Annotated in this window: 52 protein-coding genes and 1 pseudogene (2 of these 53 running past the window's edge); 26 read left to right on the top strand and 27 right to left on the bottom strand. The window is 70.8% G+C overall.

Features of this window, described 5'->3' with window-relative positions; translation table 11 throughout:
* The 3 genes from AC0IY0_RS04440 to AC0IY0_RS04430 form a co-directional block, all read right to left on the bottom strand.
* On the bottom strand, positions 1-230 hold the start of the coding sequence (locus AC0IY0_RS04440) for a lytic transglycosylase domain-containing protein (RefSeq protein ID WP_419829051.1). It extends 736 nt beyond the left edge of the window; the window shows 230 of its 966 coding nt (coding positions 1-230); it begins with the start codon at positions 228-230; its stop codon lies beyond the left edge, outside the window.
* A gap of 183 nt (positions 231-413) precedes the next feature.
* A complete protein-coding gene (locus tag AC0IY0_RS04435) occupies positions 414-1235 on the bottom strand; it encodes a Cof-type HAD-IIB family hydrolase (protein ID WP_147941882.1) in 822 nt (273 codons plus the stop codon).
* Positions 1236-1238: 3 nt separating this feature from the next.
* The gene (locus tag AC0IY0_RS04430) at positions 1239-1796 is read right to left on the bottom strand and encodes a gluconokinase (RefSeq protein ID WP_471763163.1); all 558 of its coding nucleotides are present in this window, start codon (positions 1794-1796) and stop codon (positions 1239-1241) included.
* 195 nt (positions 1797-1991) lie between these two features.
* Between AC0IY0_RS04430 and AC0IY0_RS04425 the strand changes: the two genes are divergently transcribed.
* The 4 genes from AC0IY0_RS04425 (at position 1992) to AC0IY0_RS04410 (ending at position 5450) form a co-directional block, all read left to right on the top strand.
* Positions 1992-2243, top strand: coding sequence for a DUF3072 domain-containing protein (locus AC0IY0_RS04425; RefSeq protein WP_147910920.1), 252 nt, complete (start codon positions 1992-1994; stop codon positions 2241-2243).
* A gap of 316 nt (positions 2244-2559) precedes the next feature.
* Positions 2560-2802, top strand: a complete 243-nt coding sequence (locus AC0IY0_RS04420; RefSeq protein WP_147910919.1) for a Flp family type IVb pilin — start codon at positions 2560-2562, stop codon at positions 2800-2802.
* 179 nt (positions 2803-2981) lie between these two features.
* Complete coding sequence (locus AC0IY0_RS04415) at positions 2982-4151, top strand: polysaccharide biosynthesis/export family protein (protein WP_147957905.1); 1170 nt, start codon at positions 2982-2984, stop codon at positions 4149-4151.
* Positions 4152-4313: 162 nt separating this feature from the next.
* Entirely contained in the window at positions 4314-5450 is a 1137-nt protein-coding gene (locus tag AC0IY0_RS04410; RefSeq protein WP_471763162.1) for a branched-chain amino acid ABC transporter substrate-binding protein, read from the top strand.
* A 10-nt stretch (positions 5451-5460) separates the two neighbouring features.
* On the opposite strand, the gene AC0IY0_RS04405 is transcribed toward AC0IY0_RS04410, so the two are convergent.
* From AC0IY0_RS04405 to AC0IY0_RS04395, 3 genes are all read right to left on the bottom strand, one after another.
* Entirely contained in the window at positions 5461-5865 is a 405-nt protein-coding gene (locus AC0IY0_RS04405) for a type II toxin-antitoxin system HicB family antitoxin (RefSeq protein WP_419829054.1), read from the bottom strand.
* Between the two features lie 71 nt (positions 5866-5936).
* Positions 5937-6146 carry a type II toxin-antitoxin system HicA family toxin gene (locus AC0IY0_RS04400; protein WP_471763161.1) on the bottom strand — a complete coding sequence of 70 codons (210 nt, stop codon included), beginning with the start codon at positions 6144-6146 and terminating at the stop codon, positions 5937-5939.
* 202 nt (positions 6147-6348) lie between these two features.
* Positions 6349-6945, bottom strand: a complete 597-nt coding sequence (locus tag AC0IY0_RS04395) for a tyrosine phosphatase family protein (protein WP_471763160.1) — start codon at positions 6943-6945, stop codon at positions 6349-6351.
* A gap of 170 nt (positions 6946-7115) precedes the next feature.
* Here AC0IY0_RS04395 and AC0IY0_RS04390 point away from each other — a divergent pair, with 170 nt between their 5' ends.
* Together AC0IY0_RS04390 and AC0IY0_RS04385 are read left to right on the top strand one after the other, a co-directional pair.
* Positions 7116-8246, top strand: coding sequence for a TRAP transporter substrate-binding protein (locus AC0IY0_RS04390; RefSeq protein WP_147910152.1), 1131 nt, complete (start codon positions 7116-7118; stop codon positions 8244-8246).
* Between the two features lie 160 nt (positions 8247-8406).
* A complete protein-coding gene (locus AC0IY0_RS04385) occupies positions 8407-9819 on the top strand; it encodes a phosphatase PAP2 family protein (protein ID WP_471763159.1) in 1413 nt (470 codons plus the stop codon).
* A 20-nt stretch (positions 9820-9839) separates the two neighbouring features.
* Here the strand turns inward: AC0IY0_RS04385 and AC0IY0_RS04380 are convergent, their stop codons facing one another.
* Together AC0IY0_RS04380 and AC0IY0_RS04375 are read right to left on the bottom strand one after the other, a co-directional pair.
* Positions 9840-10823, bottom strand: coding sequence for an NAD(P)H-binding protein (locus AC0IY0_RS04380; RefSeq protein ID WP_471763158.1), 984 nt, complete (start codon positions 10821-10823; stop codon positions 9840-9842).
* Positions 10820-11944, bottom strand: coding sequence for an NHL repeat-containing protein (locus AC0IY0_RS04375; RefSeq protein WP_419829058.1), 1125 nt, complete (start codon positions 11942-11944; stop codon positions 10820-10822). Before AC0IY0_RS04375 ends, AC0IY0_RS04380 begins: the two co-directional genes overlap by 4 nt.
* Before the next feature lie 529 nt (positions 11945-12473).
* On the opposite strand from AC0IY0_RS04375, the gene AC0IY0_RS04370 reads away from it, so the two are divergent.
* The 4 genes from AC0IY0_RS04370 (at position 12474) to AC0IY0_RS04355 (ending at position 16612) form a co-directional block, all read left to right on the top strand.
* Complete coding sequence (locus AC0IY0_RS04370) at positions 12474-13862, top strand: deoxyribodipyrimidine photo-lyase (protein WP_419829059.1); 1389 nt, start codon at positions 12474-12476, stop codon at positions 13860-13862.
* A 201-nt stretch (positions 13863-14063) separates the two neighbouring features.
* Positions 14064-15437, top strand: a complete 1374-nt coding sequence (locus tag AC0IY0_RS04365; RefSeq protein WP_147910163.1) for a chloride channel protein — start codon at positions 14064-14066, stop codon at positions 15435-15437.
* A 123-nt stretch (positions 15438-15560) separates the two neighbouring features.
* The gene (locus tag AC0IY0_RS04360; protein ID WP_007566531.1) at positions 15561-15740 is read left to right on the top strand and encodes a DUF1328 domain-containing protein; all 180 of its coding nucleotides are present in this window, start codon (positions 15561-15563) and stop codon (positions 15738-15740) included.
* Between the two features lie 17 nt (positions 15741-15757).
* Positions 15758-16612, top strand: coding sequence for an SDR family oxidoreductase (locus AC0IY0_RS04355; protein ID WP_471763157.1), 855 nt, complete (start codon positions 15758-15760; stop codon positions 16610-16612).
* Positions 16613-16794: 182 nt separating this feature from the next.
* Here the strand turns inward: AC0IY0_RS04355 and AC0IY0_RS04350 are convergent, their stop codons facing one another.
* From AC0IY0_RS04350 to AC0IY0_RS04340, 3 genes are all read right to left on the bottom strand, one after another.
* Positions 16795-17538, bottom strand: a complete 744-nt coding sequence (locus AC0IY0_RS04350) for a Crp/Fnr family transcriptional regulator (protein WP_419829060.1) — start codon at positions 17536-17538, stop codon at positions 16795-16797.
* Between the two features lie 96 nt (positions 17539-17634).
* Entirely contained in the window at positions 17635-17958 is a 324-nt protein-coding gene (locus AC0IY0_RS04345; protein ID WP_461230632.1) for a DUF6894 family protein, read from the bottom strand.
* 180 nt (positions 17959-18138) lie between these two features.
* On the bottom strand, positions 18139-19098 hold the full coding sequence (locus AC0IY0_RS04340; protein ID WP_147910158.1) for a cation diffusion facilitator family transporter: 960 nt from the start codon (positions 19096-19098) through the stop codon (positions 18139-18141).
* Between the two features lie 139 nt (positions 19099-19237).
* Here AC0IY0_RS04340 and AC0IY0_RS04335 point away from each other — a divergent pair, with 139 nt between their 5' ends.
* Positions 19238-19675, top strand: coding sequence for an HIT family protein (locus AC0IY0_RS04335; protein WP_147940926.1), 438 nt, complete (start codon positions 19238-19240; stop codon positions 19673-19675).
* Between the two features lie 117 nt (positions 19676-19792).
* Here the strand turns inward: AC0IY0_RS04335 and AC0IY0_RS04330 are convergent, their stop codons facing one another.
* From AC0IY0_RS04330 to AC0IY0_RS04320, 3 genes are all read right to left on the bottom strand, one after another.
* Complete coding sequence (locus tag AC0IY0_RS04330; protein ID WP_147910160.1) at positions 19793-20152, bottom strand: PilZ domain-containing protein; 360 nt, start codon at positions 20150-20152, stop codon at positions 19793-19795.
* A 71-nt stretch (positions 20153-20223) separates the two neighbouring features.
* On the bottom strand, positions 20224-20454 hold the full coding sequence (locus AC0IY0_RS04325) for a hypothetical protein (protein ID WP_147910161.1): 231 nt from the start codon (positions 20452-20454) through the stop codon (positions 20224-20226).
* A 116-nt stretch (positions 20455-20570) separates the two neighbouring features.
* Positions 20571-22646: an NAD(+) synthase gene (locus tag AC0IY0_RS04320; RefSeq protein WP_471763156.1), complete on the bottom strand. Its 2076-nt coding sequence runs from the start codon at positions 22644-22646 to the stop codon at positions 20571-20573.
* A gap of 249 nt (positions 22647-22895) precedes the next feature.
* On the opposite strand from AC0IY0_RS04320, the gene AC0IY0_RS04315 reads away from it, so the two are divergent.
* From AC0IY0_RS04315 to AC0IY0_RS04300, 4 genes are all read left to right on the top strand, one after another.
* The gene (locus tag AC0IY0_RS04315; protein ID WP_471763155.1) at positions 22896-26387 is read left to right on the top strand and encodes a DNA translocase FtsK; all 3492 of its coding nucleotides are present in this window, start codon (positions 22896-22898) and stop codon (positions 26385-26387) included.
* A 200-nt stretch (positions 26388-26587) separates the two neighbouring features.
* Entirely contained in the window at positions 26588-27502 is a 915-nt protein-coding gene (locus AC0IY0_RS04310) for a LolA family protein (RefSeq protein ID WP_471763154.1), read from the top strand.
* 27 nt (positions 27503-27529) lie between these two features.
* Entirely contained in the window at positions 27530-28339 is an 810-nt protein-coding gene (xth, locus tag AC0IY0_RS04305; protein ID WP_471763153.1) for an exodeoxyribonuclease III, read from the top strand.
* A 347-nt stretch (positions 28340-28686) separates the two neighbouring features.
* On the top strand, positions 28687-29565 hold the full coding sequence (locus tag AC0IY0_RS04300) for an SDR family oxidoreductase (protein WP_419829067.1): 879 nt from the start codon (positions 28687-28689) through the stop codon (positions 29563-29565).
* 10 nt (positions 29566-29575) lie between these two features.
* Here AC0IY0_RS04300 and AC0IY0_RS04295 read toward each other — a convergent pair whose 3' ends face one another.
* The 4 genes from AC0IY0_RS04295 to AC0IY0_RS04280 form a co-directional block, all read right to left on the bottom strand.
* Complete coding sequence (locus tag AC0IY0_RS04295) at positions 29576-30067, bottom strand: cache domain-containing protein (protein ID WP_419829068.1); 492 nt, start codon at positions 30065-30067, stop codon at positions 29576-29578.
* A 72-nt stretch (positions 30068-30139) separates the two neighbouring features.
* Positions 30140-30442 carry a hypothetical protein gene (locus tag AC0IY0_RS04290; protein WP_419829069.1) on the bottom strand — a complete coding sequence of 101 codons (303 nt, stop codon included), beginning with the start codon at positions 30440-30442 and terminating at the stop codon, positions 30140-30142.
* Positions 30443-31295: 853 nt separating this feature from the next.
* On the bottom strand, positions 31296-31874 hold the full coding sequence (gene ssb, locus AC0IY0_RS04285) for a single-stranded DNA-binding protein (RefSeq protein ID WP_471763152.1): 579 nt from the start codon (positions 31872-31874) through the stop codon (positions 31296-31298).
* 168 nt (positions 31875-32042) lie between these two features.
* Positions 32043-33059, bottom strand: a complete 1017-nt coding sequence (locus AC0IY0_RS04280) for an NADP-dependent oxidoreductase (RefSeq protein ID WP_471763151.1) — start codon at positions 33057-33059, stop codon at positions 32043-32045.
* 108 nt (positions 33060-33167) lie between these two features.
* Here AC0IY0_RS04280 and AC0IY0_RS04275 point away from each other — a divergent pair, with 108 nt between their 5' ends.
* Positions 33168-33563: a DUF4174 domain-containing protein gene (locus AC0IY0_RS04275; RefSeq protein ID WP_471763150.1), complete on the top strand. Its 396-nt coding sequence runs from the start codon at positions 33168-33170 to the stop codon at positions 33561-33563.
* Between the two features lie 149 nt (positions 33564-33712).
* Complete coding sequence (locus AC0IY0_RS04270; RefSeq protein ID WP_007569379.1) at positions 33713-33889, top strand: hypothetical protein; 177 nt, start codon at positions 33713-33715, stop codon at positions 33887-33889.
* A gap of 14 nt (positions 33890-33903) precedes the next feature.
* Here AC0IY0_RS04270 and AC0IY0_RS04265 read toward each other — a convergent pair whose 3' ends face one another.
* The 3 genes from AC0IY0_RS04265 to AC0IY0_RS04255 form a co-directional block, all read right to left on the bottom strand.
* A complete protein-coding gene (locus AC0IY0_RS04265) occupies positions 33904-34275 on the bottom strand; it encodes a hypothetical protein (protein WP_471763149.1) in 372 nt (123 codons plus the stop codon).
* A gap of 129 nt (positions 34276-34404) precedes the next feature.
* Positions 34405-34794, bottom strand: a complete 390-nt coding sequence (locus AC0IY0_RS04260; protein WP_187278933.1) for a hypothetical protein — start codon at positions 34792-34794, stop codon at positions 34405-34407.
* 52 nt (positions 34795-34846) lie between these two features.
* Positions 34847-35794, bottom strand: coding sequence for a protein-methionine-sulfoxide reductase heme-binding subunit MsrQ (locus AC0IY0_RS04255; protein ID WP_471763148.1), 948 nt, complete (start codon positions 35792-35794; stop codon positions 34847-34849).
* Between the two features lie 197 nt (positions 35795-35991).
* Between AC0IY0_RS04255 and AC0IY0_RS04250 the strand changes: the two genes are divergently transcribed.
* The 9 genes and pseudogenes from AC0IY0_RS04250 (at position 35992) to AC0IY0_RS04210 (ending at position 49647) form a co-directional block, all read left to right on the top strand.
* On the top strand, positions 35992-37002 hold the full coding sequence (locus AC0IY0_RS04250) for an aldo/keto reductase (RefSeq protein WP_471763147.1): 1011 nt from the start codon (positions 35992-35994) through the stop codon (positions 37000-37002).
* Between the two features lie 372 nt (positions 37003-37374).
* Positions 37375-38193 carry a ribosome maturation factor RimP gene (rimP, locus tag AC0IY0_RS04245; RefSeq protein WP_147910731.1) on the top strand — a complete coding sequence of 273 codons (819 nt, stop codon included), beginning with the start codon at positions 37375-37377 and terminating at the stop codon, positions 38191-38193.
* A 75-nt stretch (positions 38194-38268) separates the two neighbouring features.
* A complete protein-coding gene (nusA, locus tag AC0IY0_RS04240) occupies positions 38269-39906 on the top strand; it encodes a transcription termination factor NusA (protein WP_461230640.1) in 1638 nt (545 codons plus the stop codon).
* 24 nt (positions 39907-39930) lie between these two features.
* A complete protein-coding gene (locus AC0IY0_RS04235) occupies positions 39931-40665 on the top strand; it encodes an RNA-binding protein (RefSeq protein WP_147941302.1) in 735 nt (244 codons plus the stop codon).
* A gap of 79 nt (positions 40666-40744) precedes the next feature.
* A pseudogene (infB, locus tag AC0IY0_RS04230) lies at positions 40745-43290 on the top strand (translation initiation factor IF-2).
* 148 nt (positions 43291-43438) lie between these two features.
* Positions 43439-43882, top strand: coding sequence for a 30S ribosome-binding factor RbfA (gene rbfA, locus AC0IY0_RS04225; protein WP_147910546.1), 444 nt, complete (start codon positions 43439-43441; stop codon positions 43880-43882).
* Between the two features lie 54 nt (positions 43883-43936).
* A complete protein-coding gene (truB, locus tag AC0IY0_RS04220) occupies positions 43937-44968 on the top strand; it encodes a tRNA pseudouridine(55) synthase TruB (RefSeq protein WP_147910547.1) in 1032 nt (343 codons plus the stop codon).
* Between the two features lie 559 nt (positions 44969-45527).
* Complete coding sequence (locus AC0IY0_RS04215; protein WP_471763146.1) at positions 45528-46922, top strand: dihydrolipoyl dehydrogenase; 1395 nt, start codon at positions 45528-45530, stop codon at positions 46920-46922.
* Positions 46923-47031: 109 nt separating this feature from the next.
* Positions 47032-49647, top strand: a complete 2616-nt coding sequence (locus AC0IY0_RS04210) for a histidine kinase dimerization/phosphoacceptor domain -containing protein (protein ID WP_471763145.1) — start codon at positions 47032-47034, stop codon at positions 49645-49647.
* Positions 49648-49675: 28 nt separating this feature from the next.
* Here the strand turns inward: AC0IY0_RS04210 and gmk are convergent, their stop codons facing one another.
* The 6 genes from gmk to AC0IY0_RS04180 form a co-directional block, all read right to left on the bottom strand.
* Complete coding sequence (gene gmk, locus AC0IY0_RS04205; RefSeq protein WP_419829081.1) at positions 49676-50341, bottom strand: guanylate kinase; 666 nt, start codon at positions 50339-50341, stop codon at positions 49676-49678.
* A gap of 49 nt (positions 50342-50390) precedes the next feature.
* On the bottom strand, positions 50391-51254 hold the full coding sequence (locus AC0IY0_RS04200; RefSeq protein WP_471763225.1) for a YicC/YloC family endoribonuclease: 864 nt from the start codon (positions 51252-51254) through the stop codon (positions 50391-50393).
* A 426-nt stretch (positions 51255-51680) separates the two neighbouring features.
* Complete coding sequence (locus AC0IY0_RS04195; RefSeq protein WP_471763144.1) at positions 51681-52580, bottom strand: alpha/beta hydrolase; 900 nt, start codon at positions 52578-52580, stop codon at positions 51681-51683.
* A gap of 390 nt (positions 52581-52970) precedes the next feature.
* Positions 52971-54371: an endolytic transglycosylase MltG gene (mltG, locus tag AC0IY0_RS04190; RefSeq protein WP_147906304.1), complete on the bottom strand. Its 1401-nt coding sequence runs from the start codon at positions 54369-54371 to the stop codon at positions 52971-52973.
* 258 nt (positions 54372-54629) lie between these two features.
* The gene (mutM, locus tag AC0IY0_RS04185) at positions 54630-55520 is read right to left on the bottom strand and encodes a bifunctional DNA-formamidopyrimidine glycosylase/DNA-(apurinic or apyrimidinic site) lyase (RefSeq protein WP_147939055.1); all 891 of its coding nucleotides are present in this window, start codon (positions 55518-55520) and stop codon (positions 54630-54632) included.
* A 120-nt stretch (positions 55521-55640) separates the two neighbouring features.
* Positions 55641-55762, bottom strand: partial view of a Smr/MutS family protein gene (locus tag AC0IY0_RS04180; protein ID WP_471763143.1) — the end only. The gene runs 526 nt beyond the window's last position; the window shows 122 of its 648 coding nt (coding positions 527-648); its start codon lies off the right edge, out of view; it ends in the stop codon at positions 55641-55643.

The raw sequence follows: 55762 nt of genomic DNA, 5'->3' as shown, positions 1-55762 counted from the left end.
AGGCTGCGCGCCGTCGCGTGCTTGATCTGCATCAGCCCGAGGGCGCTGCCGCCCTTGGCCTTCGGGTTGTAATTGCTCTCGCGCTTCACCACCGCGTGGACGAAGCTCGCCGGGACGCCGTTCGCCTTGGCCTGCTGCTCGATCAGCGCATCGATGTTGTCGCGCGCGCCCTGCCCGAAGGCGGCCACGGGCACGACCGCGAGAGCGGCAGCCAGGAAGAGGCGATGCATTCCGAGACCTGGTCCTGCTTGTTCTGTGGTCAAGCTAGGTCGCGGGGAAATGAGGCCGTAAAGGGGCCCGGATCCGGCAGCCTGTGGGCGCGTGGAGTGTCGGGCACCCCTGTGCCTTGTCGGTCACAGGGCGGCGCCGTCGGTTAACCATCCCGGTTATCCACAGCGTGCGGGCCTGGACAGTCAGGGCAAAATGAAGCGCGCGACCCCGTGGGCGAACCCGTCCGCGCCGTTGCCGTCCGTCACGGCGCTTGCGGCCGCCTTCACACCCGGGTCGGCATTGCCCATCGCTACCGAGAATCCGCTGCGGGCGAACATCGGCTGGTCGTTCCCGGCATCCCCGAAGGTGGCGATCCGCTCGGGCGGGATGCGCAGATGCGCGCTCATCCAGGCCACGAACTGCCCCTTGTCGAGCCCGGGCGGCGTCACGTCGAGATAGTAGGCCTGGGAGCGGTGCACCGTGGCGCGCCCGGCCAGCGCGGTCCCGATCCGGGTCTCGCAATCGGCCAGGTGCGCGTGGTCCCGGCTGACCCCGACGATCTTCGAGGCTGCCCCCATCAGGCTGCCGAGATCGGCCACCACGCGCGGCTCGGCGCCGATCGTCCGGCGCTCGAGATCCGTGTAGGGGCCCTCCGGGTCGCGCAGGCACCAGGCCCCCTCGGCGAAGACCCAGACGTCGAGACCCTCGGCCTGAAGGCGTTCCAGCGCCGCCCGCGCGGCGGCTTCCGGGATCAGCCGCTCCGCGAGGGTCGAGAGATCGGGCCGGACCACGCTGGCGCCGTTGAACGCCCCCATCGGCAGGTCGAGGCCGAGGGCGTCGACGAGGCCCCGCAGGCCCAAAGGCGGCCGGGCCGACGCGATGCTGAATCCGATCCCGGCCGCGCGCAGGCGCTTCACCGCCGCGATCGTCGAGGGGGCGAGCTGCTTGTCGTCGGTCACCAGCGTGCCGTCGACATCGGAGATCACCAGGGCGATGCCGCTCGCCTTGGGTGCGTCGGACGCCATCGCTCAGGTCCTTCCGGCGGGGAGGAGGGCCTCCGCGGCGAGCTGCGCCACGACGCGGTCGGCGACGGTCACCGGCGCCGCGTCGATCCCCACGATGACCGGGTGCTCGTCGGGGCCGGGGATTTCCAGGGTGGCGAACTGGCTGTCCAGCAGCCGGGGCGACATGAAGTGGCCATGGCGCTCGGCGAGGCGCTTGGACACGAGGGCCCTGTCGCCGTCCAGGTAGACGATCCGGACGCGCCGGCTCCCGCGGGTGAGCACGTCCCGGTACGCCCGGCGCAGGGCCGAGCAGACCACCACGCCGGATTCGCCGGCCTCCAGCCGATGCTGGATCCAGACCGCGATCCGGGCGAGCCACGGCGCGCGGTCCTCGTCGTCCAGCGCGTGGCCCGCATGCATCTTGGCCACGTGCTCGGGGGTGTGGAAGCTGTCGCCGTCCACGAAGATCCAGCCGAGCCGCTCGGCGATCAGCGCGCCGACGGTGCTCTTGCCCGAGCCCGAGACACCCATGACCACCAGGACCTGCGCCGCCCGCGCGGCCGCTCCGGCTTCGTTCTGCATCCGCCCATCCGAGCTCATCCGGACCATACCGCTCCGGGGCGCAACGCTGCGCCGTGGGCTTCATCAATAGGCTCGGCGGGCGGGAAGGAAAGGTTTCTGGGGAACAGGGGGCAATGCGCCGACATCCCGTGGAACCCCGGATGGGGCGGCACGTTCTCCCCGGCGACGACAGAACATTTCAGGAACGAGGGTCCCATGGCCAAGGCAGCCGACAAGCACGACGCGACCCAGGAAAACCCGAAGACCGATCCGAAGGACGTCTCGAACCAGATCAAGGATCCGGATCAGTGGACCACCGGCGGTGAGCCGATGACCGGGGCGCAGGCTTCGTACCTCAAGACCTTGTCGGAGGAGGCCAAGGAGCCGGAGGCCTTCGACTCGGACATCGACAAGGCCGAGGCGTCCAAGCGGATCGACGACCTGCGCCACAAGGCCGGCCACGCCTGAGCGACCCGGGCACACCGCGTCCTGGACCAAGCCGGGCCGCGTCATCGGACATGTCGAAAGGTCGGTGCCGTCACGGGCGCCGGCCTTTCGGCGTTCGGACCCACGTCTCGAAGGCGATGTTTCGAAGACACTATTAAGCCGGCGGCAATGGGAGCCCGGTTAGACGTTCCCATCGCGCCGGGCGACGAGAGCGCTCAACGTCGGCGCGGATACCGGTGGATGCGTGCGCAAGCGCGTCGAACCAGGGGCCTGGAGGCGGGCCCGATCGCGATACGATCGGGTGCGGTTCCGGGCGCAGCGGAAGTCGGAGTCACGGATGGCGGAGCCGAGCTGCGAGGGATCGAGGGCGGCTTCCGGACGATCCCGCCTCCGTGGGGCCGACCTCGCCCGGCAGGCGTTGTCGCGCTTTGCCGCGAACGCGCGCGGGTCCACCGCCATGGAGTACGCCCTGATCGGCGCGCTGATCTTCATCGTCGCGGCCGGCAGCATCCGGTATTACGGCTCCCGGATGACCCCGATCTACGAGCGCATCAGCACGACGGTGAGCCAGGCCAATTGAGGGGCGCCGTTCCGGCCCCGGCCGTAAAGTTTTCGTCCGTCTGCCCCGAAAAAGCTGTGCTTAGTGAGGATGAAACCGCCCGCTCGGCCGTCGCGGGCGCAGTGTGGCCCACCCGCTACGGACACCCCGGCCGCTATGGGCTAGGCACGGGCTCGGCAAAACCGATGGGCAACATCTGGATGCGCAAACTTTCCCTCGCTCTGCTCGCCGCGACGGCGATGTCGGGCTGCTCGTATCTGCCTTCGGCGGGTCCGACGGCGAGCGCGATCCAGGCCGGCGCGGAAGTCGCCACCGCCGACGGCGGCGTGCTCGCCCGCTACGAAATCATCGACGTCACCCCATCCGTGGTCGAGGCCCTGCGCGGCCGGCCCCTCGACAGCCTGCTCGCCTCCTTCGGCGACCACCGCCCCTCCACCGAGCCGGTGATCGGCATCGGCGACATGGTCTCGGTCTCGGTCTGGGAGGCCGGTTCCGGCGGCCTGTTCTCCGGCCCGCTGGTGGCCGACCGCTTCTCCGCCGGCTCCAAGTCCGCCCTCATCCCCGAGCAGCCGGTCGGCCGCGACGGCGCGATCTCGGTGCCCTATGCCGGGCGCATCAAGGTCGCCGGCCGCCGGCCCCAGGACGTCCAGGGCCTGATCGAGAACGAGCTCGCCGGCAAGGCGATCCAGCCGCAGGTGCTGGTCTCGGTCACCCGGCCGATCAGCCAGGCGGTGACCGTCACCGGCGAGGGCGCCGCCGGCGCGCGCCTGCCGCTGTCGGGCCACGGCGACCGCATCCTCGACGTCATCGCGTCGGCGGGCGGCAACCGCTCGCCGGTCTCGGAGACCTTCGTGCGCCTGTCGCGCGGGCCGGTCACCGCCACGGTGCCGCTGACCACGGTGGTGTCGAACCCCAAGGAGAACATCTACCTGCGGCCCAACGACGTGCTGACCCTGGTGCGCGATCCACAGACCTTCCTGGCGGTGGGCGCGCTCGGCCAGGCGACCGAGCTGCCGTTCCAGGCCGACGGGATCACCCTGGCCCAGGCGCTCGCCAAGGCGCGCGGCCTCTCGGACTTCGCCGCCGACCCGGCCGGCACCTTCATCTTCCGGTTCGAGCCCGCCAGCGTGGTGCGCCGCCTCAACCCGGCCACCAAGCTCACCGGCACCCCGCTGGTGCCGGTGGTGTACCGGATCAACATGCGCGACCCCAACAGCCTGTTCACAACCCAGGCGTTCCGCATGCGCAACCGCGACCTGATCTACGTCTCGAACGCCCCGTTCACCGAGGTCTCGAAGGTGCTGTCGGTCTTCACCTCCGTTACCGGCCCGGTCTCCTCGGTGGCGACCGCCTACTATTACGCGAAGTAAGCGCGGGACGACTTTCGCGCGTCGGCGGAAAACAATCGCGTTCCGCTGCGTCCTCGCGTATGGGCTTCCCGTGCGGTTTGGTGCGGCGCGGGAGCGCCCGGACGAAGCCGCGACCCACCCGCGCCGGTGGCTGCCTCGCGCAAGGATGCCTAGAAGAGCCCGATGAAGATCGGACGCGTCGTCTCCGCCCGCGGGCTGTTCCGGCCCACGCTGTTCCCCTTGAGCCTGTGTCTCGCGCTCCTGTCGGCCGGGCCGGCGGCGGCCGATGTCGTGGTCGGCGTCGCGGTTCCGCGCTCGGGCCCCTACGTGGCGGTGGGCGAGCAGGTGCTGCGCGGCGTCGAGGCCGCGGCCCGGGATGCCAACGCCATGGGCGGGCTCGATGGGCAGCCCGTCACCCTCGACGCGCAGGACGATGCCTGCGACTCGAACACCGCCACCGCGGTCGCCAACCACTTCGTCCGCTCCAACGTGCGCCTCGTGGTCGGCCATGTCTGCTCGAACGCCTCGATCGCGGCCTCCGACATCTACGCCCAGAACGGCATCGTGATGATCAGCGCGGCCTCGGTCTCGGCCCGGCTCACGGACCGGGGCCTGCCGAACGTCTTCCGGGTCTGCGGGCGCGACGACGATCAGGCCCGGCTCTCCGCCGCGGTGCTCGCCGAGCGGTTCCGCGACCGTAAGATCGCGCTGATCCAGGACCAGACCCCGGCCTCCCGGACGCTGGCGGCCGCCACCAAGGACAACCTCAACCGGATCGGCATCAACGAGGCCCTGTCCCTGTCGTTCGCGCCGAGCGACGCCGACGACGCCGCCCTGGTGGACCGGCTCAAGGGCGCGGGGATCGAGGTGGTGTATTACGGCGGCGACGCCGCCGAGATGGGCCGCCTCGTGAAGGTCGCCGCCGATCGCGGCTACCGCCCGCAATGGTTCGGCACCTCGGCGATCGCGACGCCGGACTTCGCCAAGGTCGCGGGCTCGGCCAGCAACGGCGTGCTGATGACCTTCTACCTCGACCCGAGCCGCCAGCCCGCCGCCGCCGCCGTCGTGAAGGCGTTCAAGGCCGAGGGCGTCGATCCCACCGGCTCGACCGTCTACGGCTACGCGGCCCTGCAGGCGCTGGTCGCGGCCGGCAACTTCGCCCATTCGGTCGAGCCGAGGCCGATCGCCCAGGCGCTCCACACGGAGCGGTTCGACGTCGTGCTCGGCACGGTCGGGTTCGATTCCAAGGGCGACGTCACCGCCCAGGGCTATGTCCTCTACGTCTGGAAGGACGGCAGCTTCACGCCCGCCGGGAAGTGAGTTCTCGCTCTCAAGCCCCGGCCGATAGCCGCGCCTTCGCGGCTTGAGCCAGAAAGGCGGATCGGCTCTCGCCGGTCGCCTCGGCGGCCCGGTCGATCCGTCGGAGGAGGCCTTCCTCCATTGAGATGTTGACGCGCACGGCCCGGCCTGGAAGCTCGACCTGCATGAGCGCGACCATCGCGTCGGCGCTGTCCTCGCAAAAGCCCGGGTCGCCGCGCAATTCCTCCAGTGCCCGCAGGCGCGGGATCTCTTCACCGTCCTCCGCCATTCCGGCGACGTGGAAGGCCAACATCTCGGCGGCCTTCCGATAGAGCGTGTCGAGATCGCCCGCGACCGTCGTCGCTCCCGGGAAGTCCGGGAAGGAGGCGCCGAACCGGCCGTCCTCCTGGTGCACCAGCATGACAACGTGAGCCATTTCCGCCATCTCGGTCGCTATCACCATCGAGGGATCAGGCCGCAGGTCCCGAGAGGTCGCGGCCTGATCTGTCACCAAGTCCATCCAGCCTGCCGATAGATACTACGTAGGGTTCCAGTCGGTATTTCCGGCTCGCCGGTATCGACTGTGACTTTTCCGGGCTTTCTCGGATGCTTGAACTGGACGTGATCGCCGGGTCCCTTCCGGGCGACGAACCAACCGTCCCTCTGAAGCGCCGCGATCACCCCGCGTGTTGTGCGGTCACGCACCTTCTTCGGCATGCCTGGAACACTCTCTGCCCCTCCCGCCGCGCTTGCTGCTACAGGAGGGGACTCTCATAGTTCCGACAGGCACAAGATTACACAACGCACCGCGCAGCGCAACAGACGTGTGTATGTGTGCGCAACGAGTTTGAGCCGTTCTGGCTGAACGTGACGATAGCGATTGGCATCAGCCTGCGATCAATCCGAGGTGGGGAGCCTCCTACCCCCGCTCGGCAGCATCGACCTCCGCACCGCGTCCCAGCCCACGCAGCAGCTCGGCCAGGTGCGGCCGCACCCGCAACTGCAGCGCGTGGAGCCGGCGGACCGCCTCGCTGAGCCGGCCCTCGCGGCCGAGCCTCTCATCCGCGAAGCCGATCATCCGGGCGTTGGGCCAGGCCGGCTCGCGCAGGGCGTGCAGGCGGGCGACCAGGGCCTCGGCGGAAACGTCGGGTTCGGCCTGGGCGAACAGCATCAGCAGCGCCGCGGTGGAGCGCGACAGGCCGTAATGGCAATGGACCAAGAGGTGGCCGGCACCGTCGAGGTCGCGCCCGAAGCCGAGGATCGCCGCGATATGTTCGGGCTCGGGCGGCACGAGGCCGTCGCCGGGGCCGAGGCAATCGTGGAAGTGCAGGGTCGTGCGGGCATGGGCGCCGTAGGCGGCGAACGCCTCCGGCTCGGGCGTGCCGGGATCGAGCAGCGACAGGACGTGGCTGACCCCGCTCGCGCCGTGCCCGGCCAGCTCCTCCAGGCCGCACACGGTGTGCAGGGTGACGTCGGGGAGGGGCATATCGGGGAGGGGCATATCGGGGAGTGGCATGTCGGGATCGGCTCGCATGGTCGGGCGCCTATCACGGGGGCGGTGCGGTTTCGAGGCGCCATGGCGCCACGGCGGCAGCTCCGCATGCCGCGGGTGCTTTCGAGAACGGCCGCGGACGTGCTACCTGCGCGCCGACCTTCCGCCGGCCGGATTGGACACACTGAGACGAGATGCCGTTGGACGAGCCCCATGATGCGCCCTCCCGTACCGCCGGAACCCGCCGCGCGGTCCTGACCGCCGGCCTCGGCGCGGCGATCGCCGCGCCGCTGGCGGCGCCGGCCCTGGCCCAGGGCGCTCCCGAGCTGCGCTGGCGCCTGTCCTCGGCCTACGCCAAGAGCCTCGACATCCTGTTCGGCGCCCCCGAGGCGCTCAGCCGGATCGTCGCCGAGGCCACCGACGGGCGGTTCCAGATCCAGGTGCTCGGCCCCGGCGAGCCGGTCCCGGCCGAGACCCTGCTCGATGCCGTGTCGGCCGGCACGGTCGAGATGGGCCACGGCCCGGCGACCCTCGGCCAGGCCAAGGACCCGACCTTCGCGCTCGCCACCGCGATTCCGTTCGGCCTCAACGCACGGGGCGCCGCCGCCTGGTGGCTGGCGGGGGGCGCGGCGGAGCTGTTCGCCGAGGTCTTCGCGAAGTCCGGCCTGGTCTGCCTGCCCGGCGGCAATACCGGCGCGCAGATGGGCGGCTGGTTCCGGCGCGAGATCAAGAGCGTGGCCGACCTCCAGGGCCTCAAGTTCCGCATCGGCGGCATGGGTGGGCAGGTGCTGACGAAGTTCGGCGTCCAGCCGCAGGCGATCCCCGGCCCCGAGATCTACCAGGCCCTCGAGACCAAGAAGCTCGACGCCGCCGAGTGGATCGGCCCCTACGACGACGAACGGCTCGGACTGCAGAAGGTCGCCCCGGTCTACCATTATCCTGGCTTCTGGGAGGGCGGTGCGATGCTGCACTTCTGGTTCAATGCCGAGAAGTGGAAGGCCCTGCCGAAAGCCTATCAGGCGATCCTGCGCTCCGCCGCCGCCGAGGTCGGGGCCGAGGTCCAGGCCAAGTACGATGCGCGCAACCCGCAGGCCCTGCGCCGGCTGGTCGCCGGCGGCGCGCAGCTGCGGCCGTTCCCGCAGGACGTGATGGAGGGCGCGCTCAAGAACGCCAACGACGTCTATGCCGAGATCGCCGCCAAGAACGCCGATTTCCGCCGGGTCTACGAGGCGATGCGGACCTTCCGGAACGAAGAATATCTCTGGTTCCAGGTCGCCGAATACACCTACGATAACTTCATGATTCGGGCCCGGGCCCGAGGATAGCGAAATCTCGGTTTCAAAAGGTCGTCGACCTTTTGCGGGCGAAGGGCGCAGCCCTTCCTTCTTCGGGGCTCCGCCCCAAACCCTGCCAAAGGGCTGAGCCCTTTGGAAACCCGGCCTTTGCTGTTGCTATCCGGGCGCGCCGACCAGGGGAGGAGACGGCATGATGGGGACCTTGAGACTCGGCCTGGCGCTGCTCGGGGCAGCGCTGCCGCTCCCGGCGCTGGCGCAATCGCCCGCCAACCTCACCGCCCTGCGCGGGCTGGCCCCGGTGGCCCGGCTTCAGGGGAGCCCGGCCGGCAAGGCGGCGCTCGACGCCAACCTGCGGGTGACCGGGGACATCCAGACCGGTGCCCTCAAGCAGCCGACCCTGCTGCCGTTCCCCGAGCAGCAGCAACTGGCGCTGCGGGACTGCTTCATCACCGACGGCAACGCCTCGGGCCTCGCCGACGGCCTCGGCACGGCGCTCGCCACCGCCTATCAGGGCCGGGCGCGCTACAGCGACTCCAAGACCTTCACCAGCGTCGCGCAGCCGGTGGCCGACCTGATCGGCTACACCAACAACGTCACCAAGTCGGATTCGAATTCCGGTAAGTATTTCTTCGCCAACGGCACGATCCACGGCACGCACGCGGTCTCGGCCGAGGCCGCCGCGCTGCTCACGGACGGCACCGTCACCGACGTGTTCGGCAAGGCCTACGGCCGGCCGGCGGGCAGCCCGGGGGCCGACCGGTTCGGCAATTCGCGCCCGTTCCAGACCCTGCCGCATCTCCAGGCCTATCGCGGCGCGGATTATTTCGGCGCGGCGTCCCACTCGTTCGACTGGCTGCGCGGTCCCAAGCAGGATCTCGTCGACAGCCCGTCCTATCCCAGCGGGCACACGACCTACGGTTACACCGAGTCGCTGATCCTCGCCCTGCTGGTGCCGGAGCGCTACCAGCAGATGGTCGCCCGCGCGGCCGAATACGGCAACGACCGGATCATCGTCGGGGCGCATTACGCCATGGACGTGATCGGCGGGCGCGCGACCTCGCTGCACGCGGTGGCGCATCTGCTCGCCAACGATCCGGCCTATGTCGGCCAGATCCGCAGGAACCCGGCGGTGATCGACGCGAACGCGGCCGACGCGGACAAGCGCGTCGGCGTGACCGATTACCGGGCGCTCCTGACGGAGGCGCGCGCCGCGATGACCGAAGCCCTCGCGGCCGGCTGCGGCGGTACGGTGGCGGCCTGCGCGGCGCAGGATACCGGCCGGTTCAAGGACTCGGCCGCCAACGCGGCCTTCTACGAGGCGACGCAGACCTACGGGTTGCCGGTCGTGCACGACGCCACCGCCAACGCCCGGGAGGATGTCGGCACGATCGCCCCGGAGGCCGGCCACCTGCTGACCGCGGCCTTCCCGACGCTCACGCTCGCGGAGGCGAACGCGATCCTGACCGAGACGCAGGGCCCCGGCGGCGGCTTCCTCGACGACGGCTCGGAGTTCGGGGTCTATTCGCGGATCAACCTCTACGCGGCTTCCGGCAAGGCGGCGGCCCTGGCGGCGAGCCGGGCGGGGGCGAGCGCGACGCGCTGACGGGGTGCGACTGAGGGGCGTCAGAACACGGCGTGGTCGCCGCGCTCGGCCACGGCCTCGCCCCGGACCAGACGCCCATAATAGGCGAACAGGGTTTCCGACCCCGTCGACGGCGTGGCCTGCGCATCGTAGCGGCCCGTGGCCGGATCCAGGACGAGCATCGACTCCGTGGCGTAGTAGCGCCCGATGCGGGCGAGCTCGGCCTTGGCGGCGAGCGCCGGGACCCAGCGCCCGAGCGTCGCCAGGACGGCGATGATCGCGTCCAGCAGGGCCACCGGCACGTGCCGGAAGCGCGGCTCGCGCCCGAGCAGCGCGAACAGGTGCTCGCCCTGCGCCCTGGGGGTGATCGCCGAGCCCGGCCCCCCGATCGGGAGCACGCGGTTGCGCCGGCCTTCGTCGTCGATGCAGTCGGCGAGGTACTGGCCGAGATCGTCGTCGCTGATCGGCTTGCAGGCGGTCAGCAGGCCGTCGCCGAAGACCAGGAACGGCTTGCCGCGCCTCACGCGGTCGATCTGCCCCGAGAGCGATTTGAAGAAGGCGGTCGGCCGCACGATCGTGTATGCGAGGCCCGACCCGATCAGCGCCTGCTCGAACGCCAGCTTGGCATGCTGGAACGCGAGGACCGGCTTCTGGACGCAGATGGCTGAGAGCAGGACGACCTGCGTGATGCCGGCCGCCTTTGCGGCCTCCAGCGCGTTCAGCTGCGCGCGGTAGTCGATCGCCCAGGCATCGTCGGGCAATCCGGTGCGCGAGGCGAGGCACGAGACCAGGACGTCGAACGTCTCGCCCCGGATGCCGTCGCGGGCGAGCGCGGCCGGGTCGGTCACGGCCGCGACCCGGGCGGTGGCGCCCGCGGGCAACGGGGCGGGCCGCCTGACCAGGCAGACGACGACCGCGTGCCCGCGCGACACCAACGCCCGAACCGTCGCGCGGCCGATCGTGCCGGTGCCGCCGAGGACGAGGACGCGCCGCGGGACCGGGCCGTTCGGCCGATCCGCCGTCACGGCACCCGCTTGCGCAGCACGAAATTCCCCACCGCCAGGAATTTCTGCGCCCGCTTGCCGGTGTCGACCTCGGTGGTGAACACGTTGCCCTTGGAATCGACCGCGAGGTTGTGGACCCAGTGGAACTGGCCCGCCATGCGGCCGTTCCGGCCGAAGGCGCCCACCGTCGCGCCGGTGGCACGGTCGAGGGTGCGGACCTCGTTGTTGGCGCCGTCGGCGTTGAGTAAAAAGGTCTCGTCGGCGTCCGGCCACAGGGCCAGCTCCCAGACTGAGCCGTTGGCCCGGGTGTTCTTCTCGACGACGAACTCCTTCACGAAGCTGCCGTCCTTCCGGAACACCTGGATGCGGTTGTTGGTGCGGTCGCAGACGTAGACCAGCCCGTCCCGGGCGATGCGCACGCAATGGACCGGGTTGGCGAATTGCTGGCGCGGGGCGGCGGCCGGGTCGTAGGGGCCGAGCTTGTCGTCGGTGGGCGGCTTGCCGTAGGCGCCCCACATCCGCTTGAACGCCCCGGTCTCCCGGTCGAACACGATGATGCGGTGGTTGTAGTAGCCGTCCGCCACGTAGACCTCGTTGGCCGCCATGTCGAAATCGACGTTGGCGGGCTTGCCCAGGCGGCTGGTGTCCTGGCTGTCGGTCTGCGGCCCGGACTTGCCGATCTGCAGGACGAACTTGCCGTCGGCCGTGAACTTGAGGAGCTGGCCGTCCTGGTCGCCGTTGCCGGCGATCCAGACGAAGCCCTGGCCGTCGATCTGGATGCCGTGCTCGTTGGTCGGCCAGTCGTAGCCCTCGCCGGGGCCGCCCCAGCTGCGCAGCAGGGTTCCGTCCTGGGAAAATTCCAGCACCGGCGGGGCCGGCTTGCAGCACTTGCTGCGCGGCGGATCGAGGCTTGCGGCCTTCTCGTCGTCGGTGAGGGTGCGGGGTCGCTGGACCACCCAGACATGGTCCTGCGCGTCGACCGCGACGCCCGCGGCCTGGCCCAGGATCCAGTCGTTCGGCAGCGGCTTCGGCCAGGACGGGTCGACCTGGAACTGCGGCGCCTCGGCCGCCGCGGCCGCCCCGGCCCCTGCGAGGGCGAGCAGGCAGGCCAAAGCCGGCAGCGCGGTGGAAAGCATCCTCATGGCGTGTCCTCCGGCGCCTGTCCCGGCGCTCGCAGGCAGCATGGCGTCCCGCGCGGCCGGGGACCAGCGCTCCCGCCCCGGTTCGGTGACACCGGGGACCGAACAGAAAAAAGGCCACTCCCGAAGGAGCGGCCCGAAGTCTAGGGAGGAAACGCCCAAGAAGGGCAGCGGGATCGCGACGCCATCGCCATCCCGCGCTGCACAATCTGCGCGCGCCGCGAAAAATTACAAGCCCGTCGGGGTGGAAAGGCTGGCCTTTCGTGCGGCCGCACACGCATCGCGATCCGGCTGTGTCGAAAATGTCGCATTCGCATCGGGGCCCGGCGGGACAGACTTCCCGCGGTGCCGGACGGCAAAGCGCACCGTAAACCGTTGAGAAACACGGATTTCGCCGCGCGGAACCGCGGCCCCGCGATCCCGTTCCACTGCGGCAATTCAGGACGGCCGCGTGAAGGGATGAATTCGTTACCCGCGCTAGCTGTCCGGCCAAGTCTCCGTTGGGACGGACAAAGAAGGACAGCGAGCGGGTATGGCGATCCAGGACGAGCGGATCCGGGTTCTCAACGACGTGGAGCCGGCCAAGGACGGGCGTTATGTCCTGTATCTCCTCCAGCAGGCCAACCGCGCCCAGTTCAACCCGGCCCTGGAACTCGCCATCGAGGAGGCGAACCGCCTGGGCCTGCCGGTGGTCGCCTGCTTCGGCCTGCTCGACGGCGCCAGCGGTTTCCCGGAGGCCAACGCCCGGCACTACGCCTTCCTGCTCCAGGGTCTCGCGGATGCGAAGGCCGGGCTGGAGAAGCGCGGCATCGGGTTCGTGATGCGCAAGTGCTCGCCCGCCAGGATCGCCATCGACCTGGCCGCCGAGGCCGCGCTGCTGGTGCTGGACCGGGGTTACCTCGCGATCCAGAAGGGCTGGTACCGGGAGATCGCGAAAGCGGTGAAGACCCGCATCGTCCAGGTCGAGGGCGACGTGGTCGTCCCCGTCGAGACGGCGTCGAACAAGCACGAATTCGCCGCCCGCACGCTCCGGCCGAAGCTGAACCGGCTCTGGGACCCGTTCATCGCCGACCTGAAGCCGCGCAAGCCCAAGCATGCGGCCAAAGGCGTGACGCCCGACGGTGAGATCGACGTCTCGGATCCGGAGGCGGTGCTCGCCGGCATGAGCCTCGACCGGGAGGTCGGCCCGGTGAAGCGCTTCGTCGGCGGCGAGACCGAGGCGCGCAAGCGGCTCAAGGCGTTCCTGAAGGACGGGTTCGAAGGCTACGGCGCCGGGCGCAACATGCCGGAGGCGGCGGCCGCCTCGCACATGAGCCCGTTCCTGCATTTCGGCCAGATCTCGCCCGTGGAGATCGCCCTGGCGGTGCGGGAGGCCAAGGCCGGCGACGACGACGACCGCGGCGCCTACCTGGAGGAGCTGATCGTCCGGCGCGAGCTCGCGATGAACCACGTGTTCTTCACGGAGGGCTACGACGACTACGACACGGCGGTGCCGGACTGGGCGCGCAAGACGCTCTCCGAGCAGGCCGAGGACGAGCGACCGAACCTCTATTCGGAGGACCAGCTCGCGGCCGGTGAGACCCACGACCTCTATTGGAACGCCGCCATGCGCGAGATGCGCGAGACCGGCTACATGCACAACCAGCTGCGCATGTACTGGGGCAAGAAGATCCTGGAATGGTCGCCCTCGCCGAAGGAGGGTTTTGCCCGGACGCTGCGGCTCAACAACCGTTATTTCTTGGACGGGCGCGACGCGAACTCCTTCACCAACGTCGCCTGGGTGTACGGCCTCCATGACCGCCCCTGGCAGCGCCGCCCGATCTTCGGCACGGTCCGCTACCAGAGCGAGAACTCGCTGAAGAAGTTCGACGCGAAGGCCTACGTGAAGGCGGTCGAGCGGCTGTGCGAGGCCGAGGAGTGAGGGGCCTGCTCGCTCCGGTGCAGTCCCATCCTCTGCCTCATCCTGAGGTCTGAGCGAGGCTGATACGCAGCACCTCGGGATGAGGGGGCGATTTGGACATCTGCCGATCGACTGTGTCTGCTCGGCGATCCCCCATTCCCCGCAAGCCACGCTATACCGCAGGCTCCGGCTGTGCGGACGAAGTGCCTTTTCATGACCGAGATGCGGGACGCACCGACGACCAGGGAGCCGGCCGCGTCGGGCCCGAAACGCTCCCGCTACCGCCGCTCGATCACGCGCCTGCGCTCGGCGTCGCGGGAGGCTTATCCGCTCTGGCGGGGGCGGCTGCTGTTCCTCGCGGGCGGCATCTGCGTCGGCCTGGCCGCGGTGCTGATGGCCAAGGGCGCCGACCTCGCGCAGGACGGGTTCCGGCGGCTCACCGCGCCCTCGCCGCTGATCGCGCTGGTGCTCACGCCGGCGGGCTTCGCGCTCGCGGCCCTGCTCGCCCGGACGGTGTTCCCGAACTCCCAAGGCTCGGGCATCCCGCAGGTGATCGCGGCCCGGCACGCCCGGGACGCGCGCTTCCGGTTCTCGCTGATCTCCCCCCGGGTGGCGTGCGGAAAGGTGCTGGTCCTGTTCCTGGGCCTCCTCTGCGGCGCCTCCGCGGGCCGCGAGGGGCCGACCGTGCAGGTCGGCGCCGCGATCATGGCCGCCTTCGGCCGCCTGACGCCGGACCGCCTGCCGGGGCTGTTGCTCGCGGGCGGCGCGGCCGGGGTCGCGGCGGCGTTCAACACGCCGCTCGCCGGCATCGTGTTCGGCATCGAGGAGCTGGGCCGGGCCTACGAGGCGCGCTCGTCCGGCCTGATCGTCGCCGGGATCGTGGCCGCGGGCCTCACCTCCCTCTGGCTGCTCGGCAACTACACGTATTTCGGGACCAGCCAGGCGGATCTGCCCCTGGCGGCCAGCTGGATCGTGCCGCTGCTGGCCGCGTTGGGCGGCTTCGCGGGCGGGGTGTTCAGCCGGCTGATCATCCTGTTCGCCCGCGGCCTGCCGGGGGCGGCCGGGCGCCTGATCAAGGCGCGGCCGGTGGTCTTCGCGGCGCTCTGCGGCCTGTGCGTCGCCCTGTGCGGGCTGGCCTCGAACGGCACGGCGTACGGCACCGGCTACGAGGAGGCCCGGGCGTTCCTGCACGGCGATGCGGCCACGTCCTGGACCTACGCGCCGCTGAAATTCGCCGCCACGGTGCTCAGCTCGATCAGCGGCATCCCGGGCGGCCTGTTCGCGCCCTCGCTTGCGGTCGGGGCCGGGATCGGCGGAACGGTGCACGGCCTTCTGCCGGACATGCCGGTGGGCGCCCTCGTGCTGATCGGGATGGTCGCCTACCTGACCGGCGTGCTGCAGGCGCCGATCACCAGCTTCGTCATCGTCACCGAGATGACCCAGAACCACACGATGATGATCCCGCTGATGATCGCGGCCGTCATCGCCGACGCCGCCTCGAAGGCGATCTGCCGGGGCGGGCTCTATCACACGCTGGCCGAGATGATGCTGGAGCGTGCCGACGTACCGGCCCAGCCGGTGGCCAAGACTGCGTGAGGCTGAAAAAGCCTGAGACTAAAAGGCTGTCGGAATCGCGCGCGCGCGGAACGGTCTCGCTTGCGGCCGGTTGAGGGATCGATTGTAGTTCGCCCGTGTCTCGGGCGCATCCGGAGTGACGCGATGACCTTGCTGAAATGGGCCCTCATCTGCTTCGTGATCTCGCTGATCGCGGGCGGCCTCGGCTTTACCGGCATCGCCTCGGGCGCCGGCTCGCTGGCGCGCATCCTGTTCGGCCTGTTCCTGCTGGTCGCCATCGTGATCGTGGTCATCGCCTTCGCGGTCGGCCAAGCGGTGTTCTAAGCCGCATGGCGGACGCGATGCGTGACAGGGTCTGCCTCGTCACCGGGGCGACCAACGGCATCGGCTACGAGACGGCCCTGGGGCTCGCGCGCGATGGCGCGCGGGTCGCCATCGTCGGCCGCGATGCCGACAAGACGCGGGCCTGCGCGGAGCGGATCCGTTCGGCGGTCCCGGGCGCCGTCGTGGACCCGCACGTCGCGGACCTGTCCAGCCAAGGGGAGATCCGGCGGCTCGCCGGGTCCCTTCGCGCGACGTATCCCCGCCTCGACGTGCTGGTGAACAATGCCGGTGCGATCTTCGACCGGCGCGTCCTCACGGTCGACGGCATCGAGCGCACCTGGGCGCTCGACCATCTCGGCTACGTGCTGCTGACGGTGGAACTCCTCGACACCCTGAAGGCCTCGGCGTCCGCCGGGGCTGGCCCGCGCATCGTCAACGTCGCCTCGGCGGCCCATGAACGCGGGCATGTCGACTTCGCCGACATCGAGGGCGCCCGGCGCTACGGCGCGATGCGGGCCTATTCCCAGGCCAAGCTTGGCAACGTGCTGTTCACCTACGCGCTGGCCCGGCGGGTGCGGGCCGACGGCATCACGGTCAACGCCCTGCATCCCGGGGTGATCGACACCGGCTTCGCCAAGAACACCGGCGGCCTGTTCGGCACCGCGTGGTCGCTGATGCGCCCGTTCCTAGCCAGGCCCGAAAAGGGCGCCGAGACCTCGCTCCACGTGGCGACCGCCCCCGAACTCGACGGCGTCACCGGCCGCTACTTTTCACGGTGCCGGCCAAAGACCTCGTCGGCCGAGAGCCGCGACGAAGCCGTTCAGGAGCGCGTCTGGGCGCTGAGCCTCGCGCAGGTCGGGCGGGGCGGCTGAGCAGCCTGCGAGGCGCCGGCCGGGGGCGTGCTCCGCTCTGCCGGGTCAGGCCGGCCGCCTCGGTCGTCGCCAAGGTCCGAATGGCGGGACCGCGCGCGGCGGGGGATCCGGGGGTTCGCGCTCCGCTGCTGCACATGGCCCGGCACCGCATCGTCGGGATGCGCGGTTCCGACGGGTGTCCCTCACATCAGCTGCGGCTCAACGTGCAGGTAGTGCGCATCGAACTCCGCGAAGACCTTCAAGCGCCCCCAGTCCAGGATCGTCAGCGTGCGCTGTCGATGCTGGATCATCTTCTCGGCACGCAGGTCCCTCAGGATTCGGTTGACGTGCACGGGGGTGAGGCCCAGCGCGTCGGCCATGACCGTCTGGGTGATCGGGAGGGGGCAGCGTCCTTCCTCCTTGACCAGGCCCGCCGCCTTCTGCCGGACGTACAGTTCGCAGAACAGGTGCGCCAAGCGCCTGGGACCGGACCGGCGGCCGAGCCCGATCATCCACTCGTTGGTGATCGAGGCGGTCACCAGCACCTCGCGCCAGAGCGCCGCCGTGACATCGGGGTAGTGCACCATCAGGTCGTGGAGGGCGCCGTGCGGGATCAGGGCGACGGTCACCTGTGTGAAGGCGCCGATGCCCAGGTCGGCGGTGGGCAGATGCAGGCTCTGCAGGTCGGGGATGTCGCCCGCGATGTGGAACGCCAGGAACTGACGCTCCCCTTTCTGCAGCAGCTTGAAGCGCCCCATCCAGCCGCTCAGGACGAAGCAGCAGCTCGCCGAGCGATCACCGGGATGGATCAGGTCGGTGTTCGGCTCCAGCGCCTGCACGGAGACCGGCAGCGCCATGATGGCGCGCTGCGCCTCATCGGAGATCGGCATGTCCCGGGACAGCCGCGCCACGAGCGTCGCAAGCGGATGGGTCGTCGTAAGCTGCATCTCGCCCCGTCACGTCTGCTCGACGGAAGCGCACGCCTCTGCCAGTCATCGAGGTCTGAGCTTGAGCGGAAGCTTCGGGAGAGAAATTCACATAGATCAACTCGACCCCGTGAAAGCGATTTTTGCGCACGGGCTTGGAGCGCCCGACGCCGATACCGGGTCGGCGCCAGCCAGTGCCCGAGAACGGGGACCGCTTCGGCGGAGCAGCCACAGGCCAGTCCAGTTCAAGGTGGCGGTGTAGATCGGCTTGCCGTCCTCGTCCGTCACGACCACCGAGAACGCGCGGCGGTCGCCGTCGTCCGGCACCTCGTGGCGCGCGATGTCCGGCAGCAGGCGCAAGACGTGCTGGCGGACGGCCGGGAGGTCCTCGAGCGCGGTGCCTTCGTCATCGCGGCCATAATGCGCGGGCCAAACCGCCATTATAGATGTCGAAGAAGTAGCGAGGCCTGTAAACGTTTTGCTGGTGGGCGAATTTACCCGCAACAACGCACGTTAGAGCCGCCATCACCGAAGGAGATGCCGGGACGGCGCCAATGAACGCGTCGACTCGTGGGCTCGGTCCTGATGGCGAGGCGGGTCGGTTGGGCGGTCACGCCCGCGTCACGCCGCCGCCCGCACCGCGTGGTCGGCCTGGGGCTGGATCTCGATGAACACCCGCGTGACCTGCGGGTTGCGCTGCTTCAGCGCTTTGTCGAGGCGGGTGACGAGGCCCTCGACCTCCCCGGCGCTGAGGTCGTCGGCCATGTCGATGCTGACATTCACCAGGATGTCGGTCGGCCCGAGATGCTGGGTCAGCACCTCGTTGAGGTGGAGCACGCCGGGCTCGGCGCGCACGAGGTCCGAGATCGCCGCCACTACGGCGGGGTCGGCGGCCTCGCCGATCAGCAGGCCGTGGGTCTCGATCATCAGAAACACCGCCATCCCGACCAGTACCAGGCCGATCCCCACCGAGGCCCAGCCGTCGAGGCTCGGCCTGTCGAGCCAATGGGCCAGGACGACGCCCGCCAGGGCGATCAGCAGGCCGATCAGCGCCGCGGTGTCCTCGGCCAGGATCGTGAACAGGGTCGGATCCTTGCTGCGCCGGATCGCCCGCATCGCCGAGTGCTTGCCCTTCTCGGCCCAGAACTGGCGCATCGCCACGAACCACGAGATCCCCTCGGCCACGATGGCGAAGCCGAGGATCGCGACGTTCACCCAGATCCCCGGCAGGGTGTAGCCGAACAGGTGCGCGTCCGCGTCCGGCGAGGGGTGGCGGATCCGCTCGACACCCTCGTAGACCGCGAAGACGCCGCCACCGAGAAAGATCATCAGCGCGACCACGAAGGCGTAGAAATAGATCTCGCGCCCGTAGCCGAACGGGTGCCGGGCATCGGCCGGCCGCTTGGCCCGCTTCATCCCGACGAGCAGCAGCACCTGGTTGGCCGTGTCGACCACCGAGTGCACGCCCTCGGCGAGCATCGCGGTCGAGCCGGTGAGCGCGCCGCCGACGAACTTCGCCGCCGCGATGGCGAGGTTCGCCCCCGCCGCCGCGTAGATCGCTCCCGTGCTCTCGTGCGCCATCCCGGCCTCCGTGTCCGCCGCCCAAGCCTCGCCGCCCAAGCCTCGCCACCCAAGCGTTGCCGTGCGGCACCGGTTCCCGTGTGGACGCGTGGCGGTGCCCCGTGCAAGCTGAGATCGATCAGGACGCCTTGGAGCACGCATGGCCGACGCGCAGTACGATCCCGACAACATCTTCGCCAAGATCCTGCGGGGCGAGATCCCGTGCCACCGCGTCCACGAGGATGCGGACACGCTGGCCTTCATGGACGTGATGCCCCAGGGCGAGGGGCACACCCTGGTGATCCCCAAGGCGCCGTCCCGCGGGTTGCTCGATGCCGACCCGGCCGCCCTGGCGCCCCTGATGGCGAGCGTCCAGACGGTGGCCCGGGCCGTGAAGGCGGCGTTCGAGGCGGACGGCCTGACGGTGTTCCAGTTCAACGAGCCGGCGGGCGGGCAGACCGTGTTCCACCTGCACGTCCACGTCATCCCCCGGTTCGAGGGCGTTCCGCTGAAGCGCCACGAGGGCGGGATGGCCGACAACGCGGTGCTGGCCGAGCACGCCGCGCGCATCCGGACGGCGTTGCAGGCCGGTCGCTGAGATTGCCGGGTTCGACAGGTCCGTGACCTCTCGCGGGTGCAGGGTGGCGCCCTGCCGCCGGGCTTCGCCCGATGGATCGAGGGCGCCGGCGTAGGGCTTGCCCTTCGGGAACCCGGTTCAGGCCGCGCTGGCGATGAGCCGGCGCAGGGCGGCGTTCTCGGCCTCGAGTTCGCTGATCCGCTGCCGTAGGGCGGCCTCGGTATCCAGGGCGGACGGGGCCGCCCGGGCCGGCTCCTCGAACACGACGCCGATTCCGTCCTCCCGGCGCCAGCACAGGCTGGCCCGGTAGGTCCGGTCCCGCTGCGGGATGTAGAGGTCGAACACCTGCGGCAGGGTCGTGGCGTCGCTCAGGACCAGCCGGGCGCCCGAGGCCGAGAGGTCGCGCACCAGGCAGTCGAAGCTCGACGAGCCGTTGTTGAAGACGATGCGCCCCTTGAGGAAGACTCGCTGGCGCGTCTCTTTGCGATGATCCGTCATGCGGGCCAGTCTGCCGGCCAGCCCTTAAGGATTCCTGGCTGCAATACGGTCTTGGCGCCTATTCCCGAGGATCACGCGATGAAGCGCCGGTCCACCGTCTGGAACAGGTAGAAGCCGTTGAAGCGCACGGCGGTGTCGGCGGCCCGGTCGTCGAAATCCAGGGGCGGCCGGCTGGCGCCGTCGAGCTTGCCTCCGAAGGTCCAGCGGCCGGCACCGATGAACGGCGGCACGGTGCTGGCCTCCGGCACCGCGCAGCACAGGCCCTCGACGGCCTTCAGCTGGAACAGGTTGTAGCTTCGCATCGGAGTCCCTCCGCTTGGCCGCCCCGCCTGCCGAATGCATCCAATACCAGATCGAAGACTGGATAGATTCGGCTTGACCGTGCTCATAATGGCACAATCGGTCGAGTTTGTGACGGTCAAGTTTCAGGGACGTTTCGCTCCAGCTCCGCGATCCAGATCCGCGCCGAGCCGTCGGACGGCGCACGCCAGTCGCCCCGGGGCGACAGCGAGCCCCCCGCCGACACCTTCGGGCCGTTGGGCAGGGCCGAGCGCTTGAACTGGCTGAAGCCGAAGAACCGCTTCAGGAACACCCCGAGCCAGCGCCGGATCTCGGGCAGGTCGTAGGCGACCCGCTTGGTCTCGGGGAAGTCCGGCGCCCAGTGGCCGCGCGCCTTGTCGCCCCAGGCGTGCAGCGCCAGGAAGGCAATCTTCGACGGCCGGAACCCGTAGCGCAGCGTGTAGAACAGGTTGAAGTCCTGGAGCGCGTAGGGGCCGATCGTGGCCTCGGTGCTCTGCGGGCTGTCGTCCTGGTCCACCGGCACCAGCTCGGGGGAGATCTCGGTGTCGAGGATCGCCTGGAGGGTGTGGCTCGCCCCGGGATCGACCTCGCCGTTGCCGATCACCCAGCGGATCAGGTGCTGGATCAGGGTCTTGGGCACGCCGGTGTTGACCGCGTAGTGGCTCATCTGGTCGCCGACGCCGTAGGTGCACCAGCCGAGCGCCAGCTCCGAGAGGTCGCCGGTGCCGATCACCAGCCCGCCCGCCTGGTTGGCGAGACGGAACAGGTAATCGGTGCGCAAGCCCGCCTGCACGTTCTCGAAGGTCACGTCGTAGACCGCCTCGCCCCGGGCGAACGGGTGGCCCATGTCGGCGAGCATCTGCTTGGCCGCCGGCCGGATGTCGATCTCGGCCGCGGTGCAGCCGAGCGCCTTCATCAGCGCGTGGGCGTTGGTCTTGGTGGCGTTCGAGGTGGCGAAGCCCGGCAGCGTGTAGGCCAGGATGTCCGAGCGGGGATAGCCCAGGCGGTCGAACGCCTTGGCGATCACGATCAGCGCGTGGGTCGAATCGAGGCCGCCGGAGACGCCGATCACCGCCTTGCGGGTGCCGGTGGCCTCCAGCCGCTGGGCGAGCCCGGCGACCTGGATATTGTAGGCCTCGTAGCAATCCTGGGCGAGGCGGGACGGGTCGGCGGGCACGAACGGGAAGCGCTCGATCCGCCGGATCAAGCCGAGATCGTCGGCCGGCGGATCGAGCCGGAAACCGATCCGCCGGTAGGGGAGGGGGCTGCCCGGCACGTTGTCGTCGAAGCTGCCGGCCTGGAGACGGTCCTGCGCGATCAGGTCGAGGTCGATGTCGGCGAGCGTCGCCACCGGGCCGGTGGGGAAGCGCTGGCCCTCGGCCAGCCGCACCCCCAGCTCGTCCACGCTGGTCTGGCCGTCCCAGGACAGGTCGGTGGTCGATTCGCCCTGGCCGGCGGCGGCGTACACGTAGGCGCAGGCGCCCCGCATCGAGGCCGCGCGGGACAGCAGCGCCCGCGACTCGGCCCGGCCCACGGTGATCGGGCTGCCCGAGAGGTTGGCCAGCACCGTGGCGCCCGCGAGCGCGGCCCGCATGCCGGGGGATTCCGGCACCCACAGGTCCTCGCAGATCTCGACCCCGACCACGAAGCCGGGCAGGTCCTCGGCCGGGAACAGCAGGTCGGTGCCGAACGGCGCGTCGTGGCCCGCGACCCGGATGGTCTCCCCTACGATCCCGGCGCCGGAGGCGAAGTGGCGCTTCTCGTAGAACTCCCGGTAGTTCGGCAGGAACGTCTTCGGGATCACGCCGAGCAGCCGGCCGCCCTGGATCGCCAGGGCGCAATTGTAGATCCGGTGGCGCCAGCGCAGGGGCGCGCCGACCAGCAGCAGCGGGCGTAAGGCGGCCGATCCGGCGACCACCCGGGCGGCGGCGGCCTCGACCGCGTCGAGCAGGGTCTGCTGCAGCAGCAGGTCCTCGATCGCGTAGGCCGAAAGCCCGAGCTCGGTGAAGACCGCGAGCGCCGCCCCGGCCTCGTGGCAGGTCCGGGCGAGGTCGAGCACCGTGTCGGCGTTGCGGGGGGGATCGCCGGGATGGCTGCGCCCGGTGCAGGCCGCTACCCGGGCGAAGCCGTGGCGGTACAGGGACCGGAAGCGCGCCGTCGGATCGGTGGGGGAGGCGGAAGTCGGCTGGGTCACGGGCGCCTGTCCGGGTGAGGGGTGGCTGCCGGTATCATATGGAGCGCGGCCACGCCCCGGCGACGCGCATCCCTCCACTGCAATGCCGCACTTCGCTCGCCCCCGCGCCCCCGCGCGACAGGCCGAAAATCCCATCGTGGTATCCAGCCCGAGGGGGCGCGACAAGCCTCCGTTAACGACAATTGGCCTAACTCGGGGCAGCCCGCCGGCCACCGGCGGATCCCTGTTTCGAGTATCGTTCGAGAACCCATGCGCGCATCGGGACGGCCTCCGTACTCTCACCGTGACCCTGCCCGCCCCGTCCGCGGCGGCGACCGTTCGGGCCTGTCGCTCGGCGCCCTGGCGCACCGGCTGATGGCCTTGCGGGCGAGCCTCGCCCGCCGCCTGTCCGGCACTCCGGCCGGGCTGCCCGCCCGCCCGGCCTACGGTATCCCCGGCCGCCGGGCGGAGCCGAGCTGGTTGACCGCCCCGGCCGCCATGGTCGGACGGGACGGCTTCGAGCGCGGCCCGCGCGCCGGCGCCTCGGCGCCCCCCGAGCACGTCTGGCCGGACCAGGTCTTCGACGACCGGGCGAGCCTCGACGCGCTCGACGAGCCGCGCTTCGAGAGCCGGATCGACCGCAGCGCCTCGACCCCGGGCGTGCTGGTGCGCCAGCCGCGCCGGCCCGCCTCGATCGCCCCGGAGGATTCGCACCCCGCGTCTCCGGTCCAGGCCGCCGCCGCCCCGGCGGCGCGCTGGACCCGGACGCCCGATTCGGTGCTGCAGGAGCGTCGCCAGCGGGCCCTGGAGGCCGAGCGGGTCGCCCTGGAGCGTGCCCGCGCCGAGGCCCATGCGGCCGCGCAGGCCGTCGAGACCGAGCGCAAAGCCCGCGAGCAGGAGGCCCGGGATCTGGCCGAGCGGGAGCAGGCCGAGCGGGAGCAGGCCGAGCAGGCGCGGGTCGCGACCCTTTCCGCCATGCCCGAGATCGTGCCGACCGAGTTCGCCGAGGATGGCGGTGTGGTGCCGCTGTGGCGCCAGCCCTTCGTGGCGCCCCCGGGCGTCCGCTATTTCCGTACCCCCGACCGGCGCCCGGTTCGGCCGAGCGTCGAGCTGTCCACCTCGACGGCGGCGATCGCCCCCGTCCTGGAACCCATGCCGGTCCAGGGCCCAGTCCCGGTCCAGGCTCTTGTGCCGGAGCCGGCCATGCCCGAGGCTGCCGCCGAGGCGCCGGCGCGCGACTGGTCCGACCTGCCGGACTGGTCCGAGGTCCAGCCCTGGTTCGACGGCAGCGATTGGAATGCCGGCGACGGGTCGTCCGTTGAGGCCTGGGCCGCGCTGGCGACCCAGCCCATGGCGGCCGGCCTGGAGGCGGCGGTCGCGGCCGTTCCGGTGATCGCGGCGGTCCACGCGGTGCCCGACCTGCCGGTGGCCGAGCCGCTGTACGAGGCCGCGCACCCGCAGCCGCCGCGCCCGGTTTACGTTCTCGACCGGCTGGTGCGGTTCGATCAGCCCCCGCGTCCGGCGGACGGCCAGGACAACGGGCGCGAGGGCACGCAGGACACCGTTCGGGATCACGATCGGTCGGCCGACCCGCAGAATGCGGAGACGGCGGCGATCCGGGACGCGTTCCTGCCGGCCAAGCCCGCCCTCGCGCTGGTGTTCGGTCCCGGCAGCGCCGCCACCGAGGCGCCCCGCCGCGCCCCCGCGCTCTGCGCCATGGCGGCCCGGGCGGCGATCCGCGCCGCCGGCCAACCGGTCGTGGCTGCCCCTGTGGCCAAGCCCGAGCACCTGCCCGAGCACCGGCCGGTCTCGGACACGATGACGCCTGCGGCCGCCGATCCGGTCCGGGTACCCTCGGACGCCGACCGGGTGGTGATCCCGATGACCCCGCGCACCGTGCTGCTGCGCGGCAAGATGGCGCCGCAGCCCGAGCCAGCCGCCGAGCCAGCCGCCGAGCCCGTTGCCGCCGAGCCCGAGCCGGTTCACGCCGAGCCCGTCTCTGCCGAAGCCGCCCCGGAGCCGGTCGAGGCGCCGGCCGCCCAGCTGGCCGCAGTGCCCGCCGCCCCCGCCCTGCCGCTGGTCGCGCCCCGGGCGCACCTGATCCCGGCCGGCCGTCACCTGGAGATCGCCAGCGTCGAGAACGCCGATTACGAGCTGCCCTCGCTCGGCCTGCTCGCCCTGCCGGAAGAGAGCGGTGCCGAGGAAGTCGACGCCGACGTGCTGGAGCAGAATGCGCTCAACCTCCAGCAGACGGTGCAGGATTTCGGCGTGCGCGGCGACATCCTGGCGGTGCGCCCCGGCCCGGTCGTCACGCTCTACGAGCTGGAGCCCGCACCCGGCACCAAGTCCAGCCGCGTCATCGGCCTGTCGGACGACATCGCCCGCTCGATGTCGGCGGTCTCGGCCCGCGTGGCGGTGGTCCCCGGCCGCAACGTGATCGGCATCGAACTGCCGAACGAGACCCGCGAGACGGTCTATCTCCGGGAGCTGCTCTCGGTGCCGGATTTCTATGAGAGCAAGCACAAGCTCGCCCTCTGCCTCGGCAAGAACATCGGCGGCGAGCCGATCATCGCCGACCTCGCCCGGATGCCGCACCTGCTCGTTGCCGGCACCACCGGCTCGGGCAAGTCGGTGGCGATCAACACCATGATCCTGTCGCTGCTCTACCGGCTGAAGCCGGAGGAGTGCCGGCTGATCATGGTCGATCCCAAGATGCTGGAGCTGTCGGTCTACGACGGTATCCCGCACCTGCTCTCCCCGGTCGTGACCGACCCCAAGAAGGCGGTGATCGCCCTCAAATGGGCCGTGCGCGAGATGGAGGAGCGCTACAAGAAGATGTCCAAGATCGCGGTCCGCAACATCGACGGCTACAACGCCCGGATGAAGGAGGCCCGCGAGCGCGGCGAGGTCATCACCCGCACGGTCCAGACCGGGTTCAACCGCGAGACCGGCGAGGCGGTGTTCGAGCAGGAGGCGATGGACCTGTCGGCGCTCCCCTACATCGTGATCGTGGTCGACGAGATGGCCGATCTGATGATGGTGGCGGGCAAGGACATCGAGGGGGCGATCCAGCGGCTGGCCCAGATGGCGCGCGCGGCCGGCATCCACCTGATCATGGCGACGCAGCGCCCGTCGGTGGACGTGATCACCGGCACGATCAAGGCGAACTTCCCGACCCGGATCTCCTTCCAGGTCACCAGCAAGATCGACAGCCGCACGATCCTGGGCGAGATGGGCGCCGAGCAGCTGCTCGGCCAGGGCGACATGCTGTTCATGGCCGGCGGCGGGCGCACGACCCGGGTGCACGGGCCGTTCTGCTCCGACAGCGAGGTCGAGAGCGTGGTCGCCCACCTCAAGCGCCAGGGCCGCCCGAGCTACCTCGACGCCGTCACCACCGACGACTCGCCGGAGGAGCCGGCCAAGGAGGGCAAGTCCGGTCGCGGCGCCAAGGCCGAGAAGGTCGAGCGCTCCGAGGATTCCGACGAGGAGGCTCCGGTCTTCGACATCGGCGCCTTCGCGGCGGCGACCGGCGGCGAGTCGGACGACCTGTACAAGCAGGCGATCGAGGTGGTGCTGCGGGACCAGAAGGCGTCCACCAGCTACATCCAGCGCCGGCTGCAGATCGGCTACAACCGCGCCGCCTCGATCATGGAGCGGATGGAGATCGAGGGCATCGTCGGCCCGGCCAACCATGCCGGCAAGCGCGATATCCTGGTCGCCGGGGCGCCCCACGCCTCGAGCGGGATGTACGACGACGAGTGAGGCCGCCGCAGGGCCGCGATCCGATCGGTCGCGGCCCTTTCGCGTCGCATCTTCGCCACAGGGCGGAGGTCTAAAGCGCGCGCCGCCGAATTGGACGCCGGTTCGGCGTCAGCGCGCGCGTCACATCGCGGGCCGGATCCCGGGCCCGCCCATCCCGTTTCTGCCGGATCGCCCGCCCGGGCGCCCAGGAGGTTCTGCCGATGATCGGCCGCCGCACCCGCACAGCCGGCTCCCTGATCGCCGCCGGGCTGTGGCTCGCCCCCGCCGCCCCGGCGCAGGCACAGGTCGGCGCGTTCATCGACAGCCTGTTCGGCCGCAAGGAGGAGCCCGCACCCGCCCCCGAAGCCGCCCCGGCGGCGCCTGCGCCCGCGCCCCGGAAGCCGGCGGCCAAGCCCGCCAAGGAGTCCGCGGCCAAGGAGGCGGCGAAGGCCGGCAGCCCCAAGGCCGGTACCAAGACGTCCGACAAGGCGGACCACAAGGCCGCCGAGCCCAAGGTCGCCGCGGTGGGCACGCCCACGGCGCTCGCCCCGTCCGAGCCGGCCGACGCCGCGACGGTGCTGGCCCAAGCCAACGCCTACTTCAACGCCATGAACACCCTGACGGGCAGCTTCATGCAGATCGGCGCCGACGGGCGCCGGATCGGCGGCAAGCTGACGCTGGCCAAGCCCGGCCGCCTGCGCTTCGACTACGATCAGCCCTCGCCGCTGGAGGTGGTGGCCGACGGCACCTCCGTGGCGGTGCGCGACCGCAAGCTCGCCACCCAGGACCTCTACTTCATCGCCCAGACGCCCCTGAAATTCCTGCTGCGCGAGAAGATCGACCTCGCCCGCGACCTCTCGGTCACCGACGTCGCCAACGATCCGGGCGGCGTGCGCATCAGCATGGAGGACCGGGCGACCTTGGGTGGCACCTCGAAGATCCAGCTGTTCTTCGATGCCGAGATGAAGACCCTGTCGCAATGGCGGATCACCGACCCGCAGGGCTACATCACCACGGTGCAGCTCTCGAACCTGCAGCGACCCAAGAGTGTCGATGCGAGCCTGTTCTTCATCAATTACGGGCGCGCCGAGGACAAGGCGATGCAGCAGCAGATCCAGCAATCGCAGCCCAACTGATCGAACACGTAACCCGAGACCTCGCCCGTGCGCCTGTCCGTCACCACCTGGAACATCAACTCGGTGCGGCTGCGCATCGACCTGGTCCTGCGCTTCCTGTCCGAGCACAAGCCGGACGTGCTCTGCCTCCAGGAGACCAAGTGCCCGGACGACGCGTTTCCGCTCAAGGCCCTGCGCGGCTCAGGGTACGAGCACGTGATGTTCGCCGGCCAGAAGGGCTATAACGGCGTCGCGATCCTGTCGCGCTTCCCCCTGCACACCCGCGGCGTGATGGGCTTCTGCGAGAAGCCGGATGCCCGGCACATCTCGGCGGTGCTCGGGCCGGAGGCGGGGGCCGCCGCCGGCATCGTGCTGCACGATTTCTACGTCCCGGCCGGCGGCGACGTGCCCGACCGCGCGCTGAATCCGAAGTTCGCCCACAAGCTCGATTTCCTGGGTGAGCTGCGTGCCTGGGGCGGCAAGCGCGTCTCCGGCCCGGCGATCCTGGTCGGCGACCTCAACGTGGCGCCGCTGGAGCACGATGTCTGGTCGCACAAGCAACTCCTCGACGTGGTGAGCCATACCCCCGTGGAGACCGAGGCGCTGGAACTGCTGCGCGGCGAGGCCGGCTGGATCGATGCGGCGCGGCATCTCACCCCCGAGCCGGAGAAGATCTACACCTGGTGGAGCTACCGCTCCCCGGACTGGTCGGGGGCCAACAAGGGCCGGCGCCTCGACCATGCCTGGGTCTCGCCGGAGCTGGCCGGCACGGTCCGCTCGGTGGAGATCCTGCGCGACGCCCGCGGCTGGGAGCGGCCCTCCGACCACGCCCCGGTGACCCTGACCCTGGAGCTGTGACGGCGCGTCACGGAACTGCGGTGACCACGGCGCATTGGCGGATCACGAACCTGCGATGCGAGCCCGCCCGATGCGCAAGATCCTGATCGCCCTCCTGCTTCCCAAGGTCGTCTCCTTCCTGCGCCGCCGCTACGGCGGCCCGCACACCGCCCGCGACCGGGCGTTCTGACGTCCCGCACGACCATCCTTCAAATCCACGCGCACCGACCTCTCCCCTCATCCGGCTCGGATCAGGGCGAGGGGCGGTTGTTCTGCGTGCGCTCGCGACTGCGCTGCCCAGCCCGCCCGACGGCCATGGCCGAGCGGAGCGCGCATGAAATCCCCCGCCCTTCAGGATTCCGCGCCCGATGACCGACGATCCCCGCGAGGCCGGTCCCCGGCCGCCCTTTCCCGGCAACCAGCAACAGGAGCGGCCCGGCCTCACCTCGAAGATGACGCCGCGCCCCGACCATGGCGAGGAGAGCTACGTCGGCAAGGGCCTGCTCACCGGGCAGGCGGCGCTGATCACCGGCGGCGATTCCGGCATCGGCCGGGCCGTGGCGATCGCGTATGCCCGTGAGGGCGCCGACGTGGCGATCTCCTACCTGGAGGTCGAGCAGTCGGACGCGGAGGACACCAAGGCCTGGGTCGAGAAGGCCGGCCGCCGCTGCCTGCTCCTGCCGGGCGACATCCGCGACGAGGCCCAGTGCCGGGCGCTGGTGGACCGAACGATGGCGGCGTTCGGGCGGCTCGACATCCTGGTCAACAACGCCGCCGCCCAGGTGGTGAACGCAGGGCTCGACGACCTCAAGGCCGCCGACATCGAGGGCTCGTTCCGGGCCAACGTGTTCGCGATGTACTACCTCGCCCAGGCCGCGGTGCCGCACATGAAGCCAGGCGGCGCAATCGTGAACAGCACCAGCGTCCAGGCCAAGGTCGCGGGCGCGAACATGCTGATCTACGCCGCCACCAAGGGGGCCATCGCCAGCCTGACCATCGGCCTGTCGAACCTGCTCGCGCCCCAGGGCATCCGGGTGAATTGCGTGGCGCCCGGCCCGGTCTGGACCCCGATTCAGCCGATCGTGAAGAGCCCCGAGGAGCTGGAAGAGCTCGGCACCCAGACCCCGCTGGGCCGCGCCGGCCAGCCCGCGGAACTCGCCGGCGCCTACGTCCTGCTCGCCTCGCGCGAGGGCAGCTTCATGTCGGGCGCCCTTGTGCCGGTGACCGGCGGCATCCCGATGCTGTGAGGGCGGGGCCTCACTCGACGTAGACGCCCGCGCCCACCAGCGCCGGGACGTCCTCGACCGTCGTGGCGCAGACGTAGCTCCACTTCACCTCGGGCGTGCTGCGCCGGGGCCGCGGGAACATGTAGTCGACCCAGCCGGACCCGGACTCCCGCACGATCCCGATGAAGTCCTTGTGGAACTGCTTGCCGGCCGCGTCGTGCTCCTGGAGCAGGTCGCGGCCCTCGCGGTTCGGATGGGCGGCGTTGAACAGCACGGTCCCGTGCATGTCGACGACGAACAGGTAGACGTCGCCGTAGCGCCACGGGCTGTTCTTGCGCCGGAACGCCGTGAAGGCGGTGCGGCCCTCGCCCTCGATCAGGTCGGCCGCTTTGTTGACGAGGGCCTCGATCTCCGCCGCCTGGTGGACCGGGCCGCGCTGATCCCGCCCGGCCACCCGCCGCAGCGGCAGGACCACGAACAGGACCAGGATCGGCAGGCTGACGATCAGCGCTCGCTTGGGCATGGTCGCCCCCCTGACGGTCCCCCTTCGGTCCGGTGATCGCGGTCCCGATCGGGGGCGTCGATCACCGGAGCATCAGCCGGCGCGGCGCCGGAAGAAACCGGTCTCGATCGCCATCCGCGGCACCGGCCACCAGCGCGGCCGCTTCGGCCCGGCCAGGATGGCGGCCGGAAGCGGGGCATCGTCCGCCGCCTCCGCGGGATGGTGGGTTTCGATCATGCGCTTCAGCCGCTGCAGCGCGGTGAGATACATGCAAGCCCGCAGGCGCCGGGCCTCGCTCGACCGCATCGCTTCGAGATCTGCCAGCAGTGCTTCCGCATGTCGGATGTGGTGTTCGGCCTCGGTGATGAAATCTTCGATCGCACAGAGATCTGACATCTTCCGGCTCCCGGATACGATGGAGATATCGACGCTGGCAGGCTTAGACATCGGGCATCGACGGGTCTCCCCGCGCGGTTCTTTTTGCGTCGCAGGTACCTCTCCGAGAGCGAGGGCCTGTCCGGACCCAGTTTTAATCCCGGTGTCGTCGACTTTGCGATCGATAGGCCGGATAATATTCAATATTCATGCGAAACTAATAGCGCGAACGCCGCCGAACGGCGCTGAGTGGACGGATATACCATGTAGCCGACAGTAGATCCATGTCGCATGCCGCGGTCGATGGAATTCGTCGCGCTGCCAAGCGCGCGCCGCCCGGGCGGGCCTTCCGGCAGGGGCTGGCCTGGCTGGAGGATGGGGGCGACCCCGATGCCGGCCCGCGCCCGGTCGTCCTGACGGTCGGCGGGACCGGCGGCGTGTCGCTGCGGCGGAAGCTCCCGGGCGGGCAGGGGCCGCGGCGCCGGTCACAGGCGGCGCGCCGATACGGGGAGCGGCGTAGATCGCCATCAGTCGGCCGCTCACCCGACATTGCGAGCACAGCGAAGCGACCCAAGGCGGCGTGCGATCTCGGGACGTGGCGTTTCCCCGATTGGCTTCGTTCCGCGCGCAATAACGATACGGGGTGCATCAATCGCAGCGCGGCGGACTCGGCTGACGACGGCATGACCCGGTCCGAACGTTTCGGGCACTCCGTTGGCGATCTTGAGTGCGACGGCAGTATTGGATGGGTCGGGGGCGTGTGGAGAACCTGATGCAATCCAGAGCAAGCAACCGTGCGTCGGTTTGCAAACTACACGATCACGCAGAAAAAACCCGCCGCGGTGAGCGGCGGGTCTAAGAAATCCCGAAAACCCTAGAACGGGATATCGTCGTCCAGGTCGTACCCGCCGCGGGCGCCACCGCCGCCACCGCTGCCGGATGAAGCCGGGGCCGGACGTCCGCCGCCACCGCCGCCCTGGGCGCGGCCGCCGCCGAAATCACCGCCGCGGTCGCCGCCCCGGCCGCCGCCGGACTCGCCGCCGCGGCTGATCTGGCCGCCGCCCTCGTCCTCGCCCGCGAAGTCGCCGCCGCCACCGCCGCTGCGGCCGTCGAGGATCGTCATCTCGCCGCGGAAGCGCTGGAGCACCACCTCGGTGGTGTACTTCTCGACGCCGGAATTGTCGGTCCACTTCCGGGTCTGGAGCTGGCCCTCGATGTAGACCTTCGAGCCCTTGCGCAGGTACTGCTCGGCCACCCGGGCGAGGTTGTCGTTGTAGATCACGACCGAGTGCCACTCGGTCTTCTCCTTGCGCTCGCCGGAGGCCTTGTCCTTCCACGACTCGGACGTCGCCAGCCGCAGGTTGCAGACCGGGTCGCCCGAGCCCAGGCGGCGCATCTCCGGGTCGCGCCCGAGGTTGCCCACCAGAATCACCTTGTTGACGCTGCCCGCCATCGCTCTCTCCTTACCGTACGGATCTCACTGGGCTCATCACCCGGCGGCCGGGGACTCATGCGCCCGGGCCGTCGAGGCGGCAACCTGCGGTGCGGGCTTGTGCCCGCTATCCGCATGCTGTCGAACCTCGATGTTCTATCTCTGTTCCAATCCGGCGGCAAGCCGCGCTCACGGGATATGCACGACCAGCTTGCCGAAATTCCGACCTTTCAGCAGGCCGATGAACGCGTCGGGTGCGTTCTCGAGGCCCTCGACCACGTCCTCCCGGTAGCGGACCTTGCCCTCCCGGATCCATGCCCCGACCTCGGTCCGGAAGGTCTCGGCCTGGTCGGCGAAATCCCAGACGATGAAGCCCTGGATGTGCAGGCGGTTGGTGAGCACCGAGCGCATCAGGCCGGGCAGCCGGTCCGGCCCGGCGGGCGCCTCGGTGGCGTTGTAGGCGGAGACCAGGCCGCAGACCGGGATCCGGGCAAACGGGTTGAGCAGCGGCATCACGGCCGAAAAAACCGCGCCGCCGACATTCTCGAAATACACGTCGATGCCCTTGGGGCAGGCCTCGGCCAGCGCCCCCGGCAGGCCGGCCCCGCGATGGTCCACCGCCGCGTCGAACCCGAGCTCCTCGGTGAGGTAGCGGCACTTGTCCGGCCCGCCCGCGATCCCGACAGCGCGGGCGCCCTTCAGCCGGGCGATCTGCCCGACCAGCGAGCCCACCGGCCCGGCGGCGGCGGCCACCACCACGGTCTCGCCGGGCTTGGGCCGGCCGATGTTGAGCAGGCCGGTATAGGCGGTCATGCCGGGCATCCCGAGCACGCCGACCGCCGTCGAGGGCGGGGCGGCGTCGGGATCGACCCGGCGGGTGCCCTTGCCGTCGCTCGCAAAAAATTCCTGCCAGCCCGCGAAGGCCGTTCGCAGCTCCCCGACCGGGATGTCCGGATGCTTCGACGCGACGACCTCGCCGACCACCTCGGCGGTGATCGGCTCGCCGATCTGCACCGGGGCCGCGTAGGATTTCGCGTCGCTCATCCGGCCGCGCATGTACGGGTCGAGCGACAGCCAGCGGGTGCGCAGCAGGATCTGGCCCGGCCCGATCTCCGGCACCGGCCCCTCCTCCAGGCGGAAGTTTTCGGGCTTCGGCTCCCCGTGCGGGCGCGACGCCAGGACGATGCGGCGGTTCACGGCGTTCATGAAAGGCTCCCGGGTGTTCTGCCTGCGACCCCCGATCTGGGGCGCGAGGCGGCGGCGGCCAATGGGGCGCCCCGCGCGTTGACCGGGATCGGCGGGCCAGGAGGCACGATGCGCGCGACCCTGATCGGCTTAGGCTTGGCCGCCCTGACGGCGGGCGCCGCGACGGCCGGACCGCTCGACGCCTATCGCTGGCGCTCCCGGGTGCTGGTGCTGTCGGCCCCCGATCCGGACGACGCGGCCCTGCGGGCGCAGCGGGCGGCGCTCGGCCCGTTGCGGGGCGGGGCGGCCGAGCGCGACCTCGTGGTGCTGGAGGCGGTCGGGGACGGCGCCGCGGCCCGGGCCTTGCGCGCGCACCTGTCCCTGCCGGCGGGCGAATTCCGTGCGGTCCTGGTCGGCAAGGACGGCGGCGCCAAGCTCACGGAGGCGGCGCCGATCCCGCCCCAAAAACTGTTCGCCACGATCGACGCGATGCCGATGCGGCGGGGCGAGATCCGAGGCCGCTGACGGGCTGCGGCGGACCCGGTTTCCGGGGATGGCGGGGCCTCCGGACACCAACGGTTAAGCCTACCGGCCTATCACCGGGCGGTGTCGGCGGCCGTGGTCCGGCCGTCCGTTGTGGCCCGCCAGGACGCGCGAACGAGACCCTCGCATCGATGACCCGAGAACAAGTCGCCACTGCCATCCGCCGCGTCGTCAGCCTCCAGGTCGAGGATATCGAGCGCGCGGTCCGCGACGGTCACAAGACCATCGCGCTGAACGAGCTGGCGGATCTGAACCGCCAGCTCAAGGCCTTCGCGGCCGCCCTCAAGAAGGCCCCGGCCCGGATCTGATCCGGGTCGCCGCCCTACCAGCGGGGCCCGCCCCAGCGGCGGGGCGGAACGTCCTCCGGCGGGGGCGGGGGCGGCCCGCGGTCGAAGGCGGGCTCGTCGCAAACCCGGACCCGGCGCAGCACCGGCGCGCCGTCCGGATCGAACCGGCGCCGGACGAACTCCCGGCACGCCTCGGGCGGCGCCGCCGAGAAGCGGGGCCTTCGGAACTCCGGTTCCGGCGGCGGGGGCGGAGGCGGGGGGCGCCGGTCGCGCTGCTCGTAGCCCTCGGCCGGGCCGCCATAGCCGTGCGGTGGCGGCGGGCCGTCGAAGTCGGCGGCCAGCGCCGGGGCGGTGGCGAGCAGCAGGGCGCAGAATCCGGCGCGCCCGATGGTATGACGGAAGGGCACTGGTCGGCCTCGGCAGGAAGCGGCGGCGGGGATCGCAGCCATCGATGCCGGAGACTGCGCCGCGCCGGCTGAACCCCCGCCGCGCCCCCCGTTGGCCGCCGTTCAGCCGGCTCCGTTCCGCAGCGCGCGTCAGTTCTGCATCGCGTTGATCTCGCACTGCGCGTAATCCGCGCTCGCCTTGACGTAGGCGTTGAGCTTCTGCGCGTAGGACTCGGCGATCGGCCGGAACGCCTGCGCCTGCAGATTGTAGGCCTTCACCGCGTCGTTGAAGCTGTAGGCCTCCCAGCCGGGGCAGCCGCCCTTGGCGTCGAGGCAGGCCGGCTTCTCAGGGAGCACGGGCTTGGTCGGGCGCAAAGCCGCCGGCGGCGCCTCCGGGGGCTTGCAGGCGGTGACCGTCGGGCCGGCGGCGGCCGGCGCGGCCTTGTCCGGGGTCGGCTTGGTGGGTGCGGGCTTGGCGGGCGCCGCCAGGGCGACGGCCGGGGCGAGCAGACCCGCGATGAGGAGAAGCGTGCCGCGCATAGCCCAGGTCACTCCGCTGCGGCGAGATCCGCCGGCCGCGGGTTCTGCGGCATCAGGCGGGCGGCGACAAGGGTTGCGCGGCACCGGCACGGGGGCCCGTCCCGCGCGGCGCGGCCACGCGGTCCCGGCCGGCCCCCGGTTTGGCGGCTCTGCCGGCGGTGCGGCCGCCGCGCAGGAGCGCGATCGCGGGCATCAGCAGCCCGGTCGCCACGACCCACCAGGCCGGCCGGAGCGGGCCGGAGAAGTCCAGGTTGGCCGCCAGCACGAGGCTGGCCGGGACGCCGCTGGCCAGCCCGTACCAGGCGGCCTCGAGGCCCGCGGTGGCGAGGCCGCCGAGGATCGCCAGCAGCAGCAGCGACCAGGGCCGCTCCGGCAACTTGAACCGCCGCATCGCCCGCCAGCCCATCAGCAGCAGGAACAGCCCGGCCGAGAAGACCGGATCGCTGACGTCGATCTTCGATTGCAGAAAATAGTGGACGAGCGCCAGCACCGCGATCGTGTAGACGAGCCGGTGCAACCGGTGCCAGTTCGGGCCGAGGTTGCGGATCGCCGCGTCCGTGGAGGTCAGCCCCAGGGCGATCAGGCCGATCAGCGCCACGAAGCCGATCGTCAGGTAGAGCCGCAGGGCGATCTCGGTGACGACCTTGGTCAGGATCAGGTTCTGGTCGACCGCGTAGAGGGTGAGGTGCGCCACCGCGTAGGCCATCACGGTGACCCCGAGCATGCGCCGGACCACCAGCACCTTCGCCCAGTCGGCGATCCGGCGCAGCGGCGAGATCGCCAGCGAGAACAGCAGGAAGCGCACCGCCCACTCGCCGGTGGCGTGGATCAGCGCGGTGATCGGCTTGGCGCCCAGCGCGTCGAGCCGGTAGGCGCCCGCCAGGTACAGGGCCGGCGCGATGCAGGCCAGGAACACCGCGAGCTTCAGCCACGAGAGGCGTCCGGCCCGGTCGAGCCAGGGGAGGGGGATACCGAGGGGAACAGCCAGGCGGTCGATCATTCTTTCGGACTCGGCGTTCTGAATATCGGAACCGGCGTGGCCCTCGGGCCAGGGTCTCAGGGTGCGAAACCGGCGCTCGTGGGGATCGCTCCCCGCGCGGGTCGGTTCGTCGCGGATGTCTCCGGTGTTACGCCGGCACGGTTGACCTCGCCGCCCAAGCGCCGAAATTGCGGGCGGACGGACACCGGATGGATCCCATGCAGTACCGCAATCTCGGCCGCTCCGGCCTCAAGGTCTCGCCGATCTGCCTCGGCACGATGATGTTCGGTGGCCCCACCGACGAGGCCACGGCCGGCCGCATCGTCGGCAGCGCCCGGGAGGCGGGCATCAACTTCATCGACACGGCCAACGTCTATACCGACGGCCGCTCGGAGGAGATCACCGGGCGGGCGATCAAGGGCGAGCGCGACGCCTGGATCCTGGCCACCAAGGTCGCCAACCCGACCGGCCCCGGCGTCAACGACCGCGGCCTGTCGCGGGTCCACGTGATGAAGGCCGCCGAGGACAGCCTGCGCCGGCTCGGCACGCCGTTCATCGACATCTACTACCTGCACAAGGAGGACCACGACACGCCGCTCGCGGAGACCGTGCGGGCGATGGCCGACCTGGTGCGGGCGGGCAAGATTCGCCATTTCGGCGTCTCGAACCATCGCTCCTGGCGGGTCGCCGAGATCTGCCGGCTCTGCGACGAGGCCGGCATCGACCGGCCGGTGGTGAGCCAGCCCTATTACAACGCCTTCAACCGGATGCCCGAGACCGAGCACCTGCCGGCCTGCGCCCATTACGGGCTCGGCGTCGTCCCGTATTCGCCGCTCGCCCGCGGCGTGCTGACCGGCAAGTACGACCCGGACGCCCCGCCGCCGGCCGAATCCCGCGCCGGCCGCCAGGACACCCGGATGATGCAGACCGAGTGGCGCCCGGAATCCCTGCGCATCGCCCGCACCTTGAGGGAGCATGCCGAGGCCCGCGGCATCACGGCCGGGCAATTCGCCACCGCCTGGGTTCTGAACAACCGCCTGATCACCGGCGTCATCGCCGGGCCGCGCACCGAGGCGCAGTGGCAGGAATATCTCGGCGCCCTCCACTACGCCTTCACCCCGGAGGACGAGGCGCTGGTGGACGGCTTCGTGGCGGCCGGGCATCCGACCACCCCGGGCTACAACGACCCGGCCTATCCGCTGGAGGGACGGGTGCCGCGCGGCCGTTGATTCCCGACTGGGGCTGAGGCTTCCACCCCGTCATCCCGGGCCCACCTGCGGCGCCCCGGAATGACGGGATGGGCGGAAGGACTTCAATCTGGATCCGTGGTCGTGCTGCCACGCCCACGACGAACGGGCCCACCTCGGAGGCCGGCGTCCCGTAACAGATGTGCCGACACGACAAGCCCCGATCCACCTTGCGCTCACGACCGACCGCGGCTATCTATCCAACCAACAGTTCTGATGGCAGTCGCAAGGCTGCGGTTCGGGAGTGGGCCCCACCGGGTCCGCTCTTTTTTTTCGCCGCATCGGGTTCGATGCGCGAGGCCGCAGGCCGGGACGTGCCACCCGGGACGCCGCGAAGGTATTACGCCCCCATCCATGTCGTCCGAGATCGAAGCGGATCTGTCCGAGAAGCGCCTGGTCCGAGAGACCGGGGTCGCCGCGCGCGTGGTGCAGGTGATCGAGGGGCCGGTCCAGGGCCTCGGGTTCCGGCTGGTCCGGGTCAAGGTCACCAACACCAACGGCTGCACCGTCCAGATCATGGCGGAGCGGCCCGACGGCACCTTCTCGATCGACGATTGCGAGGCGGTGAGCCGCGCGATCTCGCCGGTCCTCGACGTCGATGATCCGGTCGGCACCGCCTACAACCTGGAGATCTCCTCCCCGGGGATCGACCGGCCGCTGGTGCGGGTCTCGGATTTCGCCCGCTGGATCGGCTACGAGGTCAAGGTCGAACTGAGCCCGCCGCTCGATGGCCGCAAGCGGTTTCGCGGGATCCTCGGCGCTCCGGACCCGGAGGCGCTGACTGTCCCGATCGATCTGCCCGACGTGAAGGAAGGCCTGCCGAGCCGGGTCGACCTGCCGCTGCGGGATCTGGCCGAGGCGCATCTCGTCCTCACCGACGAGCTGATTCGCGAATCCCTCCGCCGCGGCGGCCCGCCCGCCGACGACGCGGATGCGGACGCGCTGGATGAGGACGACGCGGCTGAGGACGAGGACGCGGACGACGCGCCGGCGGTCCCGGCCCGGCCGGCGCCCCGGCCGCAGGGTCCGAAGGCCAAGGCCGTCAAGGCCGCCAAGGTCGGCGGCAAGCCGGCCCCGAAGGCCGCGAAAGACAAGAAACCGCCGCGCACCGGCCCCAAGAAGCCGGTCGTGTCCAAGGCGTCCCGGCTCAAGAGCCGCGACGACCTGCATTGACGTGAATTGAGGTTTGGGCCGGCCGCCTCCGGGCGCCCGGCACCAGGACTTGACGGAAGAGAAGGACCGACACCGATGGCCGTCGTCAGCGCCAACAGGCTCGAACTCCTCCAGATTGCCGACGCGGTCGCCCGCGAGAAGGTGATCGATCGCTCCATCGTGATCGACGCGATGGAGGAGGCGATCGCCAAGGCGGCCCGCTCCCGCTACGGCGCGGAGACGGACGTGCACGCCGAGATCGACAACAAGACCGGGGCGCTGCGCCTGTCGCGGCACCTCCTGGTGGTCGATCAGGTCGAGAACGACGCCCGCGAGATCACCCTGGACCAGGCCCGCCGCTACAATCCCGGCGCGCTCGTGGGCGACGTGATCTCCGACACCCTGCCGCCGTTCGATTTCGGTCGCGTCGCCGCCCAGTCGGCCAAGCAGGTCATCGTCCAGAAGGTGCGCGACGCCGAGCGCGCCCGGCAGTTCGACGAGTACAAGGACCGCATCGGCGAGATCCTCAACGGCATCGTCAAGCGGGTCGAGTACGGCAACGTCATCGTCGATCTGGGCCGGGGCGAGGGCATCGTGCGCCGGGACGAGATGATCCCACGCGAGACCTTCCGGCCGGGCGACCGGATCCGCTCCTACCTGTTCGACGTGCGCTCGGAAGTGCGCGGGCCGCAGATCTTCCTGTCGCGCTCGCACCCGCAATTCATGGCCAAGCTGTTCGGCCAGGAAGTCCCCGAGATCTACGACGGCATCGTCGAGGTGAAGGCCGTGGCCCGCGATCCGGGCTCGCGCGCCAAGATCGCCGTGATCTCCCGCGACGGCAGCATCGATCCGGTCGGCGCCTGCGTGGGCATGCGCGGCTCGCGCGTCCAGGCTGTCGTGGGTGAGCTCCAGGGCGAGAAGATCGACATCATCCCGTGGTCCGAGGACGAGGCGACGTTCATCGTCAACGCGCTCCAGCCGGCCGAGGTCGTGAAGGTCGTGCTCGACGAGGAGGCCGACCGCATCGAGGTGGTGGTGCCCGACGACCAACTGTCGCTGGCCATCGGCCGCCGCGGCCAGAACGTGCGGCTCGCCTCGCAGCTCACCGGCTGGGACATCGACATCCTGACCGAGGCCGAGGAATCCGAGCGGCGCCAGAAGGAGTTCGCCGAGCGGACCCAGGTGTTCATGGAAGCCCTCGACGTCGACGAGACCGTCGGCCAGCTGCTGGCGGCCGAAGGCTTCCGCAACGTCGAGGAGATCGCCTACGTCGACATCCAGGAGCTGTCCGGCATCCAGGGGCTCGACGACGAGACCGGCGCCGAGATCCAGGCCCGCGCCCAGGATCACCTCGCCCGGATCGAGCAGGAGCACGACACCCGCCGCACCGAACTCGGCGTCGCCGACGAGCTGCGCGAGATCGAGGGCATCACCACGCCCATGATGGTCGCGCTCGGCGAGAACGACGTGAAAACCGTCGAGGACCTGGCCGGCTGCGCCACCGACGATCTGGTCGGCTACACCGAGGGCCGCGGCCCCGACGCCGTGCGCCACGCAGGCTATCTCGACGGCTTCGAGCTGTCCCGCACCGAGGCCGAGGGCCTGATCATGGCCGCCCGCCTGAAGGCCGGCTGGATCGAGGCGCTGCCCGAGCCGGAGGCCGAGGAGGGTGCAGAGGCCGCCGAGGGCGACGAGGCGCCCGAGCCGGCCGCCGCCACCCCGGCCGAGGCCTGAGCGGAGGCCGCGGCGGACGCGCTCATGGCCGAGGTCGGCGAGACTCTGCCCGACGAGGGGCCGCAGGACGCGCTGGAAGCCGGGGGGCTCGACAGTGGCCCCGGCCGGCGCGTGCCGCAGCGGACCTGCATCGTCACGCGCGTCGTCCAGCCGCCCGAGGCGATGATCCGGTTCGTGCGCGGCCCGGATGGCGCCGTGGTGCCGGACCTGCGGGCCAAGCTCCCCGGGCGCGGCGCCTGGATCAGCGCGAAGCGGGATGCCGTCGCGACGGCGGTCCGCAAGAACCTGTTCGCGCGGGCGTTCAAGGGACCGGCCCAGGCCGGCGCCGACCTCCCGGACCGGATCGTCACAGGCCTGCGCGAGGATCTGCGGCAGGCGATCGCCATGGCCAACAAGGCGGGCTGCGTGGTCGCGGGCTTCTCGAAGGTCGAGGCGGCGATCGGCGGCCAGCCCGGCGCGGTGGCCCTGATCCACGCCGCGGAAGCCAGTCCGGACGGCCGGCGCAAGATCGCCGCGGCCTTGTACCGACGGCACGGTGAGGCCATGTCAAGGATACCGATCATCGACGACCTGTCCGAAGATGAATTGGACATGGCCTTAGGTCGGGATCATGTGATACACGCTGCGCTCGTCGCAGGAGCCGGAGCTGCCGGCTGCCTGTCGCGTTGGCGTCGGCTACGCTCCTTCGAGGGCGCCGCCGCGGCGACCGAGGAGCCCGATCCAGCCCGAATCGGCGGGATCGACGAAGCCTCACGTTGACGACGCACCAGGACGAATTTGGCTGGCGCCACCGGGCGTCGGTTCACGGGACGATGGAAACCCTCAGGGTTCAGGCTGAATGAGCGACACGAACAACCCGGGCGACAAGACTCTGAACAGGACTTCTCCGAAGCCGCTTTCCCTCAAGCGGCCGATCGAGGCGGGTACCGTACGTCAGAGCTTCTCCCATGGCCGCTCCAAGCAGGTCGTGGTCGAGACGGTCAAGCGCCGTGGCGTCGGCGCGGCGCCGGCCGCTCCCGCTCGTGAGCCTGCGCCCGCCCCCCGCCCGGCCCCGGCCGGACGGGCGGGGCGACGCGTCCGATGCCGGCACGTCCGACCACCGTTTCAGGCCGTCAGCCCGAGGGTGCCCGTCCGGCGGCCGCCCCCGCGCGTCCGGCCGCCTCGGCGCCGGCCGCCCCCGCGGCGCGTCCGCCGCTGACCGCCCGTCCCGCCACCGGCGAGCCGCGCAAGACCATCACGGCGGATTCGCGCAAGCCCCGCGACCTCAACTTCATGGCGCGGCCCGCCCCGGCGCCCGAGCCCGAGAAGAGCGCGACGCCGACCACGGCCGCCCGCCCCGCCGGCGCGACCGCCGCGGCGCGTCCCGCCGGCCGCGGTGCCCAGACCAACGAGGACGAGTCCGAGACCAAGCGGGTCATCCGCCGTCCCGGCATGCCGCTCAAGATCATCGCGCCCCCGAAGACGCCGAAGTCGCCGGGCGGTGACCGCAACCGCGGCCGCCTCACCATCGCGACGGCGACGTCCGGTGAGGACGAGCGGACCCGCTCGGTCGCCTCGTTCCGCCGCCGCCAGCAGCGCATGAGCGGTCGCGGGCAGGTCGAGCAGAAGGAGAAGCTGTCCCGCGAGGTGACGATCCCCGAGACGATCACCATCCAGGAACTCGCCAACCGCATGTCGGAGCGGGCCGTGGACGTGATCCGCCTGCTGATGAAGCAGGGCGAGATCCACAAGATCACCGACGTGATCGATTCGGACACCGCCCAGCTCATCGCCGAGGAACTCGGCCACACCGTGCGCCGCGTCGCCGAGTCCGACGTGGAAGAGGGCCTGTCGTCCGACGAGCCGGATCTGGAGGAGGATCTCGATCCCCGTCCGCCGGTGGTCACCATCATGGGCCACGTCGATCACGGCAAGACCTCGCTGCTCGACGCGATCCGCAAGGCGAACGTGGTGGAGGGCGAGGCCGGCGGCATCACCCAGCACATCGGCGCCTATCAGGTCGCCTCGCCGTCCGGCGAGATGATCACCTTCATCGACACCCCGGGCCACGCGGCGTTCACGTCGATGCGCGCCCGCGGCGCCAAGGTCACCGACATCGTGGTGGTCGTGGTGGCGGCCGATGACGGCGTGATGCCGCAGACCATCGAGGCGATCCAGCACGCCAAGGCGGCGGGCGTCCCGATGATCATCGCGGTCAACAAGATCGACAAGCCGGACGCGAACCCCCAGCGGGTCCGCACGGAGCTGCTGCAGCACGACATCCAGGTCGAGTCGATGGGCGGCGAGACCCTGGAGTTCGAGGTTTCGGCCAAGACCGGCGACGGTCTGCCCGAGCTGCTGGAGGGCATCCAGATCCAGGCCGAGATCATGAACCTGCGCGCCAACGAGAAGCGCGACGGCGAGGGTACGGTCATCGAGGCCCAGCTCGACCGCGGCCGCGGCCCGGTGGCGACCGTGCTGGTCCAGCGCGGCACCCTGTTCACCGGCGACATCGTCGTGGCCGGCGCCGAGTGGGGCCGCGTGCGCGCCCTGGTCGACGACCTCGGCGAGAACGTGCAGTACGCCGGCCCGTCGGTGCCCGTGGAGGTCCTCGGCTTCAACGGCACCCCCGATGCCGGCGACCGCGTGACCGTGGTGCCGAGCGAGGCCCGGGCCCGCGAGGTCACCGAGTATCGCGCCCGCCAGAAGCGGGAGCGCCAGAATGCCCGCGCCGGCGGTGCCAACCGCTCGCTGGTCGACATGATGCGCGACCTCAAGGAAGGCGCCGGCCGCAAGGAGCTGCCGGTCGTCATCAAGGGCGACGTGCAGGGTTCGGTCGAGGCGATCTCGGGCGCCCTGGAGAAGCTCGGCAACGGCGAGGTCGCGGCCCGCATCCTCCTGTCGGGCGTCGGCGGCATCACCGAGTCGGACATCACCCTGGCTCAGGCGTCGAAGGCGGTGGTGATCGGCTTCAACGTGCGCGCCCTCAAGGAGGCCCGCGAGGCCGCCGAGCGGGCGGGGATCGATATCCGCTACTACAACATCATCTACGACCTCGTGGACGACATCAAAGCCACGCTGTCGGGGATGCTGCCGCCCACCCTGCGGGAGGAGCGCCTCGGCGAGGCGACCATCCAGGAGGTCTTCGAGGTCTCGAAGGTCGGCAAGGTCGCGGGTTGCCGCGTGCAGGACGGCATCGTGGAGCGTGGCGCGCATGTCCGCCTCATCCGCGACAGCGTCGTGATCCACGAGGGCAAGCTCAAGACCCTGAAGCGGTTCAAGGACGACGCGAAGGAAGTCACCTCCGGCCAGGAGTGCGGCATGGCCTTCGAGAACTTCGAGAACATGCGCGCAGGCGATGTGATCGAGTGCTACCGGGTCGAAGAGATCCGCCGCACGCTCTGAGAGCCCGGACCCGATCCGGACAGGGCGGTCGCGGCGTCAGCCGCGGCCGTCTTTTCGTTTCGCGCGTCGTTTCGCGCACCGCGCCCCTCTTGGACGTGATCCCTCTTGGACGTGAACCGGCCGCCCTGCGCCGCCGGCCCGAGACAGAATGGCCCAGAAACCAACCTCCAGCGGCCCCTCGCAGCGCCAGCAGCGCGTGGCCGAACTCGTGCGCCACGCCCTCGCGGAGGTGCTCCAGCGCGGCGACATCCAGGATCCGGTGCTCAACACGCATGTCGTGACCGTGCCGGAGGTGCGGATGTCTCCGGACCTGAAGCTCGCCACCGCCTACGTGATGCCGCTCGGCGGTGTCGACGAGGCGCCGGTGATCGCCGCCCTGGACCGCCACCGCAAGGTGCTGCGCCAGGAGGTGGCGCGCCGGGTGAACCTGAAATTCGCGCCCGAGCTGCGCTTCCTCCGCGACGAGACCTTCGACGAGGCGGCACGCATCGACAAGCTGCTCCGCGACGAGCGGGTGCAGCGCGACCTCGTCCCGGAGCGGGACGGCGACGGGCATGAGGACGACGAACCGGAGACCGGTCGGGGGCATTGATCCCCGACGGCACACGGACAGGAACGGGGCAACGACCCCGGGGGACACGAGGCTATGACCGTTTCCATCGAAGATCATCCGCCGGCCGAGCGCGCGGTACCCGGTCCCGGCGCCGAGCGCCGGGGCCCGGAGGAGCGCCGCCCGCAGCGCGGGCCGCGTCCCGACCGGCCCAAGCGCCGGGACGTGTCGGGCTGGGTCATCCTCGACAAGCCCGTCGGCATGACCTCGACCCACGCCGTCGCGGTGGTGAAGCGCGCCTTCAACGCCAAGAAGGCCGGCCATGCCGGGACCCTCGATCCGCTGGCGTCGGGCATCCTGCCGATCGCCCTCGGTGAAGCGACCAAGACCGTCCCGTTCGTCATGGACGGTCGCAAGGCCTACCGGTTCACCGTGCAGTGGGGTGTCGAGACCGACACCGATGACGCCGAGGGCCGGGCCGTGGCGACCAGCGAGGCCCGCCCGGAGCGCGCCGCCGTGGAGGCGGCCTTGCCGACCTTCGTGGGGGCGATCGAGCAGGTCCCGCCGCGCTATTCCGCGATCAAGATCCAGGGCGAGCGCGCCTACGACCTGGCCCGCGAGGGCGAGATCGTGGAACTGGTGGCCCGGCCGGTGCAGATCGACCGCCTCGCGGTGGTGGAGCATGACGGCGAGCGCACCGTGATCGAGGCCGAGTGCGGCAAGGGCACCTATGTCCGTGCCCTGGCCCGCGACCTCGGCCGTATGCTCGGCTGCTACGGCCATGTCTCGGCCCTGCGCCGCACCCGCGTCGGGCCGTTCTCGGAAGCCGAATCGTGCTCCGCCGCCGGCTTGACCGAGGGCGGCCCGGAAGCCGCACTCGCGCATCTCCGGCCGGTCGAGACCGCGCTGGACGCGATCCCCGAGGTGACGGTCTCGCGCGACCTGGGCCTGCGCCTGATGCGCGGCCAGTCTGTCATCCTGCGCGGCCGCGACGCCCCCGTGGAGGGCAAGGCCTTCGCGACCTGTGGCGGCATCCTGGTCGCGGTGGGCGACGTCGAGCGCGGCGAACTGGTGCCGCACCGGGTGTTCCACCTCGGCGGCACGGCGCCGGGGCGCAACGCAGGGTAACGGCCGTCCTGCCTTCACCGACGTGGGCTGCCGGATCGACGGTTCGGGTTTTTCAGCGCAAGTCTTTCGAACACAACGCGTTTCTCCTCCCCCTCGTGGTTTGGATGTTCACGCATCGGCGCTCATAGGGCGCGACGAACCCCCTCTCCCGTACCGAAGAGGGACCCGCGCCGTCATCCCGGGGCGCCGCAGGCGAGCCGGGATGACGGCGGGTGGCTTTTTCGACGGAGTCTCAAGGCGGAAAAGACTGAGCCTTCCGCCCTGAACAGCGATCAAAATCCCAACCTGTCCGACCCGGTGTCACAAGGGTAGGAGAGCGCCTCGTGCCCCCGCGCGGACGACGACGTGTGACCGTCGTCATCCGCGCGGGGTCGGCGACCTGCGGCGCATTCGGAAACAGAGGGGGGGGGGGGGGGCGGCGGTTGCCGGCCGCATCCCAGCCGGATCTCCTTCGCACCCATCCCGTCCAAACCCGCCAGCCCCACCTGAGGCGCGTCCGCGCAGGCGGAACGAACCGGGGCGGGCGGACTTTGGCCCCGGCAACCGGCCTGGGAATACGATGAACGAACACGCGTGCGATGTGGCGGTGATCGGGGCCGGGACCGCCGGCATCGCCGCCTATCGGGCCGCCACCGACGCCGGGGCCAGCGCCGTGCTGATCGAGCGCGGCCCGGGGGGGACGACCTGCGCCCGGGTCGGCTGCATGCCCTCGAAGCTGCTGATCGCGGCAGCCAAGGCCGCCCACGCGGCCCGGAGCGCCGATCCGTTCGGCATCCGGGTGTCCGGCGTCGCGGTGGATGGGCGCGCGGTGCTCGAACGCGTCCGTGCTGAGCGGGACCGGTTCGTCGACAGTGTTCTCGACGGTCTCGACGGGCTGCCCGAGGGCGCGCGCATCGCCGGCACCGCCCGGTTTGAGGATGGCCGCAGCCTGACGGTCGATGCCCACACGCGCATCGCCTTCAAGGCCGCCGTGATCGCCACGGGATCGAGCCCGAACATCCCGAAGCCGCTCCACGGGCTTGGCGACCGGCTTCTCACCACCGACACCCTGTTCGAGATCCCCGATCTCCCGGGCTCGCTCGCCGTGCTCGGCGCCGGCGCGGTCGGGATCGAGATCGCCCAGGCGATGACGCGCCTCGGCGTCCGGGTCACGGTGCTCGATACGGGCGACACGGTCGCCGGGCTGTCCCAGCCGGACCTCGCCCGACAGGCCGCCGCGATCTTCGGTGCGGAGCTGGACCTGCATCTCGGCGCGACGCTCGAAGCGGCGACGCGCGACGGCGACGGCGTGCGCCTCGCCTGGACAGACCGGCACGGGCACGCGCAGGTGACGCGGGCCGAGCGGGTGCTCGCCGCGACCGGCCGCGCGCCGAACCTCGACGGACTCGGGCTGGACGCCGCAGGCCTGCGCCTCGGCGACGACGGCGTGCCGGAGTTCGACCGGCGCAGTCTCGTTTGTGCGGGCGCCCCGATCCTGATCGCCGGTGACGCCGATGGCTGGCGGCCTGTGCTGCACGAGGCCAGCCGCCAGGGCGGGATCGCCGGCGCCAACGCGGCGGCGCTGGCTGCGTCCTGCGCCGTGGCGAAGCCGGAACCCTGGACCAGCCTCGCCATGGTGTTCACCGATCCGCAGGTCGCGGTGGTCGGCGCGCCCTACGAGGCCGACGCCCCCGGCCGCGTGACCGGCACCGTCGAGTTCGCCGACCAGGGCCGCGCCCGGGTCGACGGCGCGAATCGCGGCGGCCTGCGGATCTGGGCCGACCGGGACGGTACGCTCCTGGGGGGCGAAATGATCGGACCCGCGGTCGAGCATCTGGCGCATCTGCTGACCCACGCGATCGCGGACGGAAAGACCGCCGCAACTGTCCTGAACCAGCCCATATACCACCCTACATTTGAGGAGGGATTTTCGACGTCATTGTCTGAAATCACACACACGATCTGCCGGTCTTAGTCTGCGTTCAACGGCATCGTGATTCCGGTTTCATCTTGGTGTCTGAGGAAGCATTGCACTTCACTGCGCCCCCGGTCATATCAGACCGGATGAGCGGGGTGCTTTCCTGATGCCGCCGAAACAGGCCCCCCAAGGCGGCCCCGACCTGGATACGCTCGCGTCCGACGCGCTGGACCGCCTCGACGAGGGCGTTATCGGCCTCGACGCGGACGGCACGGTCGTGGTCTTCAGCGAGGGCGCGAGCACCCTCTCGGGCCTCTCGCGCGAATCAGTTCTGGGCCGCAACTATTTCCGCGAGGTGATGCCGGGCACGAACGTGCCGAGTTTCCGCGGCCGCTTCCTCTCCGGAACCCGCAGGGGCGCCCTGGACGAGAGCTTCGACTACGTGTTCGGCCGGCTGCCCCAGCCCCTGCGCGCGCGGGTCCACATGCGCCACGGCAAGGCCGCGGAGGCCGGGCCGGTCACGTGGCTGACCATCGATCCGCTGGAGAGCCTCGGCGCCGGCCTGTCCCGTGAGGCCGTCATGGCGGCGATCGGCCGGCGGGCCCGGGCCGAGCCGGTGGATGCCAGCCACTGCGAGCGCGAGCCGATCCACATCCCGGGCTCGATCCAGCCCAACGCGGTCATGATCGCGGCCGACGCCGGGACCCTCCAGGTCCTGGCCTACTCGGCCAATGTCGACGAGATCGTGGATCCCGTGGATCCGCCGCTCGCCGGCCGTCCCCTGGAGGAGGTGCTGCCCCGGGACTTCGTCGCGGCGGTCCGCGCGCGGCTTTCGGCCGGCACCCTGTCGGACGGCCTGTCCGTCCGCCGCCGGCTGACCCTGACCGGCCGCGCCGCACCCTATTACGTGGTCGCCCACGCCCATGCCGGCCGGGTGATCGTCGAGCTGGAGCTCGAGCCCGAATCCGCCGACGACTTCCCCACCGCCAGCCAGGTCGACACCGAGCTCGCGGTCGGGCGCCTGCGCGAGGCCGACACCCTGGCCGAGGCCGCCCGCATCGCCGCCCTGGAGATCCGGGCGTTCACCGGCTTCGAGGCCGTGCTGGTCTACCGGTTCGACGCGGACTGGAACGGCGAGGCGGTGGCCGAGGACAAGGTTCCGAACTGGTCACGCAGCCTGCTCGGCCTGCGCTTCCCGGCTTCCGACATCCCCGCGCAGGCCCGCGCCCTCTACACCCGGGCCAAGAACCGTTTCGTGATCGACCGGGACAGCGTGCCGGTCGGCCTGGTCGCGGCCCCCGGCGCCGGCAACGGCCCGATCGACCTGACCTTCGCGCAGCACCGCACGCTGTCGCCGATCCACCTGGAGTACCAGCGCAACCTGGGCGTGAACGGCTCCATGTCGATCTCGATCATGGTCGAGGGCCGGCTCTGGGGCCTGATGATCGGCCATCACCGCCGCCCGCACTATGTCACGCCCGAGACGCGCTCGGCCGCTACCGTGCTCACCGACGCCTTCGCCATGCGGGTGCAGGAGATCGAGTCGCGCCGGCTCTGGGAGGAGCGGCAGACCCATCTCGACGTCGAGGGCCGCCTGGTCCGCGGCCTGACCCGGTCCGACGACTTCGTGGCCGCGCTCACCGGCGGCACCACGACCCTGCTCGACCTGTTCAGCGCCACCGGCGCCGGCATCGTGGCGGGCGAGCGGGTCACCCTCATCGGGCAGGCGCCGCCCCCCGCGGTGGTCGCCCGGATCGCCCGCTGGCTGCGGACCGGGCTGCAACCGGGCGAAACCGACTACAGCAGCAGCAGCTTCACCGCGGAATACCTGGAGGCGGCCCCGTACCGGGAGATCGCCAGCGGCGTGCTCGCCGCCTTCGTGGACGAGTCGCGCGAGACCCTGCTGATCTGGTTCCGGCCCGAGGTGCCCAGCACCGTGACCTGGGGCGGCGACCCGCGCAAACCGGTGCTCGCCGGCAGCGGTCCGGTGGCCCTGCTGCCGCGTCGCTCGTTCGAGCGCTGGGTCGAGGAGCGCACCGGCTACGCCACGGCCTGGGCCGCGTGGCAGGTCCGTCTCTCCCGCTCGCTCGCCGAGGCGGTCGAGGGCGTGGTGCTGCGCCAACGCCGCAAGATCGACGAGCTGACCAGCCTGCTCGCCGAGAAGGAGCGCCTGCTCGAGCAGAAGGACCTGCTGACCCGGGAGATCGACCACCGGGTGAAGAACTCCCTGCAGATCGTCTCGGCCTTCCTGCAGATGCAGCGCCGGCAGATCGCCGACCCCGACGCCCGCCAGGCCTTCGCGGACACCTCCGCCCGGGTGATGAGCGTCGCCCGCGTGCACGACAGCCTGTACCAGGCCGAGCGCTTCGACGAGGTCGATCTCGGCCAGACCATCGAGAACCTGTGCAACGATTTGGCGGGGCTGGCCGGCGAGGGCCACGCCGTGGACCTCTCGGCCGAGCCCGGCCTGATGGTGCCCTACCGCAAGGCGGTGGCGCTCTCGCTGATCGCCACCGAACTCGTCACCAACGCCTTCAAGTACGCCGCCAACCCCGCCGGCGGCGGCCGCGTCGAGGTCAGCGTCTCGGCCTCCGGCCCCGGCGAGGTCCAGCTCCGGGTCTGCGACGACGGCTCGGGCCTGCCCGACGACTGGGCCGACGCCAAGGTGCGCGGCAGGGGCACGGGCCTCGGGATGAAGCTGATCCGGGCGATGCTCGACCAGATCAACGCCCGGCTCGACGTGGCCAACAACCCGGGCGCGTGCTTCACGATCACGGCGTGAGCGGTATCGCCACCGCCATCGCGATCCCTCAGGCGTCCGCCTCCGCCAGTAGCCCGTCCACGAACTGCGCCAGACCCGTCCGGCGCGCCCGCTTCAACCGCTCGGCGGACAGGATGCCTTGGAGCGCCCGGAAGGCGTCCTGCAGGTCCTCGTTGACGATGACGTAGTCGTACTCGCTCCAGCGCTGGATCTCGGTCCGGGCGTTGGCCAGGCGCTTCTCGATCGTCTCGGCCGAATCCTCGGCGCGGCGCTCCAGGCGCTGGCGCAGCTCGGCCATGCTGGGCGGCAGGATGAACACCGTCACGACGTCCTGGGCCAGCTTGGCCCGGACCTGGCGGGTGCCCTGGTAGTCGATGTCGAAGATCATGTCCCGGCCCGAACCCAGGACCTTCTCCACCGGCCGGCGGGGCGTGCCGTAATAGTTGCCGTGGACCTCGGCCCATTCGAGCAGGTCGTCCCGGCTGCGCAGGTCCTCGAACGCCTCCCGGTCGATGAAGTGGTAGTGCCGCCCGTCGATCTCGGAGGGGCGGCGCGACCGGGTGGTGACCGAGATCGACAGGTCGAGCGCCCAGGCCGGGTCCTGCGCGATCGCCCGCGTCAGCGTGGTCTTGCCCGCCCCGGAGGGCGACGACAGGATCAGGATCAAGCCCCGCCGCGCGATCGTGTCGGAGACGTTGTTGGCCGGTCCGCTCATCCGCGTGGCTCCGTCGCGATATCCATCCGCATCCCCCGGTCCCGAAAAGTCATTCGATGTTCTGCACTTGCTCGCGGAATTGCTCGACCACGGCCTTGAGGTCGAGGCCGATCCGCGACAGGCTGATGTCGTTGGCCTTGGCGCCCAGGGTATTAGCCTCGCGGCCGAATTCCTGAGCCAGGAAATCCAGCCGCCGGCCGATCGCGCCGCCCGCCGCGAGCAGCTCCCGGGCGCTGGCCACGTGGGCGTGCAGCCGGTCCAGCTCCTCGCGCACATCCGCCTTGCCGGCGAGCAGCATCGCCTCCTGGTGCAGGCGGTCGGGATCGAGGCCGGCCCCGCCCAGAGCCGCGATGGAGGCCGCCAGCCGGGCCCGCACCGCCTCGGGCTTGCGCGCCGGGTTGTCCTCGGCGGCCTGGGTCAGCGCCGCGATCCGGTCGACCTGCGCGGTGACGATGTCGGCGAGCTGGCGCCCTTCGGCCCGGCGAGCCTCGACCAGGTCGGCGACCACCCGGACCATGCCCTCGGCGAGGTCCCGGGCGACCGCCTCCGTCTCCGGCGACGCCGCCTCGTCGTCGCTCTCGATCACCCCGCGCACGCCGAGCAGCCCGTCCAGGGTCGCGGGCGCCACGTCATCGGGCCGCGGCACCCGGGCGACCGCCTGCGCGAGGCTCGCCAGCAGGGCTTCGTTGATCCGCACGCGGGCCGTCGTGTCCGGCTTGGTCAGCGTCAGGGTAAGCTGGCACTGCCCCCGGGACAGGGTCTTCTGCAGGGCCGCGCGCGCGGTCTCGCCGAGTCCGTCATAGCCGGCCGGCACCCGGACGCGCACGTCGAGCCCGCGCCCGTTGACGCTGCGGACCTCCCAGGCCCACTGCACCGCCCCGGTGGTGCCCGCCGCCCGGGCGAACCCGGTCATGCTCGCGATCTGGGCCAAGCCGACCCCCCGTCCTCAAGAAGATCGGGGCCTGTAGCACGGATCGCTTCGGGGGGAAGGGGCGGACGGGCAGGGGGGATGCCGGATCGGGGTTCATTTCGGACGGCCCCGAGGTTTCGGGGCTGCTGATCCGCGGCGTCCTTGCTGCGGGGTCCTTGCTGCGACGTCCTTGCCGCGGCGCCCTCGTGCACGCAGCGCAGCGACCCGGCGATCCGTGACGGCCCGGGATCCCGCAGCCCACGTGATGACGCCGGTCGGGTGGTCCTCAGCCGAACAGTCCGAGAAGGCTGGCAGGCGGACCCCGACCCTTCCCCCTGGAGCGGACGTTCCGGCCCCGACCCATGCCAGCCGTGCCGATCGCCATCGGCGCATCCCAATAGCAGTCATCCAGAACGCGCTTGGAGCAGTTTATCTATCGGTACATGCCAGCCCTGCGATAATTGCAGCGGATCGTAGATTGTGGTGGCCGGGGTCCGCCGCGGCTACTAATCGCTGCTCCACAGCGACACCTGCTGTTCGCAATGCCACGGCGAACATATCTTGAAACTTTGCCTCGACGACGCGATCGAAGGGGTCGGTCAAGATCACGACACGCATCGGATGGCGACGCCCGATCTCCGCAGCATGCTCAATTGGGTCAACGAAGTCTGCGTAACCCGTCACATCCGTGGATAAACCGCGCTCCATGCCGCGCTGGCGAACTGCTACATTGCCCGATGCGATCACAGCGCAACCGATGTCGTCCCGCTGCGCCAGAAGTGCCCCCACCAAGTGGCCGCCTCCGGAGAAGCCAGCGAGGTTGATCTGCGCCCAGCCGAAACGTGCTTTGAGAACATCGAGAGCAGCGTTCACCAGCGCAACCTCGCGAGGTCGCCGCCGCTCTAGGTGATGACCGGAGGAGCCGAATGTTCCTGGCCGTGCAAGGTTTACAAATGTTCGCGCTGTCGCCGCTGAGTAGTGCTCCGCTTCCTTCTGCATCAACCTCGGATTGAGCCGCTTGTAGAACTCGCTAACCTGCCAGACCGGCGGGTCAGTCCGAGGCTGCGCTACGCTGATCACGTCCCCTTCCAGGAACACCAACGGCGGTCGACCGGTCGGTTCTGCTTGAGCCCCGTAGAAGCGTAGGCAATCGTCTCGTCCATCCAGAGCGACACGAATGTAGTTCGACCCCTGACAATCGCCGGGTGCCACCCCATTCAAGACATCGTCTGCTGTGAAAAGCGCCTCGTCAGCGTGGCAAGGGCCAGGATTTAGCATCGTCAGGTAGAGCCAGCCCGCAAGAAGCCGACAGAATGCGTTGGGCTTCACGGGTGCCGATCATAGCGCGTGGTCGTGGCGATCATCATGGATCGACTGCCCCAGGCGCGCAAAAGGTTGTGAGCAGGCTCCACTGCCATGTCTGCTCCGATGCATCCGCCGCCCGGAAGCGGACCAGCAGGAAACCACCCAACCCAGTCGGAGGTCATCCTCCGCCATGCTGCCGCGAAGCGGACATTCCGAAGGTCCGTAGGGTCGGAAGCGGACCCACGGCACGCGTTCCACCCGTCGGATTCTTACCGCCAGCCTCGCTGCACGCGCCATGACGGAGAGCCGTCGGCGACGCAGCGGACAGAAGGCCCACGCACCGCGTGGATTTGCAGTGGATCCGTTCTGGTTCTGGAAAGCGCCGCGCTTCAGCGGAGCCCGGCGCCTCCCAGCCTACCGCCGCCCGCGCGGGGCCGGCGTCGGGTCGGCCAGCGCCGGGACGGTCTTGGGCGAGCCGAGATCGTAGCTGCGGTTCTTCAGCGGATCGAGGCGGGTGCCCTCGGAGGCGTCGAAGGCGCGGGTGCCCGGCGTGCCGGAATCGAGGGCGAAGGCCGCGTTGGTGTTCGGGGCGTTGCCCGGTGCGAAGGCCGAGGCCCGGCCGGGGACGCTCGGGTCGGGGCCCGGCTCGACCTTGTCGACCGCGTCCGGCGGCGCCTGGCGGCTCTTCTCGACCGCGCGCCAGCGGGCGACGTTGCGCTGGTGGCCTTCGAGCGAGTCGGCGAAGGCGTGGCCGCCGCTGCCGTCCGCCACGAAGTACAGGTCCTTGGTGCGGGACGGGTTGGCCACCGCCTCCAGGGCGGCGCGGCCGGGATTGGCGATCGGCCCCGGGGGCAGGCCCTCGATCGCGTAGGTGTTATAGGGCGTCGCCCGGTCGATCTCGGAGCGCAGGATGCCGCGCCCGAGGGTGCCGCGCCCGCCCACCAGCCCGTACACGATGGTCGGGTCCGATTGCAGCTTCATCCGCTTATTGAGGCGGTTGATGAACACGCCGGCGACCCGCGGCCGCTCGTCGGCCCGGCCGGTCTCCTTCTCGACGATCGAGGCCAGGGTGACCATCTCAGCCGGCGTCCGCACCGGCACGTCGGCGCTGCGGCGGAGCCAGATCTGGTTCAGCACCTCGCGCTGCTTGGCCCGCATCAGGTTCACGATCTGCTGGCGGGTGGCGCCGCGCTCGAACTTGTAGGTGTCGGGCAGGAGTGAGCCCTCCGGGGGAATCTCGTTGATCTCGCCCGAGAGGATGTCGTTGTCGTTGAGCCGCGTGACGATCTGCTCGGAGGTGAGACCCTCGGGGAACGTGATCGCGTGCTGGACCTGCCGGCCGGTGGTCACCGTGTCGAGGGCGTCGGCGATGCTCGCATGCGCCTTGAAGATGTACTCGCCGGCCCGGAGCGCCGGCCGTCCGCCGAAGCGGGCGGCGAACTCGAACAGGCCGGTATGGTCGATCACGCCCTCGCGCTTGAGGGTCTCGGCGATCTCGCCCGTGCCGCTGTGGGTCGGGATCACCACGACCTTGTCGGCGACGAGCGGCCCCGGCTCGCGCACCTGGCGCTGGAACAGGGTGATCCCGATCATCGCCGCGATGGCGATCACCACCGCGAAGGTGAGGGCGCCGCTGATGATGCCGACGAGGCCGCTGCGCTCGCGCACCGGCTTCTCCGGCGGCGGCGGCGCGGCGGTCGGCTTGATCGCCTCGCCCGGCGAGCGCGGCGACAGCCGCTGCGGCAGCGCGGGGCCCTCCGTCGGATCCTGCGCGATGGTCTCGGGCGCGGGCGTCTTTGAGCGGCGGAAGAACATCGCGTTCCTGTCACGAGCATCATCCCGAACGCCGGCACGCGGCCTTCGGGACGACGAGGATGCAAAACCAGCGGCCTGACGCGTCGTCCCGGATCCGACTTCCGGGACGACGCGTCAGGCCCGCGCGACCGATCCCGCGCCGCGGGCCGGGACCGGCAGCCCGCAACCCGGTGTGCGCGTCGAGATCCGCGACCCTAGTCGGGTTTGTGGCGAAAATGCCGTTTCGCGCCGCGAGAGCGGGCCGATCGGGGCGATGGGTCAGACCGGCGGCTGGCAGGTCGCGCAGAAGAAGGTCGAGCGGTTGGCCTGCACGATCCGGGTGACCGAGCCGCGGCAGCCCGGGTGGCGGCACGGCTCGCCGACCCGGTCGTAGACCCGGAAGGCGTGCTGGAAGGCGCCCGCGCTGCCGTCGGTGTGGGCGTAGTCGCGCAGGGTCGAGCCGCCGGCCTTCACGGCCTCCTGCAGCACCTGCACGATCGCCTTGGCGAGCGCGTTGGCCTTGGGCGTCGGGCGCCCGTCGGGCTTGATCAGCAGGCCGGCGGGGGTCTCCGGGTGGAGGCGGGCCCGGTGCAGGGCCTCGCAGACGTAGATGTTGCCCAGGCCCGCGATCAGGCTCTGGTCGAGCAGCGCGGCCTTCAGCGGCGTGATCTTGTGCCGGAACAGGCCGGCGATCACCGCCCCGGTCAGCCCGTCGAGCGGTTCGATCCCCATCCGGGCGAAGTGGCGGCTGGTCGCGAGGGTCTCGCTCGGGACGAGGTCCATGAAGCCGAAGCGGCGGGCGTCGTTGTAGGTGATCGTGGCCCCGGTGCTCATCGCCATCACGACGTGGTCGTGCTTCGGCGTGCCCTGCGCCCCCTCCAGGTAGAAGTCCCCGGGGGAGAGGTTGCTCCCGTCGGGGAGGGCCACGTCGAACCGGCCGCTCATGCCGAGATGCATGATCAGGGTCTCGCCCGAATCGAGCCCGGCGGTGAGGTACTTCGCCCGGCGGGCGAGGTCGGTCACGGTCCGACCCTCAAGCCGCGCCGCGAATCGCTCCGGGAACGGGAAGCGCAGGTTCGGCCGGCGCAGGGTGACGCGGCTGAACCGGGCGCCGACCATCGCGGGCACCAGGCCGCGCCGCACCGTCTCGACCTCGGGAAGCTCCGGCATTGTTTTCGGACTTTTCGTTCGACCACGCGAGCGCGCGTTGTGAATATCGAGTTCTTCGAAGAAGTCGGCAACGGCGCGGTTTGCCGCCCTGGCCCGCGAAGAGCGCGCGAAGGCTGGCGCTCAGCGACGGCGAAGTCTGACGTAGAGCGCGCCGCCGCCGCCATGGTGCCGCGACGCTTCCTCGAAGCCCAGCACGATGCCGCGCAGCTCGGCGCCGCGCAGCCAGTGCGGCACGCTGCGCC

The organism is Methylobacterium sp. AC315 (assembly GCF_979253755.1).
This window is presented reverse-complemented; position numbering and strand designations above follow the sequence as displayed.

Coding starts and splice junctions, on each gene's coding strand:
- AC0IY0_RS04435 (WP_147941882.1), bottom strand. CDS start 1,235: ATGGCGTCCGACGCACCCAAGGCGAGCGGCATCGCCCTGGTGATCTCC.
- AC0IY0_RS04430 (WP_471763163.1), bottom strand. CDS start 1,796: ATGCAGAACGAAGCCGGAGCGGCCGCGCGGGCGGCGCAGGTCCTGGTG.
- AC0IY0_RS04425 (WP_147910920.1), top strand. CDS start 1,992: ATGGCCAAGGCAGCCGACAAGCACGACGCGACCCAGGAAAACCCGAAG.
- AC0IY0_RS04420 (WP_147910919.1), top strand. CDS start 2,560: ATGGCGGAGCCGAGCTGCGAGGGATCGAGGGCGGCTTCCGGACGATCC.
- AC0IY0_RS04415 (WP_147957905.1), top strand. CDS start 2,982: ATGCGCAAACTTTCCCTCGCTCTGCTCGCCGCGACGGCGATGTCGGGC.
- AC0IY0_RS04410 (WP_471763162.1), top strand. CDS start 4,314: ATGAAGATCGGACGCGTCGTCTCCGCCCGCGGGCTGTTCCGGCCCACG.
- AC0IY0_RS04405 (WP_419829054.1), bottom strand. CDS start 5,865: ATGGCTCACGTTGTCATGCTGGTGCACCAGGAGGACGGCCGGTTCGGC.
- AC0IY0_RS04400 (WP_471763161.1), bottom strand. CDS start 6,146: ATGCCGAAGAAGGTGCGTGACCGCACAACACGCGGGGTGATCGCGGCG.
- AC0IY0_RS04395 (WP_471763160.1), bottom strand. CDS start 6,945: ATGCCACTCCCCGATATGCCCCTCCCCGATATGCCCCTCCCCGACGTC.
- AC0IY0_RS04390 (WP_147910152.1), top strand. CDS start 7,116: ATGCCGTTGGACGAGCCCCATGATGCGCCCTCCCGTACCGCCGGAACC.
- AC0IY0_RS04385 (WP_471763159.1), top strand. CDS start 8,407: ATGATGGGGACCTTGAGACTCGGCCTGGCGCTGCTCGGGGCAGCGCTG.
- AC0IY0_RS04375 (WP_419829058.1), bottom strand. CDS start 11,944: ATGAGGATGCTTTCCACCGCGCTGCCGGCTTTGGCCTGCCTGCTCGCC.
- AC0IY0_RS04370 (WP_419829059.1), top strand. CDS start 12,474: ATGGCGATCCAGGACGAGCGGATCCGGGTTCTCAACGACGTGGAGCCG.
- AC0IY0_RS04365 (WP_147910163.1), top strand. CDS start 14,064: ATGCGGGACGCACCGACGACCAGGGAGCCGGCCGCGTCGGGCCCGAAA.
- AC0IY0_RS04360 (WP_007566531.1), top strand. CDS start 15,561: ATGACCTTGCTGAAATGGGCCCTCATCTGCTTCGTGATCTCGCTGATC.
- AC0IY0_RS04355 (WP_471763157.1), top strand. CDS start 15,758: ATGCGTGACAGGGTCTGCCTCGTCACCGGGGCGACCAACGGCATCGGC.
- AC0IY0_RS04350 (WP_419829060.1), bottom strand. CDS start 17,538: ATGCAGCTTACGACGACCCATCCGCTTGCGACGCTCGTGGCGCGGCTG.
- AC0IY0_RS04345 (WP_461230632.1), bottom strand. CDS start 17,958: ATGGCGGTTTGGCCCGCGCATTATGGCCGCGATGACGAAGGCACCGCG.
- AC0IY0_RS04340 (WP_147910158.1), bottom strand. CDS start 19,098: ATGGCGCACGAGAGCACGGGAGCGATCTACGCGGCGGCGGGGGCGAAC.
- AC0IY0_RS04335 (WP_147940926.1), top strand. CDS start 19,238: ATGGCCGACGCGCAGTACGATCCCGACAACATCTTCGCCAAGATCCTG.
- AC0IY0_RS04330 (WP_147910160.1), bottom strand. CDS start 20,152: ATGACGGATCATCGCAAAGAGACGCGCCAGCGAGTCTTCCTCAAGGGG.
- AC0IY0_RS04325 (WP_147910161.1), bottom strand. CDS start 20,454: ATGCGAAGCTACAACCTGTTCCAGCTGAAGGCCGTCGAGGGCCTGTGC.
- AC0IY0_RS04315 (WP_471763155.1), top strand. CDS start 22,896: ATGCGCGCATCGGGACGGCCTCCGTACTCTCACCGTGACCCTGCCCGC.
- AC0IY0_RS04310 (WP_471763154.1), top strand. CDS start 26,588: ATGATCGGCCGCCGCACCCGCACAGCCGGCTCCCTGATCGCCGCCGGG.
- AC0IY0_RS04300 (WP_419829067.1), top strand. CDS start 28,687: ATGACCGACGATCCCCGCGAGGCCGGTCCCCGGCCGCCCTTTCCCGGC.
- AC0IY0_RS04295 (WP_419829068.1), bottom strand. CDS start 30,067: ATGCCCAAGCGAGCGCTGATCGTCAGCCTGCCGATCCTGGTCCTGTTC.
- AC0IY0_RS04290 (WP_419829069.1), bottom strand. CDS start 30,442: ATGTCAGATCTCTGTGCGATCGAAGATTTCATCACCGAGGCCGAACAC.
- ssb (WP_471763152.1), bottom strand. CDS start 31,874: ATGGCGGGCAGCGTCAACAAGGTGATTCTGGTGGGCAACCTCGGGCGC.
- AC0IY0_RS04280 (WP_471763151.1), bottom strand. CDS start 33,059: ATGAACGCCGTGAACCGCCGCATCGTCCTGGCGTCGCGCCCGCACGGG.
- AC0IY0_RS04275 (WP_471763150.1), top strand. CDS start 33,168: ATGCGCGCGACCCTGATCGGCTTAGGCTTGGCCGCCCTGACGGCGGGC.
- AC0IY0_RS04270 (WP_007569379.1), top strand. CDS start 33,713: ATGACCCGAGAACAAGTCGCCACTGCCATCCGCCGCGTCGTCAGCCTC.
- AC0IY0_RS04260 (WP_187278933.1), bottom strand. CDS start 34,794: ATGCGCGGCACGCTTCTCCTCATCGCGGGTCTGCTCGCCCCGGCCGTC.
- AC0IY0_RS04255 (WP_471763148.1), bottom strand. CDS start 35,794: ATGATCGACCGCCTGGCTGTTCCCCTCGGTATCCCCCTCCCCTGGCTC.
- AC0IY0_RS04250 (WP_471763147.1), top strand. CDS start 35,992: ATGCAGTACCGCAATCTCGGCCGCTCCGGCCTCAAGGTCTCGCCGATC.
- rimP (WP_147910731.1), top strand. CDS start 37,375: ATGTCGTCCGAGATCGAAGCGGATCTGTCCGAGAAGCGCCTGGTCCGA.
- nusA (WP_461230640.1), top strand. CDS start 38,269: ATGGCCGTCGTCAGCGCCAACAGGCTCGAACTCCTCCAGATTGCCGAC.
- AC0IY0_RS04235 (WP_147941302.1), top strand. CDS start 39,931: ATGGCCGAGGTCGGCGAGACTCTGCCCGACGAGGGGCCGCAGGACGCG.
- rbfA (WP_147910546.1), top strand. CDS start 43,439: ATGGCCCAGAAACCAACCTCCAGCGGCCCCTCGCAGCGCCAGCAGCGC.
- truB (WP_147910547.1), top strand. CDS start 43,937: ATGACCGTTTCCATCGAAGATCATCCGCCGGCCGAGCGCGCGGTACCC.
- AC0IY0_RS04215 (WP_471763146.1), top strand. CDS start 45,528: ATGAACGAACACGCGTGCGATGTGGCGGTGATCGGGGCCGGGACCGCC.
- AC0IY0_RS04210 (WP_471763145.1), top strand. CDS start 47,032: ATGCCGCCGAAACAGGCCCCCCAAGGCGGCCCCGACCTGGATACGCTC.
- gmk (WP_419829081.1), bottom strand. CDS start 50,341: ATGAGCGGACCGGCCAACAACGTCTCCGACACGATCGCGCGGCGGGGC.
- AC0IY0_RS04200 (WP_471763225.1), bottom strand. CDS start 51,254: ATGACCGGGTTCGCCCGGGCGGCGGGCACCACCGGGGCGGTGCAGTGG.
- mltG (WP_147906304.1), bottom strand. CDS start 54,371: ATGTTCTTCCGCCGCTCAAAGACGCCCGCGCCCGAGACCATCGCGCAG.
- mutM (WP_147939055.1), bottom strand. CDS start 55,520: ATGCCGGAGCTTCCCGAGGTCGAGACGGTGCGGCGCGGCCTGGTGCCC.